Source organism: Salipaludibacillus daqingensis, assembly GCF_029891575.1.
GTDB lineage: Bacteria > Bacillota > Bacilli > Bacillales > Salisediminibacteriaceae > Salipaludibacillus > Salipaludibacillus daqingensis.
The window spans coordinates 1-57,671 of sequence record NZ_JARZHF010000015.1 but is presented as its reverse complement, the minus strand read 5'-3'; the positions used below and the strand labels follow the sequence as shown (position 1 = coordinate 57,671).

The following is a 57,671-nucleotide window of genomic DNA, read 5'->3' as shown; positions in this document are numbered from 1 at the left end:
ATTCTCATTTATGAGGGTGTCTTTTTTTGTGTTTGGGTTTGAGGATGTTGATTTTGGGTTTGTTGGATTTGAAGTTTGGCGGCGAGTTATTGGATGTGTGAACAAGCAATAACAGGGCATCTTGTGACCAAAGCGAGTTGAATTTGGTAAAAGACGGTCACAAGAGAGGGCGTCTTGTGACCGACGTGAGCTGATTTTGATGAAACACGGTCACAAGCGAGGTCAACTAGCGACCTATGAAGAGCTATTTTGGAAAAAGTGGTCACTAAAGCAAACGATTAGTGCCCTATAAATGCGTCATTTACGTATTTATGGTCACTAAAGCAAGCAACTAATGCCCCTAAAAAGCAATAAAAAGGAATTTAGGGTCACTAAAGCAAACGATTAGTGCCCTATAAATGCGCCATTTACGTATTTATGGTCACTAGAGCAAGCAACTAATGCCCCTAAAAAGCAATAAAAAGGAATTTAGGGTCACTAAAGCAAACGATTAGTGCCCAATAAACGCACCATTTACACATTTAGGATCACTGGCGCCCAGGAACTGCAACTATTGCTTAGCCTTAACGACCAACATTATGGAACCCACAGTCATTAAGCAATCCACATCAACCTTATTTATCAATGTATCCTTTTGCAAGAAAAAAAAGTGGAGACAAGTAATTTTGCCTCTACTACTAAAATATTCATGATTCACCTTCAAATAATGAAACTCATTTTTTCATGTCATACTCTCCTAATAACTTTAAAAGCGGTTTATGAATGTCCCATATATGTTGCGTTTCTAATACGTATATTTCCGCTTCTGTTTCATTACCTGGTCTATAATGATTAGGGATGTTGTTTGATATTTTTTTCTTTTAAGTAAATAATCAGGCACATGAGCGTTTTCCTCAAGAGCATCCGTTATCTTTTCCTTTAATCGCTTAGATTGACCGTTGTTTAAATATTCAGCGAGGACTCGATTGTATTGAAAATGAGCACCATTGTCCTCCTTGTAACGTTCTAACAGGCGGTTTGCAGCTTTTTCATTCTTCTCTTCTAAATAAGCGTCGCATAGAACGTAACGAATCCCTTGATTATCGTTAGGGTTAAGGTCAAGCATCTGTTCAAATTGATCAATGGCTTTTTGTTGTTGTCCACTCGCTTTCAAAGCAATTCCGTAAGCTTCTTTTGCTCGCATGAATGGACGTGTAGATACAATACCCCAGAAGTGACCTTTGTCTTCTTCCAATGCGTCTTTGAATTTTTCGCCATTATTTTGAATAGGGCAGGTTTGAGTAGTTGCCAGTTAGTGACAATAGTTCGTGTTTGTGGTCGTTTGATTTTTGGACCTTTGCGTCGCAAATAATCATCATAAATGGTTTTCTCGTTTTGGACGATAGGTTCGTTGAATATTGCCCAAAGGATCGAATAAAAAGTCAGTAATGAATCCAGCTCTTCAATATCTGACAGTGTATGTAAAGCTTCAGCAGAAAACTGCGAAAGTTGTTCCTCATAGTGTTGCATAGCAAATTCGACTACTTCTTCTTGAATGATTTGCAATTCGCTTTCTACTACATGAGCTGGAAAGGCGACTACATTGTTTTTTCCACAACAGTTCTAGTATTTCTTCCCACTGCCACAAGGACAAGAGTCGTTTCTCTTTGTTTTTGACATAAGATCAACTCCAGTCTACTAATCTTATTAATAGGATACCAAACAATCCTGCTTAGTGACAGGTAGGTCTTACTTTTGCAAGATTTTTCGTTTCAATAGTAAGACGAGTGGTCCAATTGCAGGAATAAATGCTAGCCAAGAAAAACGGAAATTCCAGTCTTTTTTCAATACATCATAAGAAAGCCAAATGAGAACAAAAAAATCGATTGTCATGACGCTGACAAAGTGAGAATTCATAAAGGCGTTTTGGTAAGATAAGAAACTACCGCTAAGACTCGATATATAAATGGTGACGGTGATAATAAGCATAAGTGTGACAGCAATGGGATGAATGATTACTTTATGAAATGTTTTTGGTCCACGCGGTAATGTGCGCACCTTGTTTTTTCTAAGGAACAAATACGGTAATAGGCTGAATGCACCGAGACCAAAGGAAAAGAGGACAAAAGGCCAGGCTGGTAGACGATATTGGTCTTTAGGAAGAAGAAGCATCGCAAAAATCACAGGATAAACGCCTAACATGGAAAAAACGGCTACGACAAGAGGATCGACTTTATCGAGTTGACCGGTTATGAGGTTTTGAAACAATGGATCTTCTTGGTTTCCGGCACCAGGAGCAATAAAAAACATGTAAAATAGTAATAAAATAAAAACACTGAGTTTCATAGATTTACCTCCTCTTTGACTGTTGATGTGACGAATGTTTATCGGAACAAGGACGATTTGTTCTGCATATAGTAAATCACCTAGATTCATCGATTGCAAGGGTTAAAGACTTTTAGGGTGGGCATACTGTGAGGAGGAGGTGCTGCTTAGTGAGAGAAAGGATTCATGAAAAGAAGAAAACGAAAGACTGCTTGATTTGTTTTTCATCAAAAAATGTAGGAATTCATTTACAAGATTTTTTTATATGCAGTGATTGTGAAAAAAAAATGGTGAACGCAGGTGTGGATGATCCACATTATTTAGTGTATGTTCACAGGTTACGGAGAGTAAGAGAATCGTTAACGCAAAACAAAGAGGGGGAGGTTCCGAAATGAACCTGCTTCTTCTTTTTTTATTTAAGGCAATGTGATGATTCTTTCGTTATAATAGGTGGAGCATAAGAACGGAAAGTTGGGTAGCCATGGATCAAAAGAAGACACCTCTTTTTACAAAATTATATGAACATTATCAATCATCTCCTCATTCCTTTCACGTGCCGGGCCATAAAAATGGACGGGTGTTTTTGGAGGAGGCAAGATCAATATATGATAACATTTTACAGATTGACCAGACAGAGATCAGTGGATTAGATGATTTGCATGACGCGAAAGGAATCATTGATGAGGCTCAGCAGTTGGCTGCTCATCTATATGATGTATTAGAAACAAATTTTTTAGTTGGTGGTTCAACCGTTGGTAATTTGGCAATGATGATGACTGTCGCTGATCGAGGAGACAGAGTGTTTGTTCAAAGAAACAGTCATCAATCGGTCTTCCACGGTCTAGAGCTAGGTGGGGTGAAACCCGTGTTTCTAGAACCGGAGTGGGATAACGCAACCGGGTTAGCACTTGGTGTATCCCGTGAAACGTTGGAACGTGCCGTGGCGGCTTATGGTGATGCAAAGGCGGTTTTTTTAACGCATCCAACATATGAAGGTTATGGTCAAGATTTACGAGATATCATACGAGTGGCTCATGAAGCAGAATTATGTGTTTGTGTAGACGAAGCGCATGGCGCTCACTTGATTTTTGATGATGGAAATGGGCTGTGGCCGCAAAGTTCGTTAAAAGCAGGGGCAGATATTGTCGTTCAGTCAGCACATAAAATGTTACCTGCCATGACGATGGCATCGTTTTTACATATAAATAGCGAAAAAGTAGATCGCGTAAAAGTAAAGAATTATTTAAGAATGTTGCAATCGAGCAGCCCTTCTTATCCGTTGATGGCGTCTCTCGATATAGCAAGAGCTTATTTGGGCGCAATGGAAAAGAAGGACTGGGATCGCATAACGGAAAAGGGAAATATTTGGAGGGCTGGCTTAGAAAGTGGACTTAGTTGGAGACAATCTCCTCGTGTAATTGGAAATTATGTCCAGGATCCTTTGAAATTAACGTTTGTTACGGATGAACCAGGAGCAGCAAAGGAATGGAAGGAGAGATTGGAAGAGATAGGTGCTTTTCCAGAATTGGTGTCTCCTCATCATTTATTACTGACACTTCCTCTTGCAGCCGATAAAATGGATGAAGATCGGTGGATTCCTTTACTAAATAAAATTCTTCGTTTAAAAAAACAACAAGTATCTCGTCAGGATGATACAATGCAGCGAATAGAACGGATCTCGGAGCTGACTTATTGTTATGAGGAGATGAAGTATTTACCTGTGACCAGTCTTAATTGGGAAAAAACAGAAGGATATGTTTCAGCAGAAACGATAACACCCTATCCACCAGGAATTCCACTTCTTTTAAAAGGGGAGAAAGTGAAAAGGCATCATCTATATACAATGAAGAAACTCGTACAAGATGGCGCGTCATTTCAAACAGGGACGGACTGGATAAAGGAAGGACTAACTATTTTTTTAGAAAAGGGGAATGATTTGTGAGTGGTTTATTTATAACATTTGAGGGCGGTGAGGGTGCCGGAAAATCAACGGTCCTCCAGCATGTAAAAGATAAATTAGAAAAGGATGGGAATCCAGTAATTGCAACGAGGGAGCCAGGTGGAAGTGTGATTGCAGAGAAAATAAGAGAAGTTATACTCGATCCTGCCCATACAGAAATGGATGCGCGAACAGAAGCGCTTCTTTATGCAGCAGCAAGAAGGCAACATCTAGTAGAAACAGTTATTCCTCATGTGAAAAATGGAGGAATTGTCCTTTGTGATAGATTTATTGACAGTAGCCTCGTTTATCAAGGCGGGGCTCGGGGCATCGGAATCGATGAAGTGCTGCAAGTGAATTTATTTGCAACAGAAGGAATGATGCCTAATCTTACGTTGTATTATGACGTGGAACCGGAAGTAGGGTTAGCTCGCATTGCTGAACATAAGGGAAGAGAATTTAATCGTCTCGACCAAGAGTCCCTTTCGTTTCACCATGAAGTGAGAAAAGCATACATCCATCTTCAAGAAAGAGAACCGAAAAGAATCCATACAATTGATGCGTCACAGCCATTCGACATTGTTTTAGCAAAAACGTTGCAGGAAATTGAAGCGGTCATAGAGAAAAAAACAACGTAAGAACGTTTATTTCTTGTTATAATACAATATATAAAGAGTAAAGTAAGCTAGACAAAGCAATGTTAAAGCTTAGAGTTGATTTTTCAAAATTAACTCTAAACGATAACAGAGCCTATCACTTAAATAGAGGTTTCACATGAGGAGGCCAAAGAAAATGAAGTTAATTATGGCAGTTATTCAAGATAAAGACAGCAACCGTTTGTCAGATGCTCTAGTAGAGAATGATTTTCAAGCAACGAAGTTAGCAAGTACTGGCGGGTTTTTAAAAGCAGGAAACACGACATTTATGATTGGTGTGAAAGATAAAGAAGTGGATCAAGTGCTAGAAATTATCAAAGATAATTGTAAATCGAGAGAGCAGCTTGTCGCGCCGATTTCACCGATGGGTGGAAATGCTGATTCGTATGTGCCTTATCCTGTGGAAGTGCAAGTTGGTGGCGCAACCGTATTTATTCTTCCAGTAGAGCAATTCGAAAAGTTTTAATAGATAGTAAAGTCGAGGGGTAACGCTGATGAGAACTTGGGAACAATTAGCCGACACACAGCCAACGATCGTGAAGATGTTGACAAATAGTCTTGTGAAAGATCGATTAGCTCATGCTTATATTTTTGAAGGAGGTCGGGGGACAGGAAAAAAGGAAGCGGCCAATCTTTTGGCTAAATCGTTTTTTTGTCTCAATAGACAAGGGGCAGAACCATGTTTTTCTTGCCGAGACTGCAAACGAATCGACTCTGGAAACCATCCTGATATTCATGTGATTGAAACAGACGGCACGTCGATAAAGGTGGACCAAATTCGTAATTTAAAGAAAGAATTTAGCATGCGTGGATTGGAATCAAAGAAAAAAGTATATATTGTTGAGGAAGCTGAAAAGATGACGGATGCAGCGGCAAATAGTCTGTTGAAATTTCTAGAAGAACCTGATGGTGAAGCACTGGCGGTTCTTATTACAACCCAAGTTCAAAGGTTGTTAAAAACAATTGTATCAAGGTCTCAGATGCTATCGTTTGCCCCACTTTCATCTGATATACTCGTTAGAAAGTTGGTAAATGAAGGTATTAATGAAAAAGATGCACTAGTTGTATCACGAATCACATCTGATTTAGAAGAATCCCTTGAACTTTGCCGGGAGGATTGGATTGCACAAGCGAGAAACAAAGTGATACAATTAATTGATGATCTTTCTTTGCGTCCGAGATACGCATTCATCACGCTGCAAGAAGAATGGATTCCTTTTTTTAAAGAAAAAAAGGATGTGCAGTTAGGGATCGATTTATTGATGCTATGGTATAGAGATGTGATTCGTATGCAAGTAGATCAAACGGATCAGATTGTCTATATTGATCAAGAAGAAAAGCTTCAAGATCAAGCGTTGAAGCTGACGCAAGTCAAGCTGGGAAATAACCTCCAGGCGGTGATGGATGCGAAGCGTCGATTGGATGCAAATACCGCACCCCAGCTATTAATGGAGCAAATGCTCCTTAGGTTACAGGAGGGATAACGTGCATCAAGTTGTAGGTGTTCGATTTAAAAAAGCCGGAAAAATATATTATTTTTCACCGGATCAATTTGATATAAATCTTCATGACTATGTGATTGTCGAAACAGCTCGGGGGATAGAGTTCGGCAAGGTAGTTATTGGAGTGAAGGAAGTCGAAGAAAAGGACGTTGTATTACCGTTGAAGAATGTTATTCGGTTAGCGACGGAAAGGGACAAGCTCATTGTTCAAGAGAATAAGAAAGAATCTCAAAAGGCATTTGAAGTTTGTCTTGCAAAAATAACAGAACATAATTTAGATATGAAGTTGGTTGATGTGGAGTACACTTTCGACCGAAATAAAGTGTTGTTTTACTTCACAGCGGATGGTCGAATTGACTTCCGCGAATTAGTAAAAGATTTGGCCTCGGTTTTTCGTACGAGGATCGAATTACGACAAATTGGTGTTCGAGATGAAGCAAAAATGCTTGGTGGAATAGGTCCTTGTGGACGTATGCTTTGCTGTTCGACATTTTTAGGTGACTTTGAGCCCGTTTCGATCAAGATGGCAAAAGATCAAAACTTGTCTCTTAATCCTACGAAAATTTCAGGTTTGTGTGGTCGTTTGATGTGCTGTCTAAAATATGAAAATGACATGTACGAGTCGGCAAAAAAAGAGTTGCCTGATGTGAATCAAAAAATCAATACGAGCTATGGTAAAGGAAAAGTCGTGGGCTTGAATATGTTAGAGAGACTTGTTCAAATTGAGATTTTTGAATCTTCACAGGTAATTGAATTTACTCTGGATGAGCTCCTGCAAGAAGGAGCGATCGCCACGGAAACCACGAAATAATGAGGTGTGGGAATCGTGAATAAGAATGAAATATTTACCCGTGTGAGTCATATGGAGGAACGAATTGGTGGACTTCATCATGAGCTCGGTGAACTTAAAGATCAATTAGCGTTGCTCTTAGAGGAAAATACCCATTTGCAAATGGAAAACGACCATTTGCGCGACCGGATGACAAGAGAGTCGGAAGAGAAAGCGAAACAAGAGACCTCTTCAAATGGCGAAGAAACAAAGGACCGAATTCAGCCGGGGTTCGGAGAAGGATACGATAACCTTGCGCGGCTTTACGAGGAAGGGTTTCATATTTGTAATTTACATTATGGGAGTATTCGTAAAGAAGGAGATTGTTTGTTTTGCCTATCGTTTTTAAATAAAAAATGAGGATTGGCGAAGCCTTCCCGCTCAGCGGGAAGGCTTTTATTTTTTGTTATACCATGAGAATGTATCGTAAACGGACGTTTTTACTAGTGAAAGTAGATGAATAAGGGATTGAAAAGGAGTCAGCCTGATGATAAAAGAAAGATTAGACTATATGCCTGGCGGAAAACGAACTATTTTTCAAAGAAGAGATGTTTTTTCTTATTCGATGGATGCGGTTCTGTTAGCCAAATTTGTACAACTCCCATCACAAAATGGAAAAGTAATTGACTTGTGTGCAGGGAATGGTGCTGTACCATTGATGATGACATTACGAACGAAAGCGAAGATAGATGCTGTGGAAATCCAGAATCTTTTATGTGAACTTGCGGAGAGAACTATGAAGGAAAACGGTCTTGATGAGCAAGTGAATGTGATCGGAGCAGATTTACTTGAGTTAGGTCCTCAAATCAAATGGGAAAGTTACGATGCGGTGACGTGTAATCCTCCATATTTTCCAGTGACTTCGGAAAAAAATAAAAATGAAAATGTTCATTTTTCGTTAGCACGTCATGAAATTTCATGTACATTGGATGATGTAATCCGTATCTCATCTAAACTAGTAAAACAAAAGGGACGTGTGGCGATTGTTCATAGACCCGAACGTGTCGTTGATATTTTTGCAACAATGAAAAAGTATCGGTTAGAGCCAAAACGTCTTCAATACGTTCACCCGAAAAAAGGAAAAGAAGCAAATATGATTTTTGTCGAGGCAGTCAGAGAAGGGAATCCAGGAGTTAAAACGTTGCCGCCTTGGATTGTATACAAAGATGAGAAAAACTATACGGAAGAGTTCAGAAATCATTATGAGTGTTAAGAAACATTTTGTGTATATACTAAGATGCAAAGATCAAACCTACTATACAGGTTATACAACCAATGTGGAGCGGAGAATAAACGTGCACGAAAGAGGAAAAGGAGCGAAATACACTCGAGGAAGGGGGCCTTTTTCTCTTATTTTTGAAGAGTGTCATGAAACAAAAGGGGCAGGGTTGAGTCGTGAATGGGAAATCAAGCGAATGACTCGAAAAGAAAAAGAGGCGTTAATAAAGAATGGGGGATCGTTAAATGATGAAAGAACAACGAAGTTTTCCGAAACAAACGGAACAAGGAGCACTTTATCTTGTGCCTACTCCGATTGGAAACTTACAGGATATGACCTTTCGTGCAGTGGACATACTGAAACAAGCGAATGTGATAGCAGCGGAAGACACGAGACACACAAAGAAACTTTGTCATGTATTTGAGATCGATACATCGTTGATTAGTTATCACGAACATAACAAGCGGGAGCGAGAGCAAGAAATAGTCAATCGTGTCATTGGGGGAGAATTGGTGGCGTTAGTAAGTGATGCGGGAATGCCTGCTATTTCAGATCCAGGTACAGATTTAGTTAAACGTTTTAACGAAGAAGGCTTACCGGTGATTGCTTTACCAGGAGCGAATGCGGCAGTTACTGCGTTAATTTCATCCGGTTTATCGACAGACAGTTTTACGTTTGTTGGTTTTTTAGATCGACATAAAAAAAATCGACGAGTACAGTTAGATCACTGGAGAAGTTATTCGTCTACGTTAATTTTTTATGAAGCTCCTCATCGAATGAAGGAGATGTTGAAAACGTTGGAAGACGTGTTTGGAAATCGACGAGTCGCTCTTTGTCGAGAGTTAACGAAGCAGTATGAAACCATCCTTCGAGGGACGGTACATGAACTTCAAGCTTGGATTGATGAGCATGGGGTGAAAGGAGAGTGTGTTCTAATTGTGGAAGGAGCTAGTGAAGAGGACAGGTCTGCAATGGAGGCAACTCCTTGGTATGAAGACTTAACAATAGAGGAACATGTAAAGAGCTATTTAGAGGAAGGACAGTCTTCAAAAGAAGCGATTAAACAAGTGGCAAAAGATCGCAAAATACCAAAAAGAGACGTCTATCAAACATATCATGTAAAAGAATAAATATAACAGGGTCCAGCAGGCATAAACTTGTCTGCTGAACCCTGTTTTATGTGGAGAAATTATTTTTCTTGTTTTGTGATATAATCTTCCAGTTGGTTAATAATTTCTTTTGCACCCATTGGGCTTAAAATGATTTTTCCGTTTGCAATAGACAAGTTATCATCAGATACTTCCCCAGTGATTTGACAAGTCATGTTTGGCTTGTATTTCTTCAAAATAATTCGGTCGTCGTCAACATAAATTTCCAAAGCGTCTTTTTCTGCGATATCCAATGTACGACGTAACTCTATTGGAATAACTACACGTCCTAATTCATCAACCTTACGAACAATACCAGTAGATTTCATGTGATATGCCCCTCTCATTCGTTTATTTTTATTTTGTCTCAATGGCGATGCGTCATGATTCGACAAAATTCTCTTAAACTTAGAATACCAAGTCTTCCAAAAGAAGTCAATTGAAATGTTTATAAAATAAGAGATTATGATAAAAAAGGATAATATATGCTGTTATAGCAACGTTTTTAAGAAAAGTAATTTTTAAAAGTGAAAATAGAATGTATTAATATAAATATTCGACAAAAAGTAAATTCGACATGATGCGACATTTTTAATGGTTAAACGTTTGCTCACCATCCTTTCATCAGAAGCTTGCCGGAGGAGTCATTTTGAGTTTCCTAGATTATCGTGTGATTTCTTTAATAGAGCGAACACTGAACCTATTATGTATATAGTACCCGTTATTGGGAATAATGTAACTAAAAAACAGGTATTTTTTAACAAGAAATAAAAAATCTTTGTCTATTAGATTTCTTGACATCACAAGGTTGATTATGTATATTTTGAATAATACGGTCATTATTAATATGACAATTATGACAACTGTTTCCGATGATAAGATGAGTAAATAGCAACGCTTATTAACAGAGAGCTAGTATGAGCTGAAAGCTAGCATAAGCAGATCTATTGAATATGGTCTTAGGAGGAACTGCTTTTCGAGCCTATAGAGTAAGAGAAGCACGTTGCTGTTCGTTACACAGCTTGCTTAGAAATCATTTGTTATTTCTAGCATCTTAGAGGTTAACAGCAATAATGGTATGCTGTTAATAAATCTGGGTGGTACCACGTGAGGTAAACTCTCGTCCCAACTATTGAGGACGGGAGTTTTTTGTCGTTTTTTCGAACCCCAATTAGCTTCGTTATTAACATATGGGAGAGGGATTCATTAATCTAAGGAGGAATATCAACATGGCAAGTAAAAAAACTTTTTATATCACAACGCCGATTTATTATCCTAGTGACAAACTGCATATCGGACACGCATATACGACGGTAGCAGGGGATGCGATGGCGAGGTATAAGCGTCTTCGCGGTTATGACGTAACATATTTAACAGGAACGGATGAGCATGGTCAAAAAATTGAACAAAAAGCAATGGGCAAAGGAGTCAGCCCTCAGGAATTTGTTGATGATATTGTAAAAGGAATTCAAAACTTATGGTCGAAACTTGATATTTCCTATGATGACTTCATCCGAACGACAGAAGAGCGGCATAAAAAAATAGTCGCAAAAATCTTTGATCAACTATTGGAACAAGGAGATATTTACCTTGGTGAATATGAGGGGTGGTACTCCATCTCTGACGAAACATTTTACACAGCGCTTCAGTTAGAAGATAAAGAATATGATAAAGAAGGCAATGTTATCGGCGGGAAAAGTCCAGATAGTGGTCATCCAGTCGAGAAGGTTCGTGAACAATCTTATTTTTTCCGAATGAGCAAGTACGCGGATCGTTTGCTTCAATACTATGAAGAAAATCCTGAATTTATCCAACCAGACTCTAGAAAAAATGAGATGGTTAATAATTTCATCAAACCAGGCCTTGAAGATTTAGCAGTATCAAGAACGTCATTTGACTGGGGAGTAAAAGTGAATAAAGATCCAAAACATGTTGTCTATGTATGGATTGATGCTCTTTCTAACTATATTACTGCTCTTGGATACGGAAGTGAGGACGATAAGAATTATCAAAAATATTGGCCTGCAGATGTTCATTTAGTCGGAAAAGAAATTGTTCGTTTCCATACAATTTATTGGCCCATTATGCTAATGGCTCTTGATCTTCCTCTTCCAAAGAAAGTATATGGTCACGGTTGGTTATTGATGAAAGACGGCAAAATGTCGAAGTCAAAAGGCAACGTTGTCGATCCAGTTCCATTAATTGATCGCTATGGTCTAGACGCTTTACGGTACTATTTATTGAGAGAAGTTCCGTTTGGGTCTGACGGCGTATTTACTCCAGAAGGGTTCGTTGATCGAGTCAACTATGATCTGGCGAATGATTTAGGTAACCTTCTTAACAGAACGATAGCGATGATTAATAAATATTTTGATGGATCTATTCCAAGTTACGAGAAAAACGCGACACCTTATGATGAGCCATTGGAAGACTTAGTGGCAGCAACGGTAGTAAAAGTAGAAAATGCAATGGAAGATATGCAGTTTTCTGTCGCATTAGCTGCGATCGGGCAATTGATAAGTCGAACAAACAAGTATATTGATGAAACGCAGCCTTGGATTTTAGCAAAAGATGAAAATGCTAAAGGACAACTTGGATCAGTGATGCATCATCTCGCAGAATCCCTAAGACAAATTTCAATCATGCTTCAACCATTTATGACGGAAACGCCAGGAAAGATATGGAATCAGTTAGGAGTCAAAGAAGAATTGACATCATGGGAAACATTAAAAACGTTTGGGGAAATTCCTGAAGGAACAACGGTTGTTACGAAGGGAGAACCTCTTTTCCCGCGTCTCGATGTGAAAGAAGAAGTGGCTGAAATCGTCAAAATGATGGGTGGAAGTCCAGTCACAGAAGAGGATACAGATGCTAAAGATTCAGAATCAGATTCAACTATAGACATACCTGAAGTGGATGAAATTACGATTGATGATTTTTCTAAAGTAGATTTAAGGGTAGCTGAAGTGGTCGCTGCTGAGAAAGTGAAGAAAGCCGATAAGTTATTGAAAGTTCAATTAGACTTAGGTTATGAGAAGCGTCAAGTTGTCGCAGGAATTGCTAAGCATTATGATCCTGACGAATTAATAGGTAAAAAAGTAATCTGTGTGACGAACTTAAAACCAGTGAAACTTCGTGGCCAGTTATCTCAAGGAATGATTTTAGCAGGATCAAATGATAAAGAGTTAACGTTAGCGACAATTTCAACAGATTTACCGAATGGTTCGCAAGTGAAATAAATCATAAACTAAAATACCTTTCCGACCTCTTATTGGCGGAAAGGTATTTTAAAAAGTGAGCCACTCTTTTTCTAATTAAGGAGGAAATAGAATGTTATTTGATACACACGTGCATTTAAATGCGGATCAATTTGAAGATGATGTGGAAGAAGTAATCACTCGTGCAAGAGATGTAGGTGTAGAAAACATGGTCGTTGTTGGGTTTGATGAGAAGACAATCAAAATAGCGATGGCTTTAGTGGAAAAACACGATTTTTTATATGCTGCTGTTGGTTGGCACCCTGTGGATGCGATTGACTTAACAGAAGAATATTTAACCTGGATTGAAAAATTGGCAGATCACCCTAAAGTCGTTGCTATAGGAGAAACAGGTCTTGATTATCATTGGGATAAATCTCCAAAAGATGTGCAAAAAGAGGCGTTTCGAAAACAAATTCATTTAGCGAAACGAGTGAAATTACCAATTATTATACATGATAGAGAGGCTCATCAAGATATTGTTGATATTTTAAAGGAAGAAAATGCCGAGGATGTAGGAGGAATCATGCACTGCTTTGGCGGAAGTGTGGAAATTGCCCAACAGTGTTTGAAAATGAATTTCCATATTTCCTTTGGTGGTCCCGTAACGTTTAAAAATGCAAAACGTCCGAAAGAAGTAGCGAAAGAAGTTCCAATAAATCGTCTGCTTATTGAAACAGATGCCCCGTTTTTGGCGCCGCATCCTTATAGAGGAAAACGTAACGAACCTTCTTACGTAAAACTAATTGCGGAGCAAATTGCAGAACTTCGAGAAGTAAGATATGAAGAAATTGCAAAAGAGACAACAGCTAATGCAAAAAGACTTTTCGGGATTAGCTGACAAAAAAAGATAACAAATGTGACCGAATGGTGTCGAACCTTCTATGATTGTCCGAAGTTCTACATGGTCCGCTCCTCTCATAGGTTAGCAGTGTCGATGAAAATAGCTTTTCTTTTACCTCATAGGGTTTCATAATGACTAGGTAAGAATTCTTAATTTTTTTATTGACAGGGGGGGAGGAGCGGAGTATAATTCGTTTTCATGAAGGAGGGGTTCAACCATGATCCTATGGATGAAGCAGATTTTCTCTCGTTTTTCATTGAGAAAACTAGCTATTTCCAGCGTCGGCCTCTTAACTATGATGAGTATTTTATCTTTTGCTATTTATGAAGTAACAAAAGCAGAAGTAACTGTGAAATCGGATGACGAAAAAACATCCGTATTTACGCACGCATCAACGGTTGGAGAGTTGTTGGAAGAACAAGATATTGACTTAGGAAGGCATGATTATGTCGACCCATCTACAGACACAGCTATCAGTGAAGCAATGAATATCGAATATAAAGAAGCGCATCAAGTAGTTGTTAACCTTGAAGGTGAAGTAGAGCAAGTATGGACTACCGTTGAGACGGTAGGAGAACTTATGGATGAATTGGAAGTAAACGTGAAAGAACACGATGTCATGGAACCATCTTTGAAAACATCGATAACGGATGTGTCAAAGGTGACTTTCGAATCAGCGTTTCAAGTGACATTGCTACTTGAAGGGGAAGAAGAAGAGGTATGGACGACTTCGACAACGGTCGCTGACTTTTTAGAAAAGGAAGAAGTGACGTTAGGCGAATTGGACCGCGTTGAACCTGCCCAAGACGAGGAAATCGTTGAGGAAGCAGAAGTGAGCGTTGTTCGAGTGAAAAAGGTCACCGATGTTGTGGAAGAAACAGTAGATTATGGAACAGTGACACAACAAGATTCATCATTGAAAAAAGGTTCTGAAGAAGTGAAAGAATCTGGAGAAGAAGGTAAAGTTGAAAAACATTATCAAGTTGTAATGGAAGATGGAGAAGAAGTGTCACGTGAACTCTTAAAAGAAGAGGTCATCAAGGAAAGCGAAGACAGAGTAGTTGCCGTCGGTACAAAAGAATCGACACCAAATGTCTCTCGTGGATCTTCGTCCTCAGATTCATCTAGCCAGTCAACATCTAGTAGCAGTTCTGGTGGATCGTGGCAAACGTTCACAGCTACTTCTTATACCGCCTTTTGTAATGGGTGTTCTGGTGTAACAGCAACTGGTATTGATTTACGAGCCAATCCAGATGCAAATGTTATCGCAGTTGATCCTAGTGTTATCCCTCTCGGTTCTCGAGTAGAAGTGAAAGGTTATGGAACTTTTCTTGCTGCAGATACAGGTGGAGCAATTAAAGGACGGAAAATAGATATTTTCATACCTGATCGCGATAAAGTTCGCGCATTTGGGCGGAAGTCTGTTCAAATTAGAGTCTTGGACTAATAATTTTATCTTGCACAGAGGAGATTGCCTCTGTGCTTTTTTCTATTTCTTCTCTATAATATTAGACGGAGCTAAGTAGGGAAATGTTTCGGTTTATTTTAAAAAAATTTTATTTCGATTAATAAAAATACTACCTTGAATAAAAACGCTTACGGAGAAGGGATAAAACAATGGACCAGGATATAATAAAAGAAATGATTGTTGTCGAAGGAAAAAATGATACAAATACGCTTAGGCGTTCGTTTTCTTGTGACACAATTGAAACGAACGGTTCAGCTATATCAGATAGGACGCTTGAAAAAATTCGACTTGCTTTGAAAAGAAGAGGAGTCATTGTATTTACAGACCCGGACTACCCAGGTGAGAAAATAAGGAAGACAATCGATCAATACGTACCAGGTTGTAAACATGCCTTTTTGCGAAAAGAAGCGGCTATTGACTACCGTAAAAATAAAATTGGGATTGAACATGCAAAGGAAGAAGAACTTCGTGCCTCACTCAAGGCTGCACAAACGTCCTTTTCTGAAGATGACGTCACGTCCCAATGGGATGAAATAACGAGGGAAGACTTGCTAAAAGCTGGTTTGATTGCTGGTGCTTTAGCAAAAAGAAAACGCGAGCGACTCGGTGACGAGTTGAATATTGGATATACAAATGGGAAGCAGTTGTTTAAACGACTGAAGCAATTTCGTGTCACTAAAGAAGAGTTTCAACGAGCTACCGCGAAGGTGGAAAAGGAGTTAGAAGAATGAACAAAGAAATAGCAACACCTAAACGAACAAAAGAAATATTAGCTCAGCACGGATTTTCTTTCAAAAAAAGCCTCGGACAAAATTTTCTGATTGATCCGAATGTCCTCGCCAAGATTGTTCGGACGGCAAACTTATCAGAGGAGTCGGGTGTCATTGAAATAGGACCGGGAATAGGTGCTTTAACAGAACAGTCAGCAAAAGTTGCTGAACGAGTTCTTGCCTTTGAAATCGATCGTCGATTGATTCCCATTCTCGAAGATACGATGTCACCATATCCGCATGTGAAAGTCATTCATCAAGATATTTTAAAAGCCGATGTCGAAACGGAAATAGCTGAATTTTTCAAAGAGGGACAAGATATTGCTGTTGTTGCGAATTTACCATATTATGTGACGACGCCTATCCTAATGAAATTACTAGAGAATAGACTGCCTGTTCGAGTCATGGTTGTGATGTTACAAAAAGAAGTGGCAGAACGAATTGCCGCAGGTCCAGGATCAAAAGCATATGGTTCTTTATCTATTGCTGCGCAATATTACGCTGAAGCTGAGACCGTATTCACAGTACCTAAAACGGTGTTTGTTCCACAACCCAATGTAGATTCAGCTATATTACGATTAACGCGGAGAAGCGAACCACCAGTGCAAGTAAAGGATGAATTGTTTTTCTTTAAAGTAGTACAAGCATCGTTTGTTCAAAGAAGAAAAACGTTATTAAATAATTTAGCTACGTATTTTCAAGAATTCAAAGGAAAATCTGACGTGGCAGAGATACTAACAAAGATGGACATCGACCCAAAAAGAAGAGCGGAATCCCTTTCGATGGAGGAATTTGCGCAAATTTGTAACGTATTTCACGATGTAGTGAACACATCTAAGTAGCAGAGATACGCCTTCTTGCATAAAGTAGCTTAGAAGGAGGCGTGATTTATGGCAGAGATCAAACCTGGTCAGATTGTAGGTCGTTTATCATATGATTGTGATGTGTTATTTCGTGTGCATAAAATTCATGGCGATGATGTAGAACTCCACGGAGAAGATGTTCGACTTGTTGCTGATGCGCCTTTAAATGATCTCATTGTGATTCAAGAAGAAGATCGAAAACAACGAAAGAAAAAGTGGAAGCAAAAAGAAGAAAGTTGTTACCAGTTATTTCGTCAGGATCGAAAACTTATTAGGGAAAAAACGGACTATGATATGACCTCCGGATACACAAAAAAAAACGCCTATTTTGAAGTTCCTGGAAAAGTGCTTCATCTCGATGGCGATCCGCTTTATTTAAAAAAATGTACGGAGGTTTATGACCGATTAGGTGTTCCAGTGTATGGTGTGCATTTGCAGGAAAAGAAAATGTCCGAACAGGTAGCGTCGTTAATTCAAATGGTTCAACCGGATTTGCTCGTTATTACAGGACATGATGCTTACAGTAAGTCGAGAGGACATGAATCCGATTTGAAAGCTTACCGAAATTCCAAAAACTTTGCTGAAGCGGTAAGAGAAGCTCGGAAAGTTGCTCCATATAAAGATCATTTAATGATATTTGCTGGTGCCTGCCAATCACATTTCCAGTCTATCCTTAAATCAGGAGCGAATTTTGCTAGCTCACCGGATCGCGTCAATATTCACGCTCTCGATCCTGTCTATGTTGTAGCGAAAATAAGTTTGACTCCTTTTTCTGAAAGGTTAAGCATGTGGGATATTTTAAAAACCACATTAACGGGCCAAAAAGGACTTGGTGGAATGGAAACAATAGGTACTTTAAGACGTGGGGTACCGTTTTTTGATAATTACCTGGAGTCCGAATGAAACAATAACCACATCCTCACATAATTCGGGTGAACACCGGTTACCCTATAGAATATGAAAAATAATGAAATTTGTATTGACACGGATTAGGAGCATTGTTATAATTTTAGTTTTAATTTGACTTATGTCCAAGTCCGTGCTATACTTAACTTTAAGTGAGGTGTGGTGTGGATGGCTAAAACATTGTTAGAAATCAAACAGATTCTCCAAGCCAACGTTGGGAAGAAAGTAACTGTCCAAGCGAATGGTGGAAGAAAGAAAATGATTGAACGTTCCGGTCTTGTTGAAGGGATTTACCCAGCTGTTTTTACAGTAAAACTTGATAGAAATGAACATTCTGTAGAAAGACTTTCTTATAGTTACACTGATGTTTTGACTGAAACGGTCAAACTCACAATGCGCGAAGAAATTCCTGAAGAAGCTTAATGATAGTAAAATATTGTGATTACTCAAAAAAGTTTAACTAAGAAATGTTACTTAGATTCTTTTTTGAGTAATCTTTTTTTTGTTTTTGGAGGTAAGTGAGAGAGGTATTCAGGTAGAGGAGGAAAGGGTTTTGATCAAGGACTATAAAGCGTTGGAAGAAACCGTCCCAATAAAATCATTCTACCTTTTCCAAATATCTTACTAACCAAAGAAAAGGCCGACATAATGAATTGATTTACGGAAACAGGCACCAGATATTGTTAACGTAGAACGGAGAATTGATGGGAAAGCTACTTGTGTAGTCAGGTTCAAAATATTTCGGAACATACTGACTACACTATAGGCTTCCGCATAACACATTTGTTGGAAAGCCATTGTCGCAATGGTCATAAAGGAGAGGTTGCCTGATGAGCAGACGAAGAGGGGTTATGTCAGATCAATTTAAAGAAGAACTGGCAAAAGAGCTCGGCTTTTATGATACCGTGAAGCAAGAAGGTTGGGGCGGTATACGTTCAAGAGATGCTGGAAACATGGTCAAAAGGGCCATCGAACTAGCGCAGGAAAGCCAAAGAAGATAGATCACGATAACCAATTGCGACAGTATTGACCAAGGTCCTTGACCTTGGTCTTTTCATATACTTAAAATCAATGTATTATAAACTGTGAACAAATGGTAAAATAACTACAGGAAAATGGAACGGAAGAAGCAGGTGGTAGCATGATGAAGGTGGTAAAAGCACCGGCGAAAATTAATTTGACGCTTGATGTCGTTGGGAAAAGAGACGATGGCTATCATGATGTTGAAATGATAATGACGACGGTGGATTTGGCAGATCGAATTCAATTAATGTTAATAGAAGAAGATCAGATTCAAGTGGAAGTGAATATAGGACATGTTCCAAATGATAAGCATAATTTAGCTTATCAAGCGGCGAGATTATTAAAAGATCAATTTTCAATAAAAAGTGGTGTGAAGATTTATATTCATAAAAATATTCCAGTATCTGCAGGTTTAGCTGGAGGAAGTACGGATGCGGCTGCTGTTTTACGTGGATTAAATGACATGTGGTCATTAGGACTTTCTCTCGAGGAGCTAGCAGAGATAGGCTTGAAAATTGGTTCAGATGTTCCCTTTTGTGTTCATGGAGGGACGGCAGTTGCGAGAGGAAGAGGAGAGATTTTGAGCTTTCTTCCATCCCCGCCGCCTTGTTGGGTTGTGTTAGCAAAACCACCGAAAGGCGTGTCGACAAAAAGCATTTATCAGCGTCTTAATTTGGAAGGAATGAAGCATCCAGATACAGAAGGGATGATTCAAGCAATTGAAGAACATCATTTCCAAGGTATATGTCAAAGACTTGAAAATGTAATGGAAACAGCAACGTTTGAATTGGCACCCGAAGTCAAAAATATTAAACAAAGATTAATCCAATTCGGTGCTGAAGGGACGGTCATGAGTGGAAGCGGCCCAACCGTTTTTTCCTTAACAAGCAGTGAGTCCAAGGCGTATCGCCTTTACAATGGTCTAAAAGGATTTATGGATAATGTATTTGTCGTTCGCCTTTTAGGGAATCGACATCTATAAAAATAGGGGTCATCTTGTTAAATCCGTATAAAGATGGTATGTTACCTTTATAATATTCGGATTTAATGGAGGTGCCGTATGAAATATCGGCGAAGTGGTCGTTTAGTAGACATGACCCAGTATTTATTAGCTCATCCTCACCAACTGATTCCACTTACGTTTTTTTCTAAGAGGTATGAATCGGCAAAATCGTCGATCAGTGAAGATATTGGTATTGTTAAAGAGGTGTTGGAATCAAAGCGTTTAGGTACGTTAGAAACATCTGCTGGTGCGTCCGGAGGGGTAACGTTTGTACCTACCGTTGACCTTGAAGAAGCGGAAAAATTAGTGGACAACCTTTGTAATCAATTAGAAGATCCTAGCAGATTACTACCAGGTGGTTATTTGTATATGATGGATATCATTGGTGATCCTGCACTTACCCAGCAACTAGGAAGAATTTTTGCTTCATACTATAAAGCGGAAAAAGTCGATGCTGTAATGACGATGGCAACAAAGGGAATTCCATTAGCCTATGCGGTCGCAGCTCACTTGCATGTACCCGTTTGTATTGTTCGTCATGAGCAAAGAATCACCGAGGGATCGATTGTAAGCATTAATTATGTGTCTGGTTCAACAAAGAGGATCCAAACGATGTCTCTCGCCAGACGCAGTTTGAAACCACAATCGAATGTTCTTATCGTTGATGATTTCATGAAAGCAGGGGGGACAATTCGAGGAATGATGGATTTAGTAGAAGAATTTCAATCCACTGTAGCTGGAGTTGGTGTATTAACCGAAGCGGTGCATGAAGAAGAGAAACTTGTTGGTGACTATACGTCATTAACGAAACTTTCTCAAGTAGATGTTAAAAACAAAGCGATTCGAGTGGAACGAGGAAATATTTTTAATACAAATTTTGCAAATTAATTGTTTGAACCGTTGCCAATAAAGGCAACGGTTTTTTATTTGTTTAGGAAATGATAGATTTTTGAGTTGTAGAAAAGCTTTAGGGTATCTTGGCCATAAAGGGAGTGGCTCAAATGAATAACAAGGATGGTGTGATTAAAAAAATTCTATTAGATCATATTAGTAATTTTTGGGAATTGCATGATCATCGTTTCCCGGAAGAGTATCGAGAAAACATTTATGAGACTGTATATAGCAATCAAGTTGGCGCGATTCATCGAAAGAAGAAGGAATGAATCGATCTAACGAAGGGATTTATTTACGTAATACTCCTTTTGTTTATGAAACATCATCGATTTGATAACATTTATGACCACTTCAAATAGTGACTTCAATCACAATATGACTAATATTTTACATATATTTATAAAACGTTTACATTTTTAAGTTTTTTTTCTCAAAAAAGAAGGATAATTCCAATTTATGACGAATCGAGTAAACAAGAAGGTATTTCATTGGAAAAAGGTGGTGGCAGATATGGAAGTAACAGATGTGAGGCTTCGCCGTGTAAACACGGAAGGTCGTATGCTTGCAATCGCATCTATTACCATCGATGATGAATTTGTCGTACATGACATTCGGGTCATCGACGGCAATAACGGCATGTTCGTTGCAATGCCAAGCAAGCGAACACCAGATGGAGAGTTCAGGGACATAGCTCATCCAATTTCGTCGAAAACACGTGAAAAAATTCAGTTGGCAGTTTTAACGGAGTATGAGAAAGTTGGGGAGAAAGAAGAAACAAAAGAACAATCATATGAAGAAGCAGGTGCATCATAATTATTTATTTTGAACGGACTTAGTCTTATTTCATTGAGACTAGGTTCTTTTGTGTGTCTTCTTTTTTTTTGTAATGAATGATTAATTGTCTATCCATCTTGAAATAAACCTTAATATAAGATATATTCGTAATGGAAAATAGCGCATGGGGGTTATGGAATGAAAAAGCGATTTGCAGTGGTATTAGCTGCAGGAAAAGGAACAAGGATGAAATCTAACCTATATAAGGTACTTCATCCTGTTTGTGGGAAACCGATGGTACAGCACATTGTAGATCAGCTTGAACAATGCCATATAGATGAAATGGTAACGATTGTTGGCCACGGTGCTGAAATGGTGAAAGAGAAAATTGGAGAACGAGTTAAGTATGCGTTACAAGCTGAACAATTAGGAACCGGACATGCTGTGATGCAAGCAGAAGAAGTGTTAAAAAATAAACCAGGTATCACGATGGTTGTTTGTGGGGATACTCCGTTATTAACGAAAGAAACGATGAATGCATTGATTGAGCATCATGAATCGACTCGCGCCAAAGCAACAGTCCTAACTGCTAATGCAGATAACCCTGCAGGATACGGTCGTGTGTTGCGAGACGATCAAGACAGAGTGAAAAAGATCGTTGAACATAAAGACGCTTCGGAAGAAGAAAAGCAAGTGAAAGAAATTAATACTGGGACATATTGCTTTGACAATGAAACCCTTTTTGAAACATTAAAGCGAGTAGGAAACGATAATGTTCAAGGAGAATATTATTTGCCGGACGTCGTTGAGATTTTACAAAAAGATGGAGACATTGTAACCGCTTATCAGACCGATGATTTCAATGAAACGATGGGAGTAAATGATCGTGTCGCTCTTAGCCAAGCAGAAAAATGGATGAAAAAGCGTATTAACGAAAACTGGATGCGCGAAGGTGTTACTATCATTGATCCAGACCAAACATACATATCTCCAGATACGGTAATTGGGAAAGATACAACCCTTCATCCAGGAACCGTTCTAGCAGGTGAAACCGTTATTGGCGAAGAATGTCACATAGGTCCTCATACTGAGATTAAGGATAGTCAAATCGGTAATGAAACGACAATAAAACAGTCGGTTGTTCACTTGAGTCAAGTAGGAGAGCATGTGTCGATTGGGCCGTTCTCACATCTTCGACCAGATACAAAATTAGCAGAAGGCGTTCGAGTAGGTAATTTTGTAGAGCTGAAGAAAATGACGATGGGTAAAGGAAGTAAAGCTTCTCACCTGAGTTATCTTGGCGATGCAGAAATAGGCGATGGTGTGAATGTTGGATGTGGTTCTATTACAGTAAACTATGATGGAAAAAACAAATTTTTAACAACAATAGAAGACGGAGCATTCATTGGCTGTAACTCTAATTTAATAGCCCCAGTGACTGTTGGGAAAGGGTCTTATATCGCGGCAGGTTCGACGATTACCGATAATGTGCCTGTGGATTCCTTAGCAATTGCTAGACAGCGTCAAATAAACAAAGAAGGTTATGGGAAGAAAAATCAATAATCGTATGTGATGAAAGTAAAATTTAATGGAGGTTTTCAAAGCGATGGCTCAGTACAATGATCACAATTTAAAGGTGTTTACCCTAAACTCAAACCCAGAATTGGCCCACGAAATTACAAAGGAAATCGGTGTCGAAATGGGAAAAAGTTCAGTGACTAGATTTAGTGATGGTGAAATTCAAATAAATATTGAAGAAAGTATTCGAGGATGTGATATTTACGTCATCCAGTCTACGTCATCTCCAGCAAATGAGCATATTATGGAGCTATTAATTATGATTGATGCACTGAAGCGTGCCTCTGCAAACAATATTAACGTAGTTCTCCCTTACTATGGATATGCTCGACAAGATAGGAAAGCTCGCTCACGTGAACCAATAACTGCGAAGTTAGTTGCGAATTTATTAGAAACTGCTGGAGCAACAAGAGTCATCACGTTAGACCTTCATGCTACTCAAATTCAAGGATTCTTTGATATTCCTGTTGACCAATTAGTCGGTGTACCGATCTTAGCAAATTATTTTGAACAAAAGGAGTTAGAAGACATCGTTGTTGTGTCTCCCGATCACGGAGGAGTTGTTCGTGCTCGTAAGATGGCTGATCGTTTGAAAGCGCCAATTGCGATTATTGATAAACGTCGACCGAAACCGAATACGTCGGAAGTAATGAACATAATCGGTGATATTGAAGGAAAAACAGCGATTATCATCGATGACATCATTGATACAGCAGGTACGATGACTTTGGCAGCAAGTGCAATGATTGAGAGTGGAGCAAAAGAAGTGTATGCTTGTAGTACACACCCAGTTTTATCTGGTCCTGCTATTGAAAGAATAAAGAACTCGCAAATTAAAGAATTAGTTGTGACAAACTCCATTCCACTTCCGGAGGAAAAAATGATTGATAACATTACACAGTTATCTGTAGGGCCATTGCTTGCTAAAGCGATTATTCACGTTCACGAAGAGCGATCTGTTAGTCGTTTGTTTGACTAAAGCTTTCGAAATTAGGTGCCGTTGTTATTGTAACTAGAAATTCTCAGATTGATCGTTTCAACATTGTTTTGGAAAACCATCCCGTTTCATTAGAGAAGTTTCACAAAAAACAGGTTTCAATCCAACTGAAGTTGGGAAAGACATAAAAAGAACCGAAAAAATTATGAGGTGATTAGAAATGGCTACAGTATTACAGGCAGCAGTGAGAGAAGATTTAAAAGGTTCGAGATTATCAAAGCTACGTTCGGAAGGAAATATTCCCGCAGTAGTTTACGGGAAAGCTTACGGAAATAAACCGATTGCCGTAGAGCAAATCTCATTTATTAAAACACTTCGTTCAGAAGGTAAAACAGGTGTTTTTAAACTTGATATTGACGGTACGAAAACGGATGTCATGATTTATGACTTACAATATGATTCAATTAAAAATGAAGTAATCCACGTAGATTTTTACGCAGCGAACATGAAAGAAGAAATGGATGCTGATGTTCCAGTTCAAGTTGTAGGAGAATCTGTCGGAGTGAAAGACGGTGGTGTTCTTCAACAAGCGGTTTATGAGCTGTCAGTACGAGCATTGCCAAATGACTTACCTGATTCCATTGAAGTTGAAGTATCAGAACTTGATGTGAATGATTCCATTCAAGTGAAAGATCTTCAAAGTGGAGAGAAATATGAATTTAATAATGATCCTGAAGAGGTTGTTATTTCTATTCTACCTCCAGACGAAGAGCCTGAAGAACCAGAAACAGAAGACGAATCTGCAGAACCTGAATTGGTTGGAGCAGAAGAAGAATCAGAGTCTGAATCAGAAGAAAAATAATGATAACTTTAAAGGGTATAACCATTTCCGGTTATACCCTTTTAGTCTCGTATGTTTATGGGGGAGATAAGCGATAATCACCTCTTTTTTATACGTTATCTTTTCTTTACAAACAACTTTTACATCGAGGAACGTTAACTTTCGAAAGAGATTGCAGTATAATAGAAGATGTCACATTTCACAGGGAGAGACGACTATGCTATTTAAGAAGTTTTTCCAACGGAGAGCAAAAGAAGAAGGAGAGAGCGCACCAATGAAGCTCGTCGTAGGACTAGGTAATCCAGGGAAAAAATATGATCGAACGAGACATAATGTCGGGTTTGAAGTGATTGATAAGTGCCAAGAGCGATTAAAAATTGAATTAGATCAATCAAAATTCAAAGGAGCTTATGGATTTTCAAGAGTGAATGGCAAGAAAGTTTTCTTACTTAAACCACTCACGTACATGAACTTGTCTGGAGAAGCGATCGTGCCACTTATGAATTACTTCAAGATTGATAAAGAAGACTTGTTAGTAGTTTATGATGACTTGGACTTGCCACCAGGTAAAATCCGTTTACGCCAAAAAGGTAGTCATGGGGGGCATAACGGCATTCGATCTATCATACAACATTTAGGGACGGACCAGTTTAATCGCATCAGGATTGGCATTGGCCGTCCCGATCAAGGGATAGCAGTTCCTGATTATGTGTTAGGAAGTTTTTCGCCGGATGAGCGACAGAAAGTAGAAGTATCTTTAGATAAATCTGCGGAAGCGGTAGAAGCTTGGACAGAAAAAGACTTTCTCAAAGTCATGAATGACTTCAATCAATAAACATAAACGGATTGAATCACCCTTGCATAATTTAAACTTTGTTCGTTCATACTAAATGAATAGAGCAGTGTTTGATTAGGAGGGTGCAGGATATGGCGATTCACTATTATTGTCGTCACTGTCATCAGAAGATAGGATCAATTCCATCTACCATTGATAGTCGACAATTAGGCATTGACCAACTAAATGAGCAAGAAAAACAAGAAATGATTGAATATGACACAAAAGGTCATGTTCATATACGAACCATTTGTGAGGACTGTGAACAAACATTGAAGCAATATCCGACTTACCATGAACAAGAGTCTTTTATTCACTAAAAACAAGGTTCGACAAGCTTTGGCAAGTGCTGCCAAAGCATTTTTCTAGTAGGTTTACTCAAAATAATGTAAAGATGAAAGCAGAGAATTAATTGATAGGCCTTTAATATATGTTAACAAATGATTTTAAAATAGATAAACGTGAAATTCCGTTTTTTGTAAGTAGCATTGACAAAAAACGGTCAATCACTAGAAGGTGGGGGGAAGACCTTGGAAGGGCTAATCAAAACAATGTATCATGGCGATGATGTTGCAAGTATTGTCGAAGGGTTAGAAGCTAATTTATCTGAACAGATGGTCTCAGGACTAACTGGATCGGCTCGCTCCTTAATGCTTGCTGCGATCTATAAAAAAACGGGGAACTCACAGCTAGTTGTTACCCATAATCTATTTCAAGCACAGAAATTATTTGATGACCTTGTTTCCATTCTTGGCGAGGACCAAGTTTATTTATATCCAGTTAACGAGTTAATTTCATCTGAAGTTGCCGTAGCTAGTCCTGAAATGAGAGGACAAAGATTAGAAGCATTAAACTGCTGGACTTCAGGCAATGAAGCGATTGTGATTGCTCCCATAGCAGGTGTGAGAAGATTGTTACCGCCTCCGACTATGTGGAGTTCGAGACAAATTACATTTCAAGTAGAAGAAGAACTAGATTTATCACACGTATTGAACCAATGTATCTCGATGGGGTACCAACGAGTAGAAATGGTTTCAACACCCGGACATCTCAGTGTTCGCGGTGGAATCGTAGATATATATCCTTTAACGGAAGAGCATCCTATCCGTATAGAACTCTTTGATACGGAGGTAGACTCGATCCGTTTCTTTGACGTGGAAACACAACGTTCTATTTCACAAACAGAACGAGTAACGATTGGACCAGCAAAAGAGATATTACTAGATGAAGAACAATTTCAACGAGGAGCAGCAAAGCTAGAGAAAGAACTAGCCGTCACGTTAAAAAAAGTGAAAGATAACGTTGTAAAAGAAAAACTAGCGGATCAAATTGGTGTAGAGATCGATTGGCTTAAACAGCGAACGATGTTTGACACGATGTATAAATACATGTCCATGTATTATGAACAAATGCATACACTTATCGATTACATGCCTCAAGGAGGAAATGTTTTCGTCGATGAAATCAGTCGAGTGCAAGAAATGGTTCAAAGTTTAGAAAGAGAAGAAGCAGATTGGCAGATGACGATGCTTTCTCAAGGTGGCGTAGTGTCGGATATGCAGATGTCTCAATCTTGGGAAGATATCATTCAGAAATCAACAGCACCAATGATATATTTGAGTTTGTTTTTACGACATATTCCGTCAACAAATCCACAAAACATCGTAAACATACAAAGTAAAACGATGCAAAACTTTCATGGACAACTTCATTTACTGAAAAACGAAGTGACTCGTTGGAAAGAAGCAGGTTACGCCATTTCCTTCATCTGTGCAGGAAAAGAACGAGCAGAGCGAATGAAAAGTGTATTAGAAGATTACGAGATTGAGGCGGCTATTGTTAGTAGTGAGCACCTCCCTGTCAACGGGCAAGCCCAAATTACACTAGGTCATTTCATGTCTGGATTCGAACTTCCATTGCAGCGGACGATTGTTATTACTGAAGAAGAAGTGTTTACGAAAAAAAATCGCCGACCAAAACGAAGACAAAAACTATCAAATGCAGAGAGAATTAAAAGTTATTCTGAATTAAAAGTAGGGGATTGGGTTGTCCACGTCAATCACGGAATAGGAAAATATCTTGGCATAGATACGTTAAAAGTAGGCGATATTCATAAAGATTATATGCACATCTCCTATGCTGGGAATGACAAACTTTATGTTCCAGTGGATCAGATTGACCAAGTTCAGAAATATGTCGGTTCAGAAGATAAAGATCCAAAAATGTATGCACTTGGTGGAAGCGATTGGAAAAAGGTGAAAAAGAAAGTAAAGTCTTCAGTAGAAGACATTGCGGAAGATTTGATCAAAGTTTCAGCAGAAAGAGAACGGAGTAAAGGTCATGCGTTTTCGAAAGATGGGCCTGAACAACAAGAATTTGAAGGGTCATTCCCATACCAAGAAACGGAAGATCAAATCCAGTCTATTGAGGAGATTAAGCAAGATATGGAAAGAGAACGACCGATGGATCGTCTTTTGTGCGGGGATGTAGGGTATGGAAAAACAGAAGTAGCCCTTCGAGCCGCGTTCAAAGCGATCATGGACGGAAAACAAGTCGCTTTTCTTGTACCAACAACGATTTTGGCCCAACAACACTATGAAACGATTCGTGAAAGGTTTCAAGATTTCCCAATCAATATCGGCTTGTTAAGTCGTTTTAGAAGCAGAAAAGAATTAAAACAAACGACAGATAACTTGAAGAAAGGAAACTGCGACATTGTAGTAGGGACGCACCGACTTCTGTCGAAAGATATTGTATTTAAAGACCTAGGGTTATTAATTGTTGATGAAGAACAGCGATTTGGCGTGACCCATAAGGAAAAGATCAAACGTTTAAAAGCAAATGTGGACGTATTAACATTAACGGCAACACCTATTCCGAGGACCCTTCACATGTCCATGCTAGGTGTCCGCGACTTATCCGTTATTGAAACACCACCTGAAAATCGTTTTCCAGTGCAAACATACGTTGTGGAATATAATGAATCTCTCGTTAGGGAAGCGATTGAAAGAGAGTTGTCTCGAGGTGGGCAAGTTTACTTCTTATATAACCGAGTGGAAGATATTGAATCGATGGCAGATAAAATTTCCATGCTTGTTCCTGAAGCGAACGTTCGTTTTGCTCACGGTCGGATGACGGAATCGGAACTGGAAAACGTCATGCTTGATTTTCTTGAAGGAACGACAGAAGTTCTTGTGACGACAACGATTATTGAAACAGGCGTCGATATTCCGAATGTGAATACGTTAATTATTCATAATGCAGATCGCATGGGACTTTCTCAGCTTTATCAGCTACGAGGGCGTGTTGGTAGATCAAATCGCGTGGCTTATGCTTATTTCACACACCAGAGAGATAAAGTTCTTACAGAAGTTGCTGAAAAGCGTTTGCAATCCATTAAAGAGTTTACCGAATTAGGTTCTGGATTTAAGATCGCAATGCGAGATTTATCGATTAGAGGAGCAGGAAATCTACTAGGAGCTGAACAGCATGGCTTTATCGCATCTGTTGGTTTTGATCTTTATTCGCAAATGTTAAAAGATGCTATTGATGAGCGAAAAGAATTAGAAGCAAATGAAGGGAAACCAAAACAGGAAAAAGAGCCAGATATCGAATTAGATGTGAAAGTAGACGCATACATCCCTGAATCCTATATCCCAGATTCAAAGCAAAAAATTGATATGTATAAACGTTTTAAAACATTAGAGTCACAGCGAGATTTATTGGATCTCCAAAATGAGATGATTGACCGCTTTGGAGATTACCCTTCTGAAGTGAGTTATCTTTTCTCTGTTTCCAAAATCAAATTGCTTTCCAAACAGGAGAAGGTAGAGTCTGTATCAGAAAAAAATAATCAGTGTAAAGTAGTGTTAAGTGAGGAAACAACAGGCCGTATTGATGGATCAAAATTGTTTACTGTCGTTAATAAAATTTCCCCGAAATTACATTTATCTATGCTAGGTAGCCAGATTGTGATTCATTTAAAGACAAAGTCATTAAGTGACGGTGACTACATGAAAATCCTTGAACAAGTTCTAGCTAAATTAGATGATGTTCAAAAAGACGAAGTAGCGAACGCATAAAACTATAAGGTCAAGAAGTAGCACTTGTAATTAAATTTGCAGGTGCTATTTTTCGATTTAGAGGAAATTTATCAATTTTATTCTACAATTGGTGAATAGTTCTTTTTTTTAATCAGATAATAAGGACAAGTTTCCAATCCAAATAATACTTGGATACATCTTGAGATTACACCAAAGAAAGTGAGGCAATATACGTGATGAAAGCAACTGGAATTGTTCGTCGAATTGATGATTTAGGTCGTGTTGTTATTCCAAAAGAGATAAGAAGGACGCTTCGAATTAGAGAAGGAGACCCATTAGAAATTTTTGTCGATAGAGATGGAGAGGTGATTTTAAAGAAATATTCCCCTATTTCAGAGCTCGGAGACTTTGCAAAAGAATACGCAGAAGCCCTTTACGATAGTTTGAACCATATAGTACTCATAGCAGACAGAGACACATTTATTGCTGTCGCCGGAGGTTCCAAAAAGGAATATTACAATAAGCCAATTGGCGAAGTTGTGGAAACGTCCATGGAGGAGCGGAAAGTCAACGTTCAATCTAAACAAGGGGAATATGCTATCTCTGGTGAAACAAATGAGTCGATGGATGGTTATTGCATTGCTCCGATTATTGCAAATGGAGATCCGATTGGTGCCGTTGTTTTAGTAAGTAAAGGTAGTGGGAAAATCGGTGATGTGGAACATAAACTGTCGGAAACGGCAGCTGGATTTTTAGCAAGGCAAATGGAACAATAATAAGCATAAACTAAGCAGTACCTCATAGCGGTGCTGCTTTTATAATTTGGAAAGTAATATGCTATAATGACAAAGAAATGAAGCATAGAGAGGAAATATTAGCATGAAACATGCTCAGCAACAACAAACGTGGATGAAAGGAGCACTCTACCTTTCCTTAGCGGCAATCATTGTCAAAGCTTTAAGCGCCCTTTATAAGATTCCGTATCAGAATATCACAGGAGATACGGGTTTTTATGTGTATCAGCAAGTTTACCCGATTTATGGGGTTATTTTTGTGCTTGGTGCATATGGATTCCCGCTTGTTATTGCAACTTTTGTCGCAAATCACGATACGAAAACCCAAACAGATGTGTCATCCCCTTCCTTATCACACCGATTATCATTTTTGTTCTTATGCCTACTTTCCCTTCACATTGTGGCGGGATTAGCTATTGTTTTGGGAGCGGAGATGATCGCCCAACTTATGGGAGACCCACGGTTAACCTCAGCAATCCGCTGGATGGGAGCACCTGTATTCCTCATTCCGTTTCTTGCAATGGGGAGAGGTATTTACCAAGGAAAAGGTGAGATGATTCCAACGGCATTTTCACAAGTGGTTGAACAAACCTTTCGGGTGACGGTTATTTTAGGCGTTGCTTTTTTTGCAATGAAAGCAAGTGACCCTTACATGGCAGGCACATCAGCGGGCATTGGAGCATTAGCAGGGAGTATAGCCGGAGTAATTGTTCTTGGAACAATGGGATGGAAGACAAGAGAGCTCCATCCGTTGAAATTAATGAAGTGGACAATTCCCACCGGTTGGAAAAATGATGTAAAAACGTTGTTTATCACAGGTGTGCTTGTTTCAGTAAGTGCAATGGCATTGGTTATTTTTCAGCTTGTAGATTCCGTAAGCGTGTTTCGACTGCTGGTCTTGAATGATACTGAACTAAACGCTGCAATAGCAAAAGGTGTTTACGATCGTGGTTGGCCACTGGTTCAATTTGGAGCAGTGATTACGACCGTTTTTTCTTATGCGGCGATCCCGCATATCTCCAGAGCGTATGAAGCGAAAAAAATGGAAGAAGTGAAAGAAGAAATGAGCCGGGCACTTAAGATGTGTTTTGTGTTTGGAGGAGCAGCGGCAACGGGTATGGTAACTATTATGCCGTCATTAAACCAAATGATGTTTACAGATCAAAGTGGGACCTTTGCTTTACAACTCCTATCTTCCATCGTTTTTTTTGGTGCGATATTTATGACGATTGCTGCTTTGCTTCATGCAGTAGGGAAAGCTTCCTTGTCAGTCATTGTTCTTGGTTTAGGAATCGTCTTGAAAGGTATATTTAACATGATCTTCGTACCTACATATGGAATTAACGGAGCTGCGATTAGCTCTGCATTACCGTTCGTGATCATGTCATTTCTCTCCATTTTCATTTTAATCCGATCTTCTCTTTGGAACATAGAACCATTCCAATTTTGGTGGAAATGGTTTATCAGCCTTTTAGGGATGGTCATATTCGTTAGCTTGTTCCAAGCGGGAACTACCGCGATCGTGGCAGATGGAAGAATAGCGATGACGTTTATTTCTTTAACTGCCGCAAGCAGTGGAGCGGTCATTTTTTTATGGATGATTTACCGACTTCGTTTATTTACAACATATGAGTGGGAAAGTATACCGAAAATTGGGCGCTGGTTTCCTTATGAATCAAAGGAACTGGTCCGAAAAAGGAGGAATATTACATGACACAATCGATACATATTATCGGATTAGGAGCAGGAGATTTAGCGCAAATACCTTTAGGAATATACCGAACATTAACGAATAATCGTGAACGAGTATTTGTTCGAACAAAGGACCATCCTGTTATAAATGAACTGAAACAAGAAGGAATAAATTTTCACAGTTTTGATGAAATCTACGAAAAACATGATCGATTTGAGGATGTGTATATAGAAATTGTCGAAAGGCTTCTTCATGAAGTCTCAATAAAAGGGACAGTTTTTTACGCGGTTCCAGGACACCCAATGGTGGCAGAAGCAACCGTGCAACATCTTCTTCAACATTCAGAGAAAATAAATGTTGTGCTTGAAGGTGGACAAAGTTTTTTAGATGCGATGTTTAGTGCTCTGAAGATGGACCCGATCGAAGGATTTCAATTAGTCGATGGAGTAACAATGAAATCGGAAGACATTAACCTTAAGCAACATGTCATTATTGGACAAGTATATGACCAATTCAGCGCTTCTGAAGTAAAACTAGCTTTGATGGACCGTCTACCTGATGACTATGAAGTAACCGTGGTAACAGCTGCCGGGAGTGAGCAAGAGTCCATTGTCACAGTGCCTCTCTACGATTTGGATCGTGTCACTACTTTAAGTAATTTAACGGCTGTATATCTTCCACCTGTTAAAAATGACGAATTATTATATCGCGACTTCTCTAAATTGCGGGAGGTCATTAAAACACTACGAGGTCCGAATGGTTGTCCATGGGATCGAAAGCAAACGCATGAATCACTGAAGCGTTATGCTGTAGAAGAAATTTATGAACTGTTAGAAGCGATTGATGAACAAGACGATGACCACCTGGTCGAAGAGTTAGGTGATGTATTGTTGCAAGTTCTTCTTCATGCTCAAATTGGAGAAGATAATGGTTATTTCAATATGGAAGATGTCATTAGTAAAGTGACAGAGAAGATGATAAGAAGACACCCCCACGTCTTTGCTGATGTAACTGCAGATAGCGCGGAGGAAGTCGTTTCCAATTGGGAAGATATTAAAAAACAAGAGAAACAAGAGGCAGGGAAAAACGAAAACGAGGTTATGTCTCTGTTAGACGGTATTCCAGCATCGCTACCAAACTTGTTAAAAGCTTTTAAACTACAAAAAAAAGCAGCAAGAGTAGGATTTGATTGGGGCGAAGAAGCTCCAATGTGGATGAAACTTCAAGAAGAAATTGCTGAGTGGTTGCATGAAATGAAAGAAGGATCTTATGATGCTGCTGTCGAAGAATTTGGTGATGTGTTATTTGCCTTTGTAAATTTAGCCCGTTTTCATAAGATTGATCCAGAAGAAGCATTAAGACAAACAAATGAGAAATTCTCACGAAGGTTTCGTTATATTGAGCAAGTGGTTAGTAAACGTGGGGACATTCTGTCAGAACAAACGTTAACGGAATTGGATTCCCTTTGGGAAGAAGCCAAAAAACAAGAATAAAGAGGAGGAAACCTTATGAGATTAGATAAATATTTGAAAGTATCTCGACTAATTAAGCGAAGAACAATGGCCAAGGAAGTTGCTGATCAAGGAAGAGTGAAAGTAAATGGTCAGAAAGCGAAAGCTGGAACCGAAGTGAAGTTAGGAGACGAACTTGATGTTTTATTTGGACAAAAACACGTAAGCTTAAGAATCGATCGAATCGAAGAAAAGGCAAAAAAGGAGGATGCAGCTACTTTTTATACTATTTTAAAAGAAGAAAGAATTAATAATGACTAGGTAATTACCGAAGCGAACTTTTTTCGCACGATGAAAAATGAAAGTGTCTGATTCATATTTTAACCAAAGAGATAGGAAGTTTTGCCCGACTCTCCCTCGTATTTTCAGGAAGGCTTGTTCTATTTTTCCTCCTCCCACATATAGTAAGGATAAAGAGTGTTTGAAGGAGGATGGGGATGGAACATTCATACGACTATACGCACCAAGGACCTGGAAGAAAGCGGGATCATCAGCTAGTGCTTAATGCTAGAAAAATGTTGGATATTTCCGGAGTGAAACAGGTAGAGAGTTTTGATAGCGAAGAATTTTTATTAGAAACAGAGATGGGTTTTTTATCGATTCGCGGTCATAATTTACAAATGAAAAACTTAGACGTTGAAGAAGGAAAAGTATCCATTCAAGGTAAGGTTGATGATCTTGTCTATTTGGATCAGCACCACGGTGAGAAAACTAAAGGATTATTTGGGAAGTTATTTAAGTGAGTTTAGATGTTCAAATCGCTTCCTTGTTAGCAAGTGTAGTGATGGGCGTTAGTGTCGGAGCTTCTTTAGATACTTATGAGAGAATACTAGGTAAAAGAAAGTCTTTTAATTGGATAAAAATAGTGAATGATGTTTTATTTTGGATCGTCCAAGCCCTTCTTTACTTTGGGGTATTACTTTATATGAATCATGGAGAAGTTCGACTCTATTTATTAATCGCTGTTTTTCTTGGTTATTCCGTATACCGCGCTTTGTTTGAAACAAGTTATAAAAAACTTTTGAATACATTTCTCCACATAAGTTACCATGTTAGCTACTTTTTGGTTCGAATTACCTATATATTTCTTGTGAATCCAACAAAAGAATTATTGAAACTGTTGTTTCGCTTAGGTATGATATTAGTAATGATATGTTGGAAAGTTATATCCAGTTTAATTTTTTGGATATTTAGACCTATCCTTTTACTTATTACCTATGTTGATAAAAAAATCGGACAACCTTTTATGAAGCAAAGAGAAATGTTTATGAAGTTCCTAAAAGGGTTATATCAACGAATAAAAATGGATCGAAAACACAAGAAGTGAGGAGAGGTGACGATAATGGAGCAAGGCAATAAAACAAAGATTCGCCGATTAAGTTCTGAATACATGGAAAAGCAAGCGTTGTTAGAAGAACAGACGAAAAGACGACGTAAAGGGTTGCTTCGTCGGTTATCTATGTTTGCGTCGTGCGCCATTCTTTTTCTCTCTATAGCTGGATTCACTCTCTACCAACAGCAAACGTCCATCGAAAATCAAAAAATACAAACACAACAATTAGAAGAAGAATTAGCATACATGAAGCACGAAGAATCTCGTTTAAAGCAAGAGGTGGACTGGTTGCATGATGATGAATATATTGCTGAATTGGCAAGGAGAGATTTCTTTCTTACGAAGCCTGGGGAAACGCTTTTTCAACTACCACGACCTGGTAATAACAGTAATTGACAGAGATCTTGGACAGTCGGTATAATGTAAAAAAATGATATTTTTAAGGACCATGAAGGAGGAGCATTTTTTACATGTCCATTGAAGTAGGCAGTAAGTATCAAGGTAAAGTGACTGGAATAACGAATTTTGGAGCTTTTATTGAATTGCCAGATGGATCCACAGGACTTGTCCATATTAGTGAAGTAGCGGACAGTTATGTGAAAAATATCAACGAGTTTTTAAGCGTTGGTGATGAAGTTACTGTGAAAGTCATGAATATAGAGAAAGACGGCAAGATCGGGTTATCGATTCGCAAAGCGAAAGAAAAACCACCGTCTCAAACATCTAATACGAAACGTACACCGCATAAATCTTCTAAGCCGAGACAAAAAGATCAGCGTCCTGTTTCTTTCGAAGACAAGATGAGTCGGTTTCTAAAGGATAGTGAAGAAAGATTATCCTCATTGAAACGAAATACAGAGTCTAAACGAAGTGGTCGAAACTCTAAAAGAGGGTAAAGTGGAGCTTGCTGCTGAATGAATATAAAGTCATAAATAAGTACTAAAGTCGTCATTTCTAATCGCTGATTTTTAAAGCGATAGAAATAGACGGCTTTTTTGTTTCTAAGTAAGGGTATTTAGCCTAAGTTCACTATAAGTAAAAATAGCAAACATGTTTTACTTATGTTTCATTTTCCTAAATAATTACAAATTACTTCAGTATTTAATCGTACTAAAAAAGAAAAACTTTTAACCGTGGTAAAGTGACAAAAACATAAAAATATATCTTGGTCTATTAAATAGACAGAAGCCCGACGTTATAGATTGGAAGCTACTTATTCTGACTTAAATCTCGTAATCAATATGGATGAGTCATCATCGAAGGGAAACGAGCATTCTGTATCATCTTCTGATTCACAGACGTTTTCCGTCTATATTAGTCGAAGAGTTTTATTTTCTCTCCCACGTTGTTTGACAAAATTTGTATCTCTATCATGTTTTAATAGTAGGACGAACTTTGAACAGGAGTGGTGCAAAATATGATGGGGCGAAGCGTGTTGACAAAGATGAGTGGACAAGCCGTTTCTTCTTTAGGTGGAGCGGATGCGTGGACTTGGTTTAAAGGAGACGAATCCAAAAGCGAGAAAAAGTATGTGAAGAAGAAGTTTACATCTTGGCAACGTTTACTAATGGTCATTGGAATTGGATTTTTGTTAGGGCGAGCCGTTATCCTTCTGCAGCTATTACCTTTTACAATTCCTTTTTTAGCGGTAGTTTTTAAGTGGAAAAGGAGTATGACACTACCAGCATCTTTTGCATTAATAGCTGGCTCTACAACGTTATCATTTGGTTATGCAGGGCACACGACTGTGGCGATTATTGTTTATTTCCTCTTGCAAAGCATCATGAGCAAAGTAGATAAGCAGGAACAATTATTACCAGTGACGGTTTTTGCTTCTGTAGCACTAACAAGATACTTTAGTTTAGCTTTTCAAGGAGAGCATTCTCTCTATCATGCACTGACTGCCTCTGTGGAAGGGGCATTAGCATTAGTCATTACGTTGATTTTCTTTCAAAGCATCCCTTTATTTCTTGAAAAACGACGACATATGAGTTTGAAACACGAAGAGGTCGTTTGCCTCGTCATACTTTTAGGATCTTTGTTAACCGGAACCGTCGGTTGGCTCATTTATCATCTATCGATTGAACATATTATTGCTCGGTATTTTGTATTGATTTTTGCGTTTGTAGGAGGAGCGACGATCGGTTCAACAGTTGGTGTCATCATGGGATTGATCCTTTCACTCGCCAATGTGGCTCATTTATTTTCGATGAGTTTACTAGCTTTTTCCGGTCTATTAGGGGGACTGTTAAAAGAAGGGAAAAAAGTATCCGTAGCAGCAGGTTTAATTATAGCTAGTTTATTAATGGGGATGTATGCAGATAATCAGGCCCCTCTTGAGGTTACACTTTATGAGAGTCTAGTAGCTGTTGCTTTGTTTTTTATGACTCCTAAATCTTGGACAAATCTTCTTTCCAGCTACATACCTGGAACGCCGGAACACGCTAACGAACAGCAGAAGTATTTACGAAAAATAAGAGATATGACAGCTGGAAGGGTAGAACAATTTTCTGACTTATTTTTAAGCCTTTCTCATAGTTTTTCGTTCAATGAAAAAAAAGACGGGAATTCGGAAAAAGAAAAAGCCGTAGACCTGTTTTTAAGTGAGGTTACAGAAGATACATGTCAAATGTGTGTGAAAAAGACTCAATGTTGGTCAAGGGAATTTGAAAAGACATACTCCTATATGGAGGAAATCATGAAAGAGAGTGAGGAAAAGGGAGAAGTAAAAAATCGTGGGCTATTATCAGGTTGGAAAAAGCACTGTCTCATAGATGAACGCGTTATACGAACGGTGCAGGAAAAATTAAAAGAAAGGGAAAGTGAACAACGTTTGAAACATCAGTTACTCGAAAGTAGGCGATTGGTCGCTGATCAACTGATAGGTGTATCGCAAGTAATGGGTGATTTTGCAAGAGATATTCAACGGGAGAAGGAAGTGCACGATAAACAAGAAGAAGAAGTAAAAGAGGCTTTGTTAGGCGTTGGTGTTGATGTTGATCTTGTAGACATTTATGGTTTAGAGCCTGGAAATGTCGATGTGGAAATGATTTTACCGTCCAATCAATATAATGAAGCGGAAAAAGTTGTTGCGCCGCTACTATCAAACATCTTGAATGAAGCCATTGTTGTGAAACAAGCAGAACCTCTGTCAGCTTCTAGAAAAGAGACGAAGGTTTTACTTGGTTCGACGAAAACGTTTGTAATAGAAACAGGTATTGCTCATACAGCTAAAGGGGGGAAGTGGTTATCAGGAGATAGCTTTTCAACGATGGAGTTAGGCGAAGGAAAGTTTGCGATGGCCATAAGTGATGGCATGGGTAATGGGAAGCGAGCCCATGTTGAAAGCCAAGAGACAATTGATTTACTAAGGAGGATTTTAAAATCAGGTATTGACGAAACGGTGGCAATCAAATCTATTAATTCCGTGTTGTCTCTTCGATCTAGTGAAGAAGTATTTTCCACATTAGATTTAGCGATTATTGACTTGCAAGATGGGAATTCAAAGTTTTTGAAAGTTGGCTCGACACCGAGTTTCATTAAGCGAGGATCACAAGTGATGGCTATTGAATCTGGAAACCTTCCAATAGGAATGATTAAAGAAGTGGATGTGGATGTCGTATCAGAGCAGCTTAAAGCAGGAGATTTATTAATTATGATGAGTGATGGTATCTATGAGACACCACATCAAATAGAGAATACAGATATTTGGATGAAACGAATTATCCGAGAACTAAGAACGTCGGACCCACAGCAAATTGCTGATTTGATGATGGAGCGCATGATTCGTGAATGTGGGGGAGAAGTTCATGATGATATGACAATTTTAGTAGCAAAAGTCGATCACTTTGTTCCGAAGTGGGCTACAATAGCGACCACATCCTAAAATAGGCTTTTGGATAAGGTATAAGACCTCTTAATCTTGTAAAAGCTAGTAGAAAATTCTATTGGAGAGAAACCATTTCTAGTAGATACAAGATAGGAGAGTGCAAAATGAGTAGTGCGACAATTAGACAAATTTTATTAATTACAGATGGTTGTTCCAATGCAGGGGAAGACCCTGTAGCGATGTCGTCTCTAGCGAAAGAAGAAGGTCTGACAGTGAATGTCATTGGGATTATGGATGAAGGTGATGAAGACGAACGGGGTATGTCAGAAGTGCAGGATATAGCTCGTGCCGGCGGAGGAATGAGTGATGTTGTCTATGCAAGGCAACTCTCGCAAACGGTGCAAATGGTAACGAAAAAAGCGATGACACAGACGATTCAAGGGGTAGTAAACAAAGAAATCTCTCAAATTCTAGGAAAAAATCAAGCAATGGAAGACTTGGAACCAGAAAAAAGAGAAGAATTGATGGAGGTCGTTGATGACTTAGGTGAAACAGCAAGTCTAGATATCCTTATTCTTGTGGATACGAGTGCTAGTATGAAAAATAAAATACCGAGGGTACAAGAAGCATTGCTAGATCTATCTTTAAGCCTTCGATCAAGGCAAGGGGAGAATCACTACTGTTTATATTCATTTCCCGGGAAAAGGAAACAAGTGGAGAAACTCCTGTCTTGGACTCCTGAAATGGATTCATTGAAGGGGTCATTTAAGAAACTTGCGTCTTCAGGTGTCACCCCAACAGGACCGGCAATTATGGAAGCACTAAACGTATTCTCAAAGCGAATGAAGAAAGGGTCTAGCCGTGATGAGAGAGCCTACATCGAAGAATCAGGTATGTAGCTTTCGATCAGGTCAGCGTATTACAGGGCGTTGGCATGGCAATCAGTATTTAATTGTTCGGTTACTGGGGGAAGGCGCAATCGGTAAAGTATATTTAGCAAAAAAAGGCGTGCAATCAGTAGCGATAAAAGTCGCTCGAGAGTCCATGTCTATCTCGTCTGAAGTCCGCGCTTTAAGGCAGGTTTCCAAGGTTCAAGGGATCTCCCTTGGACCTTTCTTTATCGACATGGATGATGTGTCGAGCTCTTCTGGAACGACATCTTTTTATGTGATGGAATATATTGAGGGAGAACCGTTTCTACCGTTTCTAAAAAGCAGAGGGAACGAGTGGATGGCTTTATTTCTTGTGCAACTACTTGGGGATTTAGCAAACTTGCATAAGGCAGGTTGGGTATTTGGAGACTTAAAACCAGAAAATTTAATTGTCTCGCATCATCCGTTTTCTCTTCGATGGATTGATGTTGGCGGGATGACAAAGTTAGGGAGATCTATTAAAGAATATACGGAGTTTTTCGATCGTGGTTATTGGGGAATAGGAGACAGAAAAGCAGAAGCTTCTTATGATTTGTTTTCTGTTGCTATGTTGATGTTGAATCGAGGTTACTTTCATCGTTTTGAAAAAACAGGTCTAGACGGAAGAAAGCAGCTAGTAGCCAAAGTAAAACAACAGCCTGTGTTAGACCCGTTTTCATCTATTATTTGCAAGGGAATTGAACATCGTTATGACAATGCTTTGGAAATGAAGAGAGATTTGTTAGACGTGTTGCAAAAAGAAAAAAAGAGATCGGCACTATCGAGAGTGAAAAAGAAAAAGTTATTGAAACAGTCAAAAAAAGTTCACTCACCGTCAAATCAGGTGCAGACAACAAAGGAAAAAAAATACAGAGGATTGTATGAAACGTTGATTTTTGCCTCTTTTCTTCTTTTATTATATATTTTATACTTGGTGGGATAAACAATCGATCGGTGATTGTAAAAGAAGATCGCCATGGAGAATGGGGGGAAGGTGATGAAAGCAGCGGATGAAGTCATGGACATATGTTTATTAGCAGGAGAGATTATGCTTACATATGGTGCTGAAACGTATCGGGTGGAAGAAACGTTGGAAAGAATGGCTCGATCTTCTGGATTTACGAATGTCCATTGCTTTACAACAACCACCGGTATCTTCCTATCCTTTGAAGAAAGAAAAGGAAAAGAAGATCTCATGCAAATGGTCCGTGTTGATGACCGGATGCAAGATTTAAATAAAGTTACCGAAGTGAACCAAGTTTCAAGAGAATTTACTGCAGGAGAATTAACGGTCGAAGAAGCTGACCAAAGGTTAAAAGCTATATCTAAAGCGCCTATTCATTATCCGATTTGGCTGATTCACCTTGCTGCAGGTGTTGCTGGAAGTGGGTTTTCCTACTTATTTGGAGGGGGGCTTCAAGATTTGTTGCCTGCCTACCTCGCTGCGGTGATCGCAAGTGTTACATTAGTTGAGTTTGAAAGATATTTGAAAGTTCGCTTTGCTGCAGAGCTTGCAGCGGCGTTTGTTGGTGGCTCTGTCGCCATTTTGCTAGTATTCATCGGTGTAGGGAATAATTTAGACCAAATTATTATCGGTTCACTTATGCCCCTTGTTCCAGGTGTTCCATTAACAAATGCCGTTCGTGACTTGTTATCCGGCGATTTGTTAGCTGGCATGAGTCGTGGTGTGGAAGCTTTGCTAACATCATTATCGATTGCAAGTGGGATCGCTCTATCAATTTCGTTGTTTCTATAAAGGGGGGGCATCATTGGATCTTATTATTGAATTACTTATGACATTTGCAGCAATTATTGGCTTTGGTGTTATATTCAGTGTGCCAAAACGGGCCCTCCTATTAGGGGGAGGGATCGGAGTTGTCACGTGGTTTGTTTTACAAACAGGTATCAATATGGGGACTTCTGCCATTTTTGCGACGGTTCTGGCTTCTTTAACAGCAGCAACGATTGCCCATTTATTGGCGAAAAAAATTCGAATACCTGTAACCACATTGTCTATTCCTGGCATATTGCCATTGGTCCCTGGAAGTAGAGCGTATTTTACGATGCTCGCATTTGTGGATGGTGATTATCTTCTCGGTCTTGAATACGGTGTAGAAACGATGTTACAAGCAGGAGCTATTGCAGCAGGACTCGTGTTGGCGTTATCGATCTTTTCATTTGGGAAAGGAATAGGTAATCGATATGAAACAGGTCATTAATTCATTTATGTTAAAACATGAGATGCTCAAAGAAGGTGACCACCTCATTTTAGCTGTGTCTGGTGGCCCGGATAGCATGGCGATGGTCAAATTTTTTCAAGATATGCCGTCCTCTTCATTTAAAATCACTGTTGCTCATGTGGAGCACGGCTTGCGTGGAGACGAATCGAAAAAGGACGCAGAATTTGTTAAAAAATATTGTCAATCACACCATATCCCGGTTTATTTTCATCAACCTAATGTCAGCGAGCGAAAAAAGAAAAATGGGCTATCAACTCAAGAAGCGGCGCGCCTTTGTCGCTATGAATGGTTTGAATCATTGATGAACAAGCTAGAAGCAGATAAACTTGTTTTAGCTCATCATGGAGACGATCAAATCGAAACGATGTTGATGCGACAAATTCGTGGAAGTCTATCGGGTAGAAAAGGCATTCCCGTTAAGCGACAGTTTGCTAACGGAACAATCATACGACCATTTTTGTGCGTTGAAAAAGCAACCCTCGTTCGTTTTTGCGAAACACATGACGTTCCTTATCGAAACGATCCATCAAATAAAGAAGATGACTACCAAAGAAATCGCTTACGGCATCATATACTGCCATATATTAAGCAAGAAAACCATAAAGCACATGAGATTTTTCAGTGGCAATCAGAAGCATGGTCAGATGACGAAGAATGGCTACAATCAGAAACGGAAATCATTTTGGAAAAAGTTATACTAGAGAAAAATGCAGATCGATTGTCGATTGATGGGGAAATCCTTAGAAAAACCCCCCGTGCTTTACAAAGAAGAGTCATTCATCTAATATTAAGTTATCTTTCAAAGTCCGTTCAAAAGAAAATGGATCGTCATCATATCGAGTCGGTAAAAACCCTCTTGGTAAATGACCACCCTTCGGTAACATCCCATTTACCCGATGGGATCGTTGTAGAAAAATCTTATGATCGTCTTGAATTTCGAAATTCTTTATTTGATATGCAAATTGATGCTATTGATACTCAAAAAATCGCGATTCCAAGTGAAGTCACCTTGCCTCTTGGGAAGTTAAAGGTATCCAGGGAAGTTAGGAAAAACCTTGAGGAAAAAAACATTGCTTCTCTAAGTGTGGATTTAGACGAGGTTGTCCTTCCTTTACTTGTTCGTTCAAGAAAAAAAGGAGACCGTATGTCTTATGTGGGTGGAGAAGGAACGAAAAAAATCAAGGATTTGTTTATCGATCAAAAAGTTCCGAAAAGAGATCGTGATGTTTGGCCCATTGTCACGGATAGTCATGATACAATATTATGGGTCCCGTTTTTGAAACGATCCAATGAAGCCTTAGTGAATAAATCTTCAACTCAAGTAGCTAATCTAACGTACGAGCTTTATACATAGGCATTAAGGCAGGCACTTATTAAATAACGATATATTTAGGAGGCTCATGAAACAATTATGAGAGATGATATTCAAGAAATATTAATTACTGAAGAACAAATTCAAGAGAAAATTCGTGAATTAGGAGCGCAATTAACGGAAGAATATGAAGGAAGGTTTCCGTTGGTCGTCGGTATTTTAAAGGGTTCTCTTCCATTTATGGGGGATTTAATTCAAAAAATCGATACACATATAGAATTTGATTTAATGGATGTTTCCAGTTACGGGAACGAACTTGTGTCATCAGGCGAAGTGAAAATTGTGAAAGACTTAAATACATCGGTAGAAGGAAGAGATGTATTAATCCTAGAAGATATTATTGATAGCGGGACAACATTAAGCTACTTAGTAAAACTGTTTGAATACCGTAAAGCGAAGTCAGTGAAAATCGTCACGTTGTTAGATAAACCTGATGGAAGGTCAGTTGATATATACCCTGATATTACTGGATTTGTTGTTCCAGATAAGTTCGTCGTAGGTTATGGATTGGATTATATTGAGCGCTACCGGAACCTCCCGTATGTTGGAGTATTAAAACCTGAAATTTATCAAAGTTAATTGATTGTGATTTGTGACATTTGTATGATAGTATAATCTAAGTGTATTTGACGTGGGAGGAGGTTCAGGATGAATCGGATATTTCGTAATACGATCTTTTATTTATTGATATTCCTAGTTATCGTGGGGATTGTTAGCATTTTTCAGGCTGATCCCGATGAGACAACGGAAATGACATTAAATGAATTTCGCCAAGAATTAGATAATGATAATATTGAATCTTTATCGATTCAACCTAAACTAGATGTGTACGCTGCTCGAGGGCAACTTAGAGGAGCAGCAGAAGACGAGTTTTTTACAGTTAATGTTCCAGACCTTCAAGTCTTTTTAGAAGAGGTGGTTGCTGCAGCTGGTGACCAAGGGATGGATGAACTTGTCATTGAACAAGCAGAGGAACCAAGTGGATGGGTGAACTTTTTTGTAGCGGTCATTCCATTTGTGATTATCTTCATTTTATTCTTCTTCTTATTGAGCCAGTCTCAAGGTGGAGGCAGTAAAGTCATGAACTTCGGTAAGAGTAAAGCGAAGCTCGTGAGCGAAGATAAGAAAAAAGCCCGTTTTAAAGATGTGGCTGGTGCAGATGAAGAAAAGCAAGAACTAATAGAAGTGGTTGAGTTCTTAAAAGAACCACGTAAATTCGCAGAAATTGGTGCGAGAATTCCTAAAGGTGTTCTTCTTGTTGGACCACCAGGTACTGGTAAAACATTAATTGCAAGAGCAGTTGCCGGGGAAGCAGGAGTTCCATTCTTCTCTATTAGTGGTTCTGATTTCGTAGAAATGTTTGTCGGTGTCGGTGCATCTCGTGTACGTGACTTGTTCGAAAATGCGAAAAAGAACGCGCCTTGTATTATTTTCATTGATGAAATTGATGCGGTAGGTCGTCGTCGTGGAGCTGGTGTAGGTGGCGGACACGATGAGCGTGAACAAACGTTAAACCAATTGCTAGTTGAAATGGACGGGTTTGGTGTAAATGAAGGTATTATCCTCATTGCAGCGACGAACCGTGCAGATATCCTTGACCCTGCATTATTACGTCCAGGTCGTTTCGACCGCCAGATCATGGTAGGACGTCCTGATGTAAAAGGTCGCGAAGCGGTACTTGAAGTACATGCTAAAGGTAAACCGCTTGAAGATGATGTGAATTTAAAAGCGATTGCTCAACGAACGCCAGGTTTCTCAGGTGCTGACTTGGAAAACTTGTTAAACGAAGCGGCACTAGTTGCTGCTCGTACAGATAGAACGAAGATCGACATGGCATCTGTTGAAGAAGCGATTGATAGAACAATCGCTGGACCTTCCAAGAAAAGTCGAGTCATCTCTGAAAAAGAACGAGCCATTGTTGCTCACCACGAAGCTGGTCATACTGTTGTTGGTGTGAAGCTAGAGAGCGCAGACATGGTTCATAAAGTAACCATCGTTCCTCGTGGGCAAGCTGGCGGTTACGCCATGATGCTACCAAAAGAAGACCGTTATTTCATGACTAAACCTGAACTTCTAGATAAGATTGTCGGCCTTTTAGGTGGACGTGTTGCAGAAGAAGTGATGTTCAATGAAGTAAGTACGGGAGCTCATAATGACTTCCAACGTGCTACAGGCATTGCTCGTAAGATGGTTATGGAATATGGAATGAGTGATAAACTAGGACCTGTACAGTTCGGAAATACTCAAGGCGAAGTGTTCTTAGGTCGAGATATGGGTAGCGAGTCAAACTTCAGTGAAACGATTGCTTATGAAATCGATTTGGAAGTTCAACGTATTCTTAAGGAGTCTTATGAACGTTGTCGACAAATTCTAGTAGAAAACAAAGCAAGCCTTCAACTTGTTGCTGAAACGTTACTAGAGCATGAGACATTGGACGCAGAGCAAATCCGCTCACTTATTGATGACGGAAAGCTCCCAGATGATCACCATTTCACGAAAAAGTTAAATGATGAAAAGAAGACTGCTGATGATGAAGATGTAAAAGTAACCATTCAGAGCAAAGAAGAAGAAAGAGATGCGATGAAGGATTTCTTAGGATCAGATTCTAGTGAAGAAGCAGATCAAAAACAAGATAACAAAGAAGATGACCGAAAAAAAGATGAGTAAATAAATTTGAGGGTGTCCCGCATGTGTCTGCACACTACGTCGTCAATCCATATTAATAAATCTTTTCAATAATTTATTAATATGATTGGCTAGTGGCCGATTCGATGTTTTGGGCACCCTTTTTACTATAAGATAAAGTACTTCTCACGAAATAAAATCTCTTTTGCAGAGGCGGGGAGAACGGATGAATTTAGTAATTGATGTAGGGAATACGAAAATGGCTATAGGAATTTACGACCAAGACGAATGGCAGTATTATTGGACGATTCAGACGAATACATCCAAAACTGCTGATGAATACGGGGTTTTAATAAACAACCTCTTTCAATTTGAAGGATTGAAGCTTGAGGAGATAAGCGGGGGTATCATTTCTTCTGTGGTCCCAACCATTGATCAATGTTTAAAAACAATGTGCCAAATGTATTTTCAATTTACTCCAATGTTTATCGGGCCAGGAATTAAAACAGGGTTAAATATCCTCTACGATAATCCAAAAGAAGTAGGGGCAGACCGAATTGTTAACGCGGTTGCCGGTATTCACCAATATGATGGACCATTGATTATTGTTGATACAGGCACAGCGACAACTTTTTGCTACATCAATGAGAAGAAGCAATATGTCGGGGGAGCTATCGCGCCAGGTATGAATATTTCCATGGATGCATTGTATCAACGAGCGTCTAAATTACCTAAAGTAGAAACAGTGAAAGCGAAGAGTGTGATTGGAAAAAATACGATTCATGCGATGCAATCTGGTTTTCTTTACGGTTTTGTCGGTCAAATTGAAGGGATTATCTGGCGAATCAAAAAAGAAATGGGAACAGAACCTACCATTATTGCTACAGGAGAGATGGCAAAAGTAATTGGAGAAGAAACAAAAGCAATTGATTATGTAGACGAGTGGTTGACATTAAAAGGATTACAACTCGTTTATGAGCGTAACTATAGAGCCTAAATAAGGTGAACAGAAAAAAGGAGTCAGATACAATGAAGGATTATATAGTGAAAGCACTTGCCTATGATGACAAGGTAAGAGTGTATGCAATGCAATCAACAGAAATGGTGAAAGAAGCAGCGGAACGTCAAGGAACATGGAGAACAGTGACAGCGGCACTAGGCCGTGCGCTAACTGCAGGAACAATGATGGGGACAATGCTTAAAGGCGACGAAAAGTTAACAATAAAAATAGAAGGTAACGGACCTGCAAGTCCGATTATCGTAGATGCTAATGCAGATGGAACAGCTAGAGGCTATGTGTCACAAGCTGCGATTGACCCTGAACGTAAGGACAATGGAAAGCTTAATGTTTCTGCAGTTGTTGGCAACGAAGGCACATTGTCTGTCGTGAAAGATTTAGGCATGAAAGATTACTTTACTGGGAGTGTTCCAATCGTTTCAGGAGAACTAGGAGAAGATTTCACGTATTATTTTGCATCATCTGAACAAACGCCTTCATCTGTTGGACTTGGAGTCGTTATAGGTGAAGGTGACGAAGTCCAAGGTGCTGGAGGGTTTATTTTACAAATGATGCCAGGAGTAGAAGATGAAACGATTGATGATATAGAACAAAGGTTAAACGCATTACCTCCTGTTTCCTCTTTAATCCAAAGTGGACATACACCTGAACAAATTGTTGAACTATTAACCGGTGTTGGTAACTACCGTGTCATAGAGACGGTAGAAACATCTTTTCAGTGTCATTGCTCAAAAGAACGCATGGGTAACGCGATATTTGGTTTAAACGAAGAGGACCTCCGTGCGATGATCGTTGAGGACGAAGGGGCAGAAACAACGTGTCATTTTTGCAATGAAACATATTTGTTCTCTAAAGGTGAGCTAGAAGAATTACTAGCAGAAAAATTGCAGTCGTAAAACCAGTTTTTTCTTGACCACTTCCGAATTGGTTGGTATGATTAATCTATATTAATCCAATGAACTTACTCGGTTTTATTATAAGGAGGAGAATTTTGATGGCTAAAGTTGTGAACTCGATTACAGAACTAATAGGTGAAACTCCATTGGTGAAACTGCAGCGACTAGTGACAGATGAACATGCAGATGTTTACTTGAAACTAGAGTATATGAATCCTGGTAGCAGTGTAAAAGACCGAATTGCCTTATCAATGATTGAAGATGCGGAAAAAAAGGGTGCATTAAAACCTGGTGATACAATTGTTGAACCAACAAGTGGGAACACAGGAATAGGTCTGGCAATGGTAGCTGCAGCAAAAGGGTATCGGTCTCTTCTTGTTATGCCCGAGACAATGAGTATGGAAAGACGTAATTTGCTTCGTGCATACGGAGCTGAATTAGTATTGACTCCTGGTCCGGACGGCATGGGTGGCGCGATTCAAAAAGCTCGTGACTTACAAAGAGAACATGGTTATTTTATGCCACAACAATTTGAAAACGAAGCTAATCCTAAAGTTCACCGAGAAACTACTGGAAAAGAGCTAGTTGAGCAAGTTGGCGATCAGTTGGATGCGTTCGTTTCAGGAATTGGAACAGGTGGAACAATTACTGGTGCAGGGGAAGTATTGAAAGAAAACTTTCCAAATGTTAAATTAATCGCACTAGAACCATCGGATTCTCCAATTTTATCAGGTGGAAAAAAGGGTCCACATAAAATTCAGGGTATTGGTGCTGGATTTATACCGGATATATTGAAAACCGATCTATACGATGAAGTGATGACGGTTTCTACAGAACAATCGTTTGAATATGCTCGTCGTGCAGCGCGAGAAGAAGGAATTTTAGGTGGTATTTCTTCTGGAGCCGCGATTTATGCTGCCCTTGAAGTGGCAAAACGATTAGGCAAAGGCAAAAAAGTAGTAGCAGTCATTCCAAGTAACGGAGAGCGCTACTTAAGTACTCCACTATATCAATTTGAGGAAGAAGAATAGGATCTAAATTATTGAAAGGGCCGCTATTAGTCATGTGGTCCTTTTTTGTTTCCATTTTATGACGGGAGAAAGACGAGTGAAGCTTTAGTGATTGAAATTAATTATCGTCTAACTACTCCGCCTTAGTGAGTCCTTTTGTTAAAAGTAAACTTATTAACTAAAAAAGTATGATGTAGACCAAAATATTACAACCATTTTCCACTACTTAAACGTTTATTATCATTGCACCTGCTTGGATACCACCGTATAATTAGTGGAAGAAAAGAAATGATTCGTTAATGGCGGCGTGAGGTGGACGAAATAATGACGATTTATAAACGAAAATCGGTCGGAACACAAAGAAAATTAAAAGAAATGACGACCGATTGGTTTCAAACCTATTCCTATTTATCAGAAAATAAAGACCATCATGTTTTACTCGAAAGCGGTCGGGGTGGCAGGTATTCGATTATTGGACTTACCCCTTGGGCAGTCATTAAAGGAAAAGATGAAAGGTTAACGATAAAAACATCTTATCATGAGGAAGAAGAAAGAGGTCCCTTGCTGCCATCGCTAAGAAAATGGCTTCGTACGTATCGCATCGAAGCAAATCATGAACTACCAGAAATACAAGGTGGGTTGATTGGACAATTTAGCTATGATTTAATAAGGGAAATTGAAGAACTACCAGAAAGTTCCACTGATGATTTGGATACAGATGATCTCTATCTAATGGCATTTGATGAACTGTATGTCATTGATCATCAACAAGATGTTATTTGGTTTATCGCTGTTATTTCAGATGAAGATTATTCACGCAGTGAAAAGATATTGACAGAAATGATTACTCGTTGGCGTGAAGGAGAAAAAGCAAGAACTCGAAACGCTCAATTTTCACTACCGAACGAGTCTATCCCATTGAACGAGACGATTGAACGATCTTTTGAAGAAGAGGCATTTAAAGTTGCAGTCGAAAAAACGAAACAATATATTCGTTCAGGAGATGTGTTTCAAGTGAACTTATCTGTTCGCGAATCACGTGCTCGTGTAACACACCCTCTGCACATCTATCGTTGTTTAAGAGAATTGAATCCATCTCCTTATATGGGTTACATGCAGACTCCGACTATTCAGTATGTCAGCGCATCGCCTGAACTACTCGTGAAGGTCAAAGGGGATGAGGTCAGTACGAGACCAATTGCAGGAACTCGTTCTAGAGGGAAAAATGAAGAAGAAGACTTAGCGTTAGCAAATACACTTTTAAATAACGAGAAAGAACGAGCGGAACACATTATGCTCGTTGATTTAGAAAGAAATGATTTAGGACGAGTTTGTGAATACGGCTCTGTAGAAGTTGATGAGTTAATGGTCATTGAAAAATACTCGCATGTGATGCATATAGTTTCTAATGTTAAAGGCATAAAAGCGAAGGAGCATGACGCCCTTGATGTCATTGCGGCAACATTTCCAGGGGGAACGATTACTGGAGCCCCCAAAATTCGAACGATGGAAATTATTGAAGAGTTAGAACCTGTTAGACGCGGAGCTTATACTGGTTCGTTTGGATGGATTGGTTTTCAAGGCGATATGGAATTAAATATTACGATTCGAACGATGATTGCCAAAGAAGGAATTTGTTACGTTCAAGCAGGGGCAGGTATTGTCATTGACTCTGATCCAAAAGCAGAGTATAAAGAATCATTAAAGAAAGCAAAAGCGTTATGGAGAGCAAAAGAGATGAGTGAAGAAGAGCTGAGGAGGAATAAACGATGATTTTAATGATTGATAACTATGATTCATTTACTTACAATCTTGTACAATATTTAGGAGAAATGGGAGAAGAACTGGTGATTCGTCGAAACGATCAAATTACCGTTACTGAAATTGAAGAAATGTCACCAGACTACTTAATGATTTCTCCAGGACCGTGTAGCCCAAATGAAGCGGGAATTAGCATGGAGTCGATCGAAGCATTTGCAGGGAAAATTCCAATTTTCGGAGTGTGTTTAGGGCACCAGTCGATTGCACAAGTTTTCGGAGGTGACGTTGTCCGTGCGGAAAGATTGATGCATGGAAAAACATCAGAAGTAAAGCATGATGGACAAACAGTTTTCCAAGATATTGAGGATCCTTTTGTAGCAACCCGTTATCATTCATTAATCGTCAAACGTGAAACATTACCTGATTGCTTGGAAATATCTGCAGAAACAGACCAAGGAGAAATCATGGCTTTGCGCCATAAAACATTACCTGTTGAAGGGGTGCAGTTTCATCCTGAATCTATTATGACAGATGTAGGAAAACGATTATTAAGAAATTTCTTAAACCGGTACAGGGAGTTTGACAAAACATGTATCTCTTCATAAATGGATCGTTTATGAAACAAGAAGACGTTGTGTTGTCACCATTTGACCACGGTTTTTTATATGGATTAGGTTTATTTGAAACATTTCGTACGTATAATGGTCATCCATTTTTACTGGATGACCATTTTCATCGATTGTATGAAAGTGCAAATACTTTGAATATATCGATGACAACGTATAATAGACATCAAGTGAAAGAAATCGTTGATGAGTTGCTTCGGTTAAATGACTTACAAGACGGTTATTTCCGGTGGAATGTCTCTGCAGGAGAAAGGGAAATTGGCCTTTCAACGAAACCGTATGAGCAATCTAATACCATCGTATACGTAAAACCGTTATCATTAGGAATAATAAATCATAAAAAGGGCCAAACATTAACGTTACGTAGGAATTCACCTGAAGGAGATTTTCGTTTGAAGTCTCATCATTATTTAAATAATATCCTTGGCAAGCGAGAATTAGGGGAAAAATCAAATGTAGAAGGGATTTTTCTCACAGAGGATGAGGTACTTTCTGAAGGACTCGTTTCTAACTTGTTTTGGGTGAAAGATGGACAACTTTTTACACCTGATATGTCGTGTGGGTGCTTAAATGGAATTACTCGGCAGTATCTCATTGCTTTAGCTGAAAAAGAAGGTTTTGTCGTGAAACAAGGTCGATTTCCTCTCCACAAAGCATTAGATGCAGATGAGGTGTTAGTAACAAACTCTGTGCAAGGTGTCATTCCATTATCCGAGTGGGATGGGGTGAATTTCCCAGGTAATAAAGGTGTTTGGTTTAAATGGGCATATAACTACCTTAAACATCAGTCGGCTACTCTTTGGACTAAACAAGAACTTTGAGGCATAAATTTTAAGCGGGAAAAGGTGATCAGCGATGGCGAAAACAACATTGATGGAATGGGATCAATATAAACTCGATTTTTCAGAGAAAACCTTTGTGATGGGAATTTTAAACGTAACACCAGATTCTTTTTCTGATGGTGGTATTTTTAAAGAAGCGAAAAAAGCAGCAGAAAGAGCGCAGAAAATGATCATGCAAGGGGCTCATATTATTGATGTTGGCGGAGAATCCACTAGACCTGGAGCTATTGCAATTTCAGAGGAAGAAGAGCTCCGTAGAGTGATCGAACCTTTGAAATCGGTTAGAAAGGCGATTCAAGCTCCTATCTCCATCGATACGTACAAAGCGAATGTAGCGGAGAAAGCGATTCAAGCAGGCGCAAACATCATTAATGATGTTTGGGGATGTAAAGCAGATCCTAAGATGGCAGCAGTAGCTGCTCACTACGATGTACCGATTATTCTTATGCATAACAGAGATAAAGCAGAGTATAAAGATCTTATTAACGATATGAAGATGGACTTAGAAGAAAGCATTCGAATCTGTCATCAGGCGGGTGTTCGAGATGAACGAATTATTTTGGATCCGGGCATCGGGTTTGCGAAAAGTTATGAAGACAATATACAAGTGATGCGTCGATTAGAAGAATTCACATCTCTAGGTTATCCGATGTTATTGGGGACGTCTAGAAAATCCTTGATTGCGAAAACGTTGGAGTTACCAGTGAATGAAAGAGTAGAAGGAACAGGAGCAACTGTCTGTCTTGGAATTGAAAAGGGTTGTGAGATCATTCGTGTTCATGATGTGTTAGAAATAAGTCGAATGGCAAAAATGATGGATGCTATGATTGGCAAAGGTGATTTTACACTTACTCAAACGATGTAAAAGAGGAGATGGGCGTATGGATAAAATTTATGTGAATGGAATGAAGTTTTACGGATATCATGGGGCATTTCCTGAAGAAAATAAACTTGGTCAACGTTTTCAAGCGGATGTGACGTTGGAATTAGATACGAGACCAGCTGGGGAAAGTGATGACCTCAACCAAACGGTGAATTACGCGAAGGTTTATGAAGCTGCCAAACAAGTTCTTGAGGGAGAGCCAGTTAAACTTGTGGAAACCTTGACGGCACGATTAGCGGATCTTTTACTCGAACAATTTGAAATTGTTGATGCGTGTGTCGTTAAAGTAACGAAACCGGATCCGCCAATACCTGGACACTATGATCACGTAGCAGTAGAGATCAGAAGAGAAAGGGACTAGTACAGTATGGATGAGCAGCACATTAGTTATATCGCATTAGGTTCAAATCAAGGAGCAAGGCTAGATCATCTAGAAAATGCCGTGGAAAAATTAGAGGGAGAACCTCGTATTACGATTTTGGCTTCTTCGTCCATTTACGAGACAAAACCAGTTGGGGTGACCGATCAACCTGCGTTTTTAAATATGGTTGTAAAAATTGCAACGAACTATACTCCTCTTGACTTGCTTAAAGTGACCCAAAAAATAGAGGAATCAGGCGGACGCCAGCAAAAAGGGACTTGGGGACCGAGGACAATTGACCTTGACATTTTGTTGTTTAACAACGAAAATATACAATTGAACTTACTTCAAATTCCACACCCTCGTATGTTTGAACGTGGGTTTGTGTTAATACCACTGCAAGAGTTAGAGCCTAACTTAAGGTTGAATGATGGCCGAGGCATTGATACATATGTAAATCAATTAACCGATAAAGAAGGTGTTCGTAAATGGAGGAGCTCGTTTGGGGTAGAAGAATAAGGGCATTTCGGAAGCTAAAAGGTTTTACGCAAGAAGACTTAGCTAAGATGCTCGGTGTTTCTGTGTCTGTTCTAGGGGAGATTGAGCGAGGAACTCGAAAACCTGAAGAAGATTTGTTGAATCGTGTGACGGAGACGTTAAACGTCACTTATGATGAACTGACTTCGATTAAATGAAGTAAGAGGTGATAGATGATGTTGACAATTGGTAACGTGTTAATGAATAATCCAGTCGTCCTTGCACCAATGGCGGGAGTATGTAATCCAGCCTTTCGTTTAATTGCGAAGGAATTCGGAACAGGGCTCGTTTGTGCAGAAATGGTGAGTGATAAAGCCATTCTCCATAAAAATAAACGATCCCTAGAAATGCTTTTTGTAGATGATCGAGAAAAGCCGTTAAGTTTGCAAATATTTGGAGCGACGAAAGAAACGCTCGGTGAAGCGGTGAAAGTCGTAGACAAACAAACAAACGCCGATATTATTGATATAAACATGGGATGTCCAGTGCCGAAAATCACTTCTTGTGATGCAGGAGCCAAGTGGCTTTTAAGCCCAGATAAAATATATGAAATGGTTTCACACGCTGTGAAACAAGCAGATAAACCAGTAACAGTAAAAATGCGAACTGGTTGGGATGACGATCATATCTATGCCGTTGAAAACGCAAAGGCAGTGGAAGCTGGTGGTGGGAAGGCTGTATCTATCCATGGACGAACGAGATACCAAATGTACGAAGGTAAAGCCGACTGGGATGTCATTCGTCAAGTAAAAGAAGCGGTGAACATTCCTATTATCGGTAACGGAGATATTGAAACGCCAGAAGATGCAAAGCGAATGATGGATCAATGTGGTGTAGATGGTGTGATGATTGGTAGAGCAGCACTTGGAAATCCATGGATGTTGTACCGAACCGTTCATTATTTAAAAACTGGGGAAAACATTCCTGAACCAACACCACAAGAAAAGATGGACGTGTGTATCCTTCATATGGATCGTTTGATTAAGCTCAAGGGTGAGAATGTAGCGGTAAGAGAAATGAGAAAGCACGCCTCTTGGTATATTAAAGGATTAAGAGGAGCGGCTGGGATTCGTGATGAAATTAACCAATTATCAACGCGAGATGAGATGGCTGAAGTACTAACGAACTTGTCAGGTTTTCTAGAAGAGAAGCAACCTCGAGAAAAAGTTATCCAAAAGGTATAAGTTGACAAGAACGGTGAACTTTCCTATAATACCTCTGAGATTATACGAAACTGCTAGCACTATGCTGGCAGTTTTCTTCATTAATAAATTTATTTGATTTGTTTTTTATGCTCTGCTCCTATAAAGTAAACAAAGGAGTAATTGTACGTTTCGTATACATAGCGGTATGGGGCGAAGGAATATAATTTTAATTAGGAGATGATGGAGTTGACGCAAGAATTTGATGGTACGGATCAGTTGCAAGTACGCCGCGAAAAGTTAAATAACATACTTGATTTAGGAATTGACCCTTTTGGATCTCGTTTTGAACGGTCTCATGATGCGAAGATGATTAAAGAAGGTTATGAGAATGTGGAGAAGGACGAGCTTGCTGAACAAGAAGTAGCTGTGACAATTGCAGGGAGAATGATGACGAAGCGAGGAAAAGGGAAAGCTGGTTTTGCCCATATTCAAGATCTAACAGGGCAAATTCAAATTTATGTGCGTAAAGATCAAGTTGGCGATGAGAGGTACGACTTATTTACTCGTGCAGACATTGGTGACATTGTAGGGATCACTGGCGTTATTTTTAAAACAAAAGTTGGTGAGCTTTCCGTTAAAGCTCAGGACTTACAAATTCTGACGAAGTCACTCCGTCCCCTACCAGATAAATACCATGGTCTGAAAGATGTCGAACAACGATACCGTCAACGATACTTAGATCTAATTGTAAATCCAGAAGTAAGGGATACGTTTGTATTACGTAGTAAAATTCTTCAATCGATGCGTCGTTATCTAGATGACCACGGCTATTTAGAAGTAGAAACACCGATGATGCATTCGATTCCAGGTGGTGCCTCTGCTAGACCTTTTGTTACGCATCACAATGCATTGGACATGACGCTTTATATGCGAATTGCGATTGAACTTCATTTGAAGCGGTTAATCGTAGGTGGGTTAGAAAAAGTTTATGAAATTGGGCGAGTTTTCCGTAATGAAGGAGTGTCTACAAGGCATAACCCTGAATTTACGATGATAGAGCTTTATGAAGCATACGCTGATTTCAATGACATCATGGCGCTAACGGAAAACTTAGTTGCTCATATTTCTAAAGAAATTTTAGGGACGACAAAAGTACAATATGGTGAATTAGAAATAGATTTAGAACCTAAATGGAAAAGAGTCCACATGGTTGATGCGATCAAAGAACATACAGGAGTCGATTTCTGGGCAGAGATGTCTGATGAAGAGGCTCATCAGTTAGCTGAAAAACATGGTGTTCACGTTCAAAAGACCATGAAGTTTGGTCACGTAGTAAATGAGTTCTTTGAGACATTTGTAGAGGAGAAACTCATTCAACCTACGTTTGTATATGGTCATCCGCTAGATATTTCCCCATTAGCGAAGAAAAACGAAGAAGATCCTCGATTCACAGATCGCTTCGAGCTCTTTATTGTTGGTCGGGAACATGCGAATGCTTTTACAGAATTAAATGATCCAATTGATCAACGTCAGCGGTTTGAAGCTCAACTTGTTGAAAGAGAGCAAGGCGATGATGAAGCTCATATGATGGATGAAGACTTTGTTGAATCTTTGGAATACGGAATGCCTCCAACTGGTGGTCTTGGAATTGGAATTGACCGATTAGTTATGCTGCTGACCAATTCACAATCTATTCGTGATGTATTGTTGTTCCCACAAATGCGTCAACGTTCTGAAGACCAAGAAGAAAAATAAAGTAAGTTATCAAATGAATCCCACGTTGTTCTTTTGGATGGCGTGGGGTTTTGATGGGTAATACTAAAAAATTTTATTTATTAAATTTCCTAGTTGATAATTCTATGGTACGCCTTTTGGAAAGCAACGTATGAAGATCACTAAGGGTGATGTCCAGATGAGATGCCGGTACAAGCAAGTGTGTTTTTCTAAATTAATGACAAGCTTTAACAGAGCTAAATTATAAAATGAAATGAGTAAAGGGACATTTCTTCAATTTGATGAAGGGTACTGATTTTTATTGTGACAAGTTTAAACTAGGCAGAGAGTAATGCCTGAGTAATGCCTCGAACTTGGATTCATGTCGTGATAAAATAAGTAGCGACAGTTTTTCATAAGTGAATTTTATTATAGTTTTTTTTGACCCCAGAGCATCTATACTATGTAAAAAAGACGAGGTTAGAAATTTATTTTGTTTTTATTGAAAAAAATCTTGATTTCTATTTTATAATCATGTTATATTATTACCTGTCGCTCCAAACGGAAGACAACAAATTGAAAAAACAGATGAAAAAGTTTTTTAAGAAAGTTGTTGACGAAAATGGAGAAAGGTGATATATTTATTGAGTCGCCAAAAACGACAAAAGCGAAAACGAGCGTTGTCTAAATAAGAGTTTTTAAGAAAGTTATAAAAGATTTTGTTTTTGGACAAGTTTCGTTATTGACCTTTGAAAACTAAACAAGAAGCCAAGCGAAGTTGGATATTTTAAAATATCCCGTCAATAGAAACAATCGTTGAATGGAAACATTCGACAAACGCCAGACGAAAGTTTGGTTTTGATGTCATGGACATCAAACTTGATGAAAAGTCATCATACTTTATCGGAGAGTTTGATCCTGGCTCAGGACGAACGCTG

The 57,671-nt window shown here is 39.0% G+C and carries 59 protein-coding genes, 1 pseudogene and 1 other annotated feature; of the genes and pseudogenes, 56 read left to right on the top strand and 4 right to left on the bottom strand.

Features of this window, described 5'->3' with window-relative positions; genetic code table 11:
• Positions 1 to 784: 784 nt before the first annotated feature.
• The 3 genes from QDN89_RS21400 to QDN89_RS21395 form a co-directional block, all read right to left on the bottom strand.
• Complete coding sequence (locus QDN89_RS21400; protein WP_280772220.1) at positions 785 to 1,234, bottom strand: tetratricopeptide repeat protein; 450 nt, start codon at positions 1,232 to 1,234, stop codon at positions 785 to 787.
• A gap of 368 nt (positions 1,235 to 1,602) precedes the next feature.
• Positions 1,603 to 1,659 carry an SEC-C metal-binding domain-containing protein gene (locus tag QDN89_RS22040; RefSeq protein ID WP_425335435.1) on the bottom strand — a complete coding sequence of 19 codons (57 nt, stop codon included), beginning with the start codon at positions 1,657 to 1,659 and terminating at the stop codon, positions 1,603 to 1,605.
• Between the two features lie 69 nt (positions 1,660 to 1,728).
• Positions 1,729 to 2,325: a hypothetical protein gene (locus QDN89_RS21395; RefSeq protein ID WP_280772219.1), complete on the bottom strand. Its 597-nt coding sequence runs from the start codon at positions 2,323 to 2,325 to the stop codon at positions 1,729 to 1,731.
• Positions 2,326 to 2,474: 149 nt separating this feature from the next.
• Here QDN89_RS21395 and QDN89_RS21390 point away from each other — a divergent pair, with 149 nt between their 5' ends.
• The 10 genes and pseudogenes from QDN89_RS21390 to rsmI all read left to right on the top strand — a co-directional run bounded on the left by QDN89_RS21390 (position 2,475) and on the right by rsmI (position 9,579).
• A complete protein-coding gene (locus tag QDN89_RS21390) occupies positions 2,475 to 2,699 on the top strand; it encodes a sigma factor G inhibitor Gin (protein WP_280772218.1) in 225 nt (74 codons plus the stop codon).
• Between the two features lie 86 nt (positions 2,700 to 2,785).
• On the top strand, positions 2,786 to 4,246 hold the full coding sequence (locus QDN89_RS21385; RefSeq protein WP_280772216.1) for an aminotransferase class I/II-fold pyridoxal phosphate-dependent enzyme: 1,461 nt from the start codon (positions 2,786 to 2,788) through the stop codon (positions 4,244 to 4,246).
• Complete coding sequence (gene tmk / locus QDN89_RS21380) at positions 4,243 to 4,881, top strand: dTMP kinase (protein WP_280772215.1); 639 nt, start codon at positions 4,243 to 4,245, stop codon at positions 4,879 to 4,881. Before QDN89_RS21385 ends, tmk begins: the two co-directional genes overlap by 4 nt.
• Positions 4,882 to 5,035: 154 nt before the next feature.
• Positions 5,036 to 5,365, top strand: coding sequence for a cyclic-di-AMP receptor (locus QDN89_RS21375; protein WP_280772214.1), 330 nt, complete (start codon positions 5,036 to 5,038; stop codon positions 5,363 to 5,365).
• 28 nt (positions 5,366 to 5,393) lie between these two features.
• Positions 5,394 to 6,383, top strand: a complete 990-nt coding sequence (gene holB, locus QDN89_RS21370) for a DNA polymerase III subunit delta' (RefSeq protein WP_280772212.1) — start codon at positions 5,394 to 5,396, stop codon at positions 6,381 to 6,383.
• A 1-nt stretch (position 6,384) separates the two neighbouring features.
• Positions 6,385 to 7,212 (top strand): PSP1 domain-containing protein, encoded by an 828-nt coding sequence (locus QDN89_RS21365; protein ID WP_280772211.1) that lies wholly within the window; start codon positions 6,385 to 6,387, stop codon positions 7,210 to 7,212.
• A 15-nt stretch (positions 7,213 to 7,227) separates the two neighbouring features.
• Complete coding sequence (gene yabA, locus QDN89_RS21360) at positions 7,228 to 7,590, top strand: DNA replication initiation control protein YabA (protein ID WP_280772210.1); 363 nt, start codon at positions 7,228 to 7,230, stop codon at positions 7,588 to 7,590.
• A 127-nt stretch (positions 7,591 to 7,717) separates the two neighbouring features.
• Positions 7,718 to 8,443 (top strand): tRNA1(Val) (adenine(37)-N6)-methyltransferase, encoded by a 726-nt coding sequence (locus QDN89_RS21355; RefSeq protein ID WP_280772209.1) that lies wholly within the window; start codon positions 7,718 to 7,720, stop codon positions 8,441 to 8,443.
• A pseudogene (locus QDN89_RS21350) lies at positions 8,397 to 8,651 on the top strand (GIY-YIG nuclease family protein); the annotation flags it as partial. The gene QDN89_RS21355 and the pseudogene QDN89_RS21350, both read left to right, overlap by 47 nt.
• A 46-nt stretch (positions 8,652 to 8,697) precedes the next feature.
• Positions 8,698 to 9,579 (top strand): 16S rRNA (cytidine(1402)-2'-O)-methyltransferase, encoded by an 882-nt coding sequence (gene rsmI, locus QDN89_RS21345; RefSeq protein WP_280772227.1) that lies wholly within the window; start codon positions 8,698 to 8,700, stop codon positions 9,577 to 9,579.
• Between the two features lie 59 nt (positions 9,580 to 9,638).
• Here the strand turns inward: rsmI and QDN89_RS21340 are convergent, their stop codons facing one another.
• Entirely contained in the window at positions 9,639 to 9,926 is a 288-nt protein-coding gene (locus tag QDN89_RS21340; RefSeq protein ID WP_280772208.1) for a transition state genes transcriptional regulator AbrB, read from the bottom strand.
• Between the two features lie 534 nt (positions 9,927 to 10,460).
• Positions 10,461 to 10,728, top strand: a binding site (T-box leader).
• Between the two features lie 98 nt (positions 10,729 to 10,826).
• On the opposite strand from QDN89_RS21340, the gene metG reads away from it, so the two are divergent.
• From metG to lysS, 46 genes are all read left to right on the top strand, one after another.
• Positions 10,827 to 12,836 (top strand): methionine--tRNA ligase, encoded by a 2,010-nt coding sequence (gene metG, locus QDN89_RS21335; RefSeq protein ID WP_280772207.1) that lies wholly within the window; start codon positions 10,827 to 10,829, stop codon positions 12,834 to 12,836.
• Positions 12,837 to 12,927: 91 nt separating this feature from the next.
• Complete coding sequence (locus QDN89_RS21330; protein ID WP_280772206.1) at positions 12,928 to 13,695, top strand: TatD family hydrolase; 768 nt, start codon at positions 12,928 to 12,930, stop codon at positions 13,693 to 13,695.
• A gap of 220 nt (positions 13,696 to 13,915) precedes the next feature.
• A complete protein-coding gene (locus QDN89_RS21325; RefSeq protein WP_280772205.1) occupies positions 13,916 to 15,145 on the top strand; it encodes a resuscitation-promoting factor in 1,230 nt (409 codons plus the stop codon).
• 170 nt (positions 15,146 to 15,315) lie between these two features.
• Positions 15,316 to 15,897, top strand: a complete 582-nt coding sequence (gene rnmV / locus QDN89_RS21320) for a ribonuclease M5 (RefSeq protein ID WP_280772204.1) — start codon at positions 15,316 to 15,318, stop codon at positions 15,895 to 15,897.
• Positions 15,894 to 16,778: a 16S rRNA (adenine(1518)-N(6)/adenine(1519)-N(6))-dimethyltransferase RsmA gene (gene rsmA / locus QDN89_RS21315; RefSeq protein ID WP_280772203.1), complete on the top strand. Its 885-nt coding sequence runs from the start codon at positions 15,894 to 15,896 to the stop codon at positions 16,776 to 16,778. Before rnmV ends, rsmA begins: the two co-directional genes overlap by 4 nt.
• 48 nt (positions 16,779 to 16,826) lie before the next feature.
• Complete coding sequence (gene yabG / locus QDN89_RS21310; protein ID WP_280772202.1) at positions 16,827 to 17,702, top strand: sporulation peptidase YabG; 876 nt, start codon at positions 16,827 to 16,829, stop codon at positions 17,700 to 17,702.
• Between the two features lie 171 nt (positions 17,703 to 17,873).
• Complete coding sequence (locus QDN89_RS21305; protein WP_280772201.1) at positions 17,874 to 18,128, top strand: Veg family protein; 255 nt, start codon at positions 17,874 to 17,876, stop codon at positions 18,126 to 18,128.
• Positions 18,129 to 18,535: 407 nt separating this feature from the next.
• Positions 18,536 to 18,706, top strand: coding sequence for a small, acid-soluble spore protein, alpha/beta type (locus QDN89_RS21300; RefSeq protein ID WP_280772200.1), 171 nt, complete (start codon positions 18,536 to 18,538; stop codon positions 18,704 to 18,706).
• A gap of 140 nt (positions 18,707 to 18,846) precedes the next feature.
• On the top strand, positions 18,847 to 19,710 hold the full coding sequence (gene ispE, locus QDN89_RS21295; protein WP_280772199.1) for a 4-(cytidine 5'-diphospho)-2-C-methyl-D-erythritol kinase: 864 nt from the start codon (positions 18,847 to 18,849) through the stop codon (positions 19,708 to 19,710).
• A 78-nt stretch (positions 19,711 to 19,788) separates the two neighbouring features.
• Complete coding sequence (purR, locus tag QDN89_RS21290) at positions 19,789 to 20,619, top strand: pur operon repressor (protein WP_280772198.1); 831 nt, start codon at positions 19,789 to 19,791, stop codon at positions 20,617 to 20,619.
• Positions 20,620 to 20,732: 113 nt separating this feature from the next.
• Positions 20,733 to 20,894, top strand: coding sequence for a hypothetical protein (locus QDN89_RS21285; protein ID WP_280772197.1), 162 nt, complete (start codon positions 20,733 to 20,735; stop codon positions 20,892 to 20,894).
• 241 nt (positions 20,895 to 21,135) lie between these two features.
• On the top strand, positions 21,136 to 21,438 hold the full coding sequence (gene spoVG / locus QDN89_RS21280; RefSeq protein ID WP_280772226.1) for a septation regulator SpoVG: 303 nt from the start codon (positions 21,136 to 21,138) through the stop codon (positions 21,436 to 21,438).
• Between the two features lie 159 nt (positions 21,439 to 21,597).
• Complete coding sequence (gene glmU / locus QDN89_RS21275; protein ID WP_280772196.1) at positions 21,598 to 22,962, top strand: bifunctional UDP-N-acetylglucosamine diphosphorylase/glucosamine-1-phosphate N-acetyltransferase GlmU; 1,365 nt, start codon at positions 21,598 to 21,600, stop codon at positions 22,960 to 22,962.
• A gap of 43 nt (positions 22,963 to 23,005) precedes the next feature.
• Complete coding sequence (locus QDN89_RS21270) at positions 23,006 to 23,956, top strand: ribose-phosphate diphosphokinase (RefSeq protein ID WP_280772195.1); 951 nt, start codon at positions 23,006 to 23,008, stop codon at positions 23,954 to 23,956.
• Positions 23,957 to 24,134: 178 nt separating this feature from the next.
• Entirely contained in the window at positions 24,135 to 24,776 is a 642-nt protein-coding gene (locus QDN89_RS21265; protein WP_280772194.1) for a 50S ribosomal protein L25/general stress protein Ctc, read from the top strand.
• Between the two features lie 253 nt (positions 24,777 to 25,029).
• The gene (gene pth / locus QDN89_RS21260) at positions 25,030 to 25,590 is read left to right on the top strand and encodes an aminoacyl-tRNA hydrolase (RefSeq protein ID WP_280772225.1); all 561 of its coding nucleotides are present in this window, start codon (positions 25,030 to 25,032) and stop codon (positions 25,588 to 25,590) included.
• A 92-nt stretch (positions 25,591 to 25,682) separates the two neighbouring features.
• Positions 25,683 to 25,910, top strand: a complete 228-nt coding sequence (gene fin / locus QDN89_RS21255) for an anti-sigma-F factor Fin (RefSeq protein WP_280772193.1) — start codon at positions 25,683 to 25,685, stop codon at positions 25,908 to 25,910.
• Between the two features lie 210 nt (positions 25,911 to 26,120).
• Positions 26,121 to 29,672, top strand: coding sequence for a transcription-repair coupling factor (gene mfd / locus QDN89_RS21250; RefSeq protein WP_425335434.1), 3,552 nt, complete (start codon positions 26,121 to 26,123; stop codon positions 29,670 to 29,672).
• 197 nt (positions 29,673 to 29,869) lie between these two features.
• Entirely contained in the window at positions 29,870 to 30,409 is a 540-nt protein-coding gene (gene spoVT / locus QDN89_RS21245; RefSeq protein WP_280772223.1) for a stage V sporulation protein T, read from the top strand.
• Between the two features lie 103 nt (positions 30,410 to 30,512).
• The gene (locus QDN89_RS21240; RefSeq protein ID WP_280772192.1) at positions 30,513 to 32,141 is read left to right on the top strand and encodes a putative polysaccharide biosynthesis protein; all 1,629 of its coding nucleotides are present in this window, start codon (positions 30,513 to 30,515) and stop codon (positions 32,139 to 32,141) included.
• Complete coding sequence (gene yabN / locus QDN89_RS21235) at positions 32,138 to 33,613, top strand: bifunctional methyltransferase/pyrophosphohydrolase YabN (protein ID WP_280772191.1); 1,476 nt, start codon at positions 32,138 to 32,140, stop codon at positions 33,611 to 33,613. The genes QDN89_RS21240 and yabN overlap by 4 nt, the downstream gene beginning before the upstream one ends.
• A 15-nt stretch (positions 33,614 to 33,628) precedes the next feature.
• Entirely contained in the window at positions 33,629 to 33,892 is a 264-nt protein-coding gene (locus QDN89_RS21230; RefSeq protein WP_280772190.1) for an RNA-binding S4 domain-containing protein, read from the top strand.
• A 176-nt stretch (positions 33,893 to 34,068) separates the two neighbouring features.
• Positions 34,069 to 34,374: a sporulation protein YabP gene (yabP, locus tag QDN89_RS21225; protein ID WP_280772189.1), complete on the top strand. Its 306-nt coding sequence runs from the start codon at positions 34,069 to 34,071 to the stop codon at positions 34,372 to 34,374.
• Entirely contained in the window at positions 34,371 to 34,958 is a 588-nt protein-coding gene (gene yabQ / locus QDN89_RS21220) for a spore cortex biosynthesis protein YabQ (protein WP_280772188.1), read from the top strand. The genes yabP and yabQ overlap by 4 nt, the downstream gene beginning before the upstream one ends.
• Positions 34,959 to 34,973: 15 nt before the next feature.
• A complete protein-coding gene (locus QDN89_RS21215) occupies positions 34,974 to 35,360 on the top strand; it encodes an FtsB family cell division protein (RefSeq protein WP_280772187.1) in 387 nt (128 codons plus the stop codon).
• A 74-nt stretch (positions 35,361 to 35,434) separates the two neighbouring features.
• Complete coding sequence (locus QDN89_RS21210; RefSeq protein WP_280772186.1) at positions 35,435 to 35,860, top strand: S1 domain-containing RNA-binding protein; 426 nt, start codon at positions 35,435 to 35,437, stop codon at positions 35,858 to 35,860.
• Between the two features lie 521 nt (positions 35,861 to 36,381).
• Complete coding sequence (gene spoIIE, locus QDN89_RS21205) at positions 36,382 to 38,850, top strand: stage II sporulation protein E (RefSeq protein ID WP_280772185.1); 2,469 nt, start codon at positions 36,382 to 36,384, stop codon at positions 38,848 to 38,850.
• 107 nt (positions 38,851 to 38,957) lie between these two features.
• Complete coding sequence (locus tag QDN89_RS21200) at positions 38,958 to 39,692, top strand: vWA domain-containing protein (protein ID WP_280772184.1); 735 nt, start codon at positions 38,958 to 38,960, stop codon at positions 39,690 to 39,692.
• A complete protein-coding gene (locus QDN89_RS21195) occupies positions 39,658 to 40,647 on the top strand; it encodes a serine/threonine protein kinase (protein ID WP_280772183.1) in 990 nt (329 codons plus the stop codon). Before QDN89_RS21200 ends, QDN89_RS21195 begins: the two co-directional genes overlap by 35 nt.
• Positions 40,648 to 40,701: 54 nt before the next feature.
• Complete coding sequence (locus QDN89_RS21190; RefSeq protein WP_280772182.1) at positions 40,702 to 41,460, top strand: threonine/serine exporter family protein; 759 nt, start codon at positions 40,702 to 40,704, stop codon at positions 41,458 to 41,460.
• Positions 41,461 to 41,473: 13 nt separating this feature from the next.
• A complete protein-coding gene (locus QDN89_RS21185; RefSeq protein WP_280772181.1) occupies positions 41,474 to 41,923 on the top strand; it encodes a threonine/serine exporter family protein in 450 nt (149 codons plus the stop codon).
• Positions 41,907 to 43,298, top strand: a complete 1,392-nt coding sequence (gene tilS / locus QDN89_RS21180; RefSeq protein WP_280772180.1) for a tRNA lysidine(34) synthetase TilS — start codon at positions 41,907 to 41,909, stop codon at positions 43,296 to 43,298. Before QDN89_RS21185 ends, tilS begins: the two co-directional genes overlap by 17 nt.
• Before the next feature lie 57 nt (positions 43,299 to 43,355).
• Positions 43,356 to 43,895 carry a hypoxanthine phosphoribosyltransferase gene (gene hpt, locus QDN89_RS21175; RefSeq protein ID WP_280772179.1) on the top strand — a complete coding sequence of 180 codons (540 nt, stop codon included), beginning with the start codon at positions 43,356 to 43,358 and terminating at the stop codon, positions 43,893 to 43,895.
• Positions 43,896 to 43,964: 69 nt separating this feature from the next.
• Positions 43,965 to 45,983, top strand: coding sequence for an ATP-dependent zinc metalloprotease FtsH (gene ftsH / locus QDN89_RS21170; RefSeq protein ID WP_280772178.1), 2,019 nt, complete (start codon positions 43,965 to 43,967; stop codon positions 45,981 to 45,983).
• Positions 45,984 to 46,167: 184 nt separating this feature from the next.
• Positions 46,168 to 46,938, top strand: a complete 771-nt coding sequence (locus QDN89_RS21165; RefSeq protein ID WP_280772177.1) for a type III pantothenate kinase — start codon at positions 46,168 to 46,170, stop codon at positions 46,936 to 46,938.
• A 32-nt stretch (positions 46,939 to 46,970) separates the two neighbouring features.
• Positions 46,971 to 47,855: an Hsp33 family molecular chaperone HslO gene (hslO, locus tag QDN89_RS21160; protein ID WP_280772176.1), complete on the top strand. Its 885-nt coding sequence runs from the start codon at positions 46,971 to 46,973 to the stop codon at positions 47,853 to 47,855.
• Between the two features lie 98 nt (positions 47,856 to 47,953).
• Positions 47,954 to 48,886 carry a cysteine synthase A gene (cysK, locus tag QDN89_RS21155; protein WP_280772175.1) on the top strand — a complete coding sequence of 311 codons (933 nt, stop codon included), beginning with the start codon at positions 47,954 to 47,956 and terminating at the stop codon, positions 48,884 to 48,886.
• 303 nt (positions 48,887 to 49,189) lie between these two features.
• Positions 49,190 to 50,638 (top strand): anthranilate synthase component I family protein, encoded by a 1,449-nt coding sequence (locus QDN89_RS21150; RefSeq protein WP_280772174.1) that lies wholly within the window; start codon positions 49,190 to 49,192, stop codon positions 50,636 to 50,638.
• Complete coding sequence (gene pabA / locus QDN89_RS21145; RefSeq protein ID WP_280772173.1) at positions 50,635 to 51,231, top strand: aminodeoxychorismate/anthranilate synthase component II; 597 nt, start codon at positions 50,635 to 50,637, stop codon at positions 51,229 to 51,231. The genes QDN89_RS21150 and pabA overlap by 4 nt, the downstream gene beginning before the upstream one ends.
• Positions 51,216 to 52,073 carry an aminodeoxychorismate lyase gene (pabC, locus tag QDN89_RS21140; protein WP_280772172.1) on the top strand — a complete coding sequence of 286 codons (858 nt, stop codon included), beginning with the start codon at positions 51,216 to 51,218 and terminating at the stop codon, positions 52,071 to 52,073. The genes pabA and pabC overlap by 16 nt, the downstream gene beginning before the upstream one ends.
• Positions 52,074 to 52,125: 52 nt before the next feature.
• On the top strand, positions 52,126 to 52,959 hold the full coding sequence (gene folP / locus QDN89_RS21135) for a dihydropteroate synthase (RefSeq protein WP_280772222.1): 834 nt from the start codon (positions 52,126 to 52,128) through the stop codon (positions 52,957 to 52,959).
• Between the two features lie 16 nt (positions 52,960 to 52,975).
• A complete protein-coding gene (gene folB / locus QDN89_RS21130) occupies positions 52,976 to 53,338 on the top strand; it encodes a dihydroneopterin aldolase (RefSeq protein ID WP_280772171.1) in 363 nt (120 codons plus the stop codon).
• A gap of 6 nt (positions 53,339 to 53,344) precedes the next feature.
• Positions 53,345 to 53,857 carry a 2-amino-4-hydroxy-6-hydroxymethyldihydropteridine diphosphokinase gene (folK, locus tag QDN89_RS21125; RefSeq protein WP_280772170.1) on the top strand — a complete coding sequence of 171 codons (513 nt, stop codon included), beginning with the start codon at positions 53,345 to 53,347 and terminating at the stop codon, positions 53,855 to 53,857.
• Complete coding sequence (locus QDN89_RS21120; protein WP_280772169.1) at positions 53,827 to 54,033, top strand: helix-turn-helix domain-containing protein; 207 nt, start codon at positions 53,827 to 53,829, stop codon at positions 54,031 to 54,033. The genes folK and QDN89_RS21120 overlap by 31 nt, the downstream gene beginning before the upstream one ends.
• 18 nt (positions 54,034 to 54,051) lie before the next feature.
• Complete coding sequence (dusB, locus tag QDN89_RS21115; RefSeq protein WP_280772221.1) at positions 54,052 to 55,059, top strand: tRNA dihydrouridine synthase DusB; 1,008 nt, start codon at positions 54,052 to 54,054, stop codon at positions 55,057 to 55,059.
• 207 nt (positions 55,060 to 55,266) lie between these two features.
• Positions 55,267 to 56,775: a lysine--tRNA ligase gene (gene lysS / locus QDN89_RS21110; protein ID WP_425335433.1), complete on the top strand. Its 1,509-nt coding sequence runs from the start codon at positions 55,267 to 55,269 to the stop codon at positions 56,773 to 56,775.
• Positions 56,776 to 57,671: the final 896 nt, after the last annotated feature.

What these genes read in the sequence shown, in the direction of transcription:
- QDN89_RS21395 (WP_280772219.1), bottom strand. Translation starts at nt 2,325, where the DNA reads ATGAAACTCAGTGTTTTTATTTTATTACTATTTTACATGTTTTTTATT.
- QDN89_RS21385 (WP_280772216.1), top strand. Translation starts at nt 2,786, where the DNA reads ATGGATCAAAAGAAGACACCTCTTTTTACAAAATTATATGAACATTAT.
- QDN89_RS21375 (WP_280772214.1), top strand. Translation starts at nt 5,036, where the DNA reads ATGAAGTTAATTATGGCAGTTATTCAAGATAAAGACAGCAACCGTTTG.
- holB (WP_280772212.1), top strand. Translation starts at nt 5,394, where the DNA reads ATGAGAACTTGGGAACAATTAGCCGACACACAGCCAACGATCGTGAAG.
- QDN89_RS21355 (WP_280772209.1), top strand. Translation starts at nt 7,718, where the DNA reads ATGATAAAAGAAAGATTAGACTATATGCCTGGCGGAAAACGAACTATT.
- rsmI (WP_280772227.1), top strand. Translation starts at nt 8,698, where the DNA reads ATGAAAGAACAACGAAGTTTTCCGAAACAAACGGAACAAGGAGCACTT.
- QDN89_RS21340 (WP_280772208.1), bottom strand. Translation starts at nt 9,926, where the DNA reads ATGAAATCTACTGGTATTGTTCGTAAGGTTGATGAATTAGGACGTGTA.
- metG (WP_280772207.1), top strand. Translation starts at nt 10,827, where the DNA reads ATGGCAAGTAAAAAAACTTTTTATATCACAACGCCGATTTATTATCCT.
- QDN89_RS21330 (WP_280772206.1), top strand. Translation starts at nt 12,928, where the DNA reads ATGTTATTTGATACACACGTGCATTTAAATGCGGATCAATTTGAAGAT.
- QDN89_RS21325 (WP_280772205.1), top strand. Translation starts at nt 13,916, where the DNA reads ATGATCCTATGGATGAAGCAGATTTTCTCTCGTTTTTCATTGAGAAAA.
- rnmV (WP_280772204.1), top strand. Translation starts at nt 15,316, where the DNA reads ATGGACCAGGATATAATAAAAGAAATGATTGTTGTCGAAGGAAAAAAT.
- rsmA (WP_280772203.1), top strand. Translation starts at nt 15,894, where the DNA reads ATGAACAAAGAAATAGCAACACCTAAACGAACAAAAGAAATATTAGCT.
- yabG (WP_280772202.1), top strand. Translation starts at nt 16,827, where the DNA reads ATGGCAGAGATCAAACCTGGTCAGATTGTAGGTCGTTTATCATATGAT.
- QDN89_RS21305 (WP_280772201.1), top strand. Translation starts at nt 17,874, where the DNA reads ATGGCTAAAACATTGTTAGAAATCAAACAGATTCTCCAAGCCAACGTT.
- QDN89_RS21300 (WP_280772200.1), top strand. Translation starts at nt 18,536, where the DNA reads ATGAGCAGACGAAGAGGGGTTATGTCAGATCAATTTAAAGAAGAACTG.
- ispE (WP_280772199.1), top strand. Translation starts at nt 18,847, where the DNA reads ATGATGAAGGTGGTAAAAGCACCGGCGAAAATTAATTTGACGCTTGAT.
- purR (WP_280772198.1), top strand. Translation starts at nt 19,789, where the DNA reads ATGAAATATCGGCGAAGTGGTCGTTTAGTAGACATGACCCAGTATTTA.
- QDN89_RS21285 (WP_280772197.1), top strand. Translation starts at nt 20,733, where the DNA reads ATGAATAACAAGGATGGTGTGATTAAAAAAATTCTATTAGATCATATT.
- spoVG (WP_280772226.1), top strand. Translation starts at nt 21,136, where the DNA reads ATGGAAGTAACAGATGTGAGGCTTCGCCGTGTAAACACGGAAGGTCGT.
- glmU (WP_280772196.1), top strand. Translation starts at nt 21,598, where the DNA reads ATGAAAAAGCGATTTGCAGTGGTATTAGCTGCAGGAAAAGGAACAAGG.
- QDN89_RS21270 (WP_280772195.1), top strand. Translation starts at nt 23,006, where the DNA reads ATGGCTCAGTACAATGATCACAATTTAAAGGTGTTTACCCTAAACTCA.
- QDN89_RS21265 (WP_280772194.1), top strand. Translation starts at nt 24,135, where the DNA reads ATGGCTACAGTATTACAGGCAGCAGTGAGAGAAGATTTAAAAGGTTCG.
- pth (WP_280772225.1), top strand. Translation starts at nt 25,030, where the DNA reads ATGAAGCTCGTCGTAGGACTAGGTAATCCAGGGAAAAAATATGATCGA.
- fin (WP_280772193.1), top strand. Translation starts at nt 25,683, where the DNA reads ATGGCGATTCACTATTATTGTCGTCACTGTCATCAGAAGATAGGATCA.
- spoVT (WP_280772223.1), top strand. Translation starts at nt 29,870, where the DNA reads ATGAAAGCAACTGGAATTGTTCGTCGAATTGATGATTTAGGTCGTGTT.
- QDN89_RS21240 (WP_280772192.1), top strand. Translation starts at nt 30,513, where the DNA reads ATGAAACATGCTCAGCAACAACAAACGTGGATGAAAGGAGCACTCTAC.
- yabN (WP_280772191.1), top strand. Translation starts at nt 32,138, where the DNA reads ATGACACAATCGATACATATTATCGGATTAGGAGCAGGAGATTTAGCG.
- QDN89_RS21230 (WP_280772190.1), top strand. Translation starts at nt 33,629, where the DNA reads ATGAGATTAGATAAATATTTGAAAGTATCTCGACTAATTAAGCGAAGA.
- yabP (WP_280772189.1), top strand. Translation starts at nt 34,069, where the DNA reads ATGGAACATTCATACGACTATACGCACCAAGGACCTGGAAGAAAGCGG.
- QDN89_RS21215 (WP_280772187.1), top strand. Translation starts at nt 34,974, where the DNA reads ATGGAGCAAGGCAATAAAACAAAGATTCGCCGATTAAGTTCTGAATAC.
- QDN89_RS21210 (WP_280772186.1), top strand. Translation starts at nt 35,435, where the DNA reads ATGTCCATTGAAGTAGGCAGTAAGTATCAAGGTAAAGTGACTGGAATA.
- spoIIE (WP_280772185.1), top strand. Translation starts at nt 36,382, where the DNA reads ATGATGGGGCGAAGCGTGTTGACAAAGATGAGTGGACAAGCCGTTTCT.
- QDN89_RS21200 (WP_280772184.1), top strand. Translation starts at nt 38,958, where the DNA reads ATGAGTAGTGCGACAATTAGACAAATTTTATTAATTACAGATGGTTGT.
- QDN89_RS21195 (WP_280772183.1), top strand. Translation starts at nt 39,658, where the DNA reads ATGAGAGAGCCTACATCGAAGAATCAGGTATGTAGCTTTCGATCAGGT.
- QDN89_RS21190 (WP_280772182.1), top strand. Translation starts at nt 40,702, where the DNA reads ATGAAAGCAGCGGATGAAGTCATGGACATATGTTTATTAGCAGGAGAG.
- tilS (WP_280772180.1), top strand. Translation starts at nt 41,907, where the DNA reads ATGAAACAGGTCATTAATTCATTTATGTTAAAACATGAGATGCTCAAA.
- hpt (WP_280772179.1), top strand. Translation starts at nt 43,356, where the DNA reads ATGAGAGATGATATTCAAGAAATATTAATTACTGAAGAACAAATTCAA.
- ftsH (WP_280772178.1), top strand. Translation starts at nt 43,965, where the DNA reads ATGAATCGGATATTTCGTAATACGATCTTTTATTTATTGATATTCCTA.
- QDN89_RS21165 (WP_280772177.1), top strand. Translation starts at nt 46,168, where the DNA reads ATGAATTTAGTAATTGATGTAGGGAATACGAAAATGGCTATAGGAATT.
- hslO (WP_280772176.1), top strand. Translation starts at nt 46,971, where the DNA reads ATGAAGGATTATATAGTGAAAGCACTTGCCTATGATGACAAGGTAAGA.
- cysK (WP_280772175.1), top strand. Translation starts at nt 47,954, where the DNA reads ATGGCTAAAGTTGTGAACTCGATTACAGAACTAATAGGTGAAACTCCA.
- QDN89_RS21150 (WP_280772174.1), top strand. Translation starts at nt 49,190, where the DNA reads ATGACGATTTATAAACGAAAATCGGTCGGAACACAAAGAAAATTAAAA.
- pabA (WP_280772173.1), top strand. Translation starts at nt 50,635, where the DNA reads ATGATTTTAATGATTGATAACTATGATTCATTTACTTACAATCTTGTA.
- pabC (WP_280772172.1), top strand. Translation starts at nt 51,216, where the DNA reads ATGTATCTCTTCATAAATGGATCGTTTATGAAACAAGAAGACGTTGTG.
- folP (WP_280772222.1), top strand. Translation starts at nt 52,126, where the DNA reads ATGGAATGGGATCAATATAAACTCGATTTTTCAGAGAAAACCTTTGTG.
- folB (WP_280772171.1), top strand. Translation starts at nt 52,976, where the DNA reads ATGGATAAAATTTATGTGAATGGAATGAAGTTTTACGGATATCATGGG.
- folK (WP_280772170.1), top strand. Translation starts at nt 53,345, where the DNA reads ATGGATGAGCAGCACATTAGTTATATCGCATTAGGTTCAAATCAAGGA.
- QDN89_RS21120 (WP_280772169.1), top strand. Translation starts at nt 53,827, where the DNA reads ATGGAGGAGCTCGTTTGGGGTAGAAGAATAAGGGCATTTCGGAAGCTA.
- dusB (WP_280772221.1), top strand. Translation starts at nt 54,052, where the DNA reads ATGTTGACAATTGGTAACGTGTTAATGAATAATCCAGTCGTCCTTGCA.